We start from the raw sequence: 56,786 nt of genomic DNA, 5'->3' as shown, positions 1-56,786 counted from the left end.
GCACCGGCCTGGTCGAAGCAGAAGACGTACACCTGCACCTCGCTGCCGACCGCACTCCACGAGTAGACCTTGCAGCGGCGGGGACCGGCGTTCGGCTGCACGGCGGTGACCTGCACATTGCCGGCGAGTACTCCGGCAAGCCCGACCCCGGCCAGCCGGACCAGGTACTGCCCGACGCCCACCGGTCCGACCGTGTTCACCACGCCCGTGGAGTTGTACGACTGCACCACGACGCCGCTGCTCCACTGCACGTACGCGTGGGAGGTGCCGGCCGGCAGCACGCCCGAGCTGGTCGTCCAGAGCACGGTGAACGGGGTGTCCTCGCGGGTGCCGCCCGGCTTGTGGCACTGCACGTCGACGATCTCGTCGGCGCCGGACTGGAACCAGCGGACCACCTCACAGTAGTGACCGGTCCGGTTCACCGGGGTCACGTGTGGCACGCCTCGTGAGCTGGCCCCCACCTGCGGGAAACGAACCTGGAACCGGCCGGGTGCGAGCTTGATGCCGTCGGCCCAGGCGGCGGGGAACGCGGCCTTCCAACTGCCCCACTGCCGGCTGGTGTCCAGCACGGTCCAGACGGGCACGGTCGGGTCCTTGACGTACGCGAACCCCCAGCGGTCGGCGGTGGCCGCCGCGACCGGGGCCGGCGGCGCGAGTGCGCCGGCGGCCAGGACGGCTGCCAGCGCTGCGGTGACGAACGATCGAAGACGCATCTTTTCCTCCAGTGGACGGGAACGTCTCGGGGAGGAGTGTGCGCGTGGTCATGCGTCAGTCACAGTCAGCTACATCGGGTTCGGGTGTCGGCTGTCCGCTACTGTTCGCCTGCGCGACGACTCGGCGTGACATGCCCGTCAGCTCCATCCATACCTATATATCCATGACTGCTCATCACCCACACCACTGCCACCACGACCGCCGACCCGACGACGACGTGCCGTACGGCCAGGTCGATGTTCCCGCCGGCTTCGCTCGGCGGGCGCTGCTGGCCGGTGCCGGCGGGACGCTGATGCTCGCCGCGCTCCCGACCGCGGCCCGGGCAGCCCACACGACGCTCGCCGGCGCCCCGACCGCGGCGGTCGGCGCCGGTCGGACATCTCTGATCACCCAGGGCACCACACTGGTCCACACCGACATGCACAACCACACGGTGATGTCGGACGGTGACGGCAGCGCCGAGGCCGCGTTCGCCTCCATGCGCGAGGCCGGTCTGGACGTCGCCGCGCTGACCGACCACGCGACGCTCTTCGCCATCGACGGGGTCAGCTCGTCCGAGTGGCGGACCACCGGCGACCTGGCAAACGCCGCCAACGACCCGGGTCAGTTCACCGCCATTCGCGGCTTCGAGTGGTCGCATCCCCTGCAGGGGCACATCAACGTCTGGAACACCTCCGAGTTCGCCGACCTGTTGCGGGCCGGCAGCCCCGGCAGCCTCTACAACTGGCTCACCGGGCGCCCCGGGGGTCTGGCGAGCTTCAACCACCCCGGCCGCGAGGCGGGACGGTTCAACAACTTCTCCTTCAACGCCGCCGCGCGCGACCAGCTCGTCGGGTTGGAGATGTTCAACCGAACCGACGACTTCCTCTTCGAGGGCTGGTCGTCGGGCGTGACGTCACCGCTGGTGGCCTGCCTGAACGCCGGCTGGCGGCCCGCGCTGACCGGCGTCACCGACGAGCACGGCACCACCTGGGGCTTCCACGAGGGCAAGGGTCGCAGCGGCCTGTGGGTCGCCGAGAACACCCGCGCCGCGGTGTTCGAGGCCATGGCCGCCCGCCGATCCTTCGCCACCCGCGTGTCAGGGCTGCGGGTGGACGCCACGGCCAATGGCGTACGCATGGGTGGCGTGCTGAACGTGACCTCCGGCGACGTGCGGTTCCTGCTGGATCTGGACCGCGGCTCGGCCTGGGACGGCAAACCCCTGCGAATCCAGGTTCTCCGCCCCGGCACCTCGACGCCGACCGTGGTCGACGTCATCGACACCGTCAACGGTCAGGTCACCGCCTTCACCGTGCCGCTCGATGTCAACGACGGCGACTGGGTGGTTCTCCGGATCTCCGACCCGTCCCTGCCCAACGGCACTCCCGGCCCGGCCGGTCACCCGTGCAACGACTTCGCGGTGGCGTACACCAGCCCGTGGTGGCTACGCCCCTGACCACAGCGCCGCCGCGCCCGCGTCCGCGCTCCGCGCTCCGCCGCGCCCGCGTCCGCGCTCCGCGCTCCGCCGCGCCCGCGTCCGCGCTCCGCGCTCCGCCGCGCCCGCGCCCGCGCCCGCGCTCCGCCGCGCCCGCGCCCGCGCTCCGCCGCGCCCGCGCCCGCGCCCGCGCGCGCCCGCGCCCGCGCCGATCTTGCAGTTTCGGTCGTCGATAAGCCTGGAATGCCCTTTGCGTCGGGACAGTAAGTGCAAGATCGCGGGCCACCCCGCCGATCATGGAGTTGTGGTGCCTGATTTGGCGCTACTCATGGACTTTGTCCCCCACCACAACTCCATGATCGGCGGGGCGGGACAGGGCAGGGCGAGGGCGAGGGCAGGGCGGGGCGAGGGCGCGGCGCGGAGGGGCGGGGTCCGGCGGGCACCATGATCATCTTGAGGGTCTGTGGTGCGTGGCGGCGGTCGGCCGTGGACAACCTAACCTCCTAGGACGCTCTACGGGTTGTGGCTCGCACCCTTGCGTGACTCTCCGCAGATGGCCACTCACCTGCGGAGACGGTCGCGCCGGCCGGGCTTGGTCGGCTGAAAATTCACGCCGGAAGGCGGTAACCAAGTCGGCAGGCCACTGCGTCAGGTAGGTGACGGATCGCCGCTCAGGGCGGTCGGCTGGGGAGGGGTACGGGACATGGGCGACGTCCGTGGGCGTTTCAGGGACGATCTGGCCCGGTACCCGGCCCCGCCGTTGGGCGAGCTGGTCCAGCAGGCGGTGGTGCAGGGCCGCCGCCTGCGCCGCCGGCGCCGCCTGGCACAGGCCGCCGCCGGCGGATCGGCGTTGGCGATGCTGCTCGTGATCGGTCTGGCCGCCGGGCCGCTCGGCTTCGGTGCGGATGACACCGGCCAGTCCGGGGGTACGACGGTCGGTGCGCCGGGTGGGCCTGTCGCCCCCACACCAGCCCCGTCCGGGTCCCCACCCGGGTCCCCGGCTGACACCTCGGGCGGGCTGCTGGGTGGCGGCGCGAAGCAGGATGTGAATCCGCGTGGGTTGGTGTCGCCGACGCCCACGACCTCGGTGGTCGACACCGTGCGGATCGGTGCGGGTCCGGGTGGTGAACTGCGGACCACCACACCGCAGGGTGCTCTGGACCTGTTGACCCGCCTGCTACCCGGGGGAACGACGAGCGGCTATATGAGCCTGCGGAGCAGCGCGGCCAGGCCTGGCATGCCGTTCGTTCAGCTCAACCTGGACCGCGGCTACGGGCCGGGCATGCTGCGACTCGCCATTTACCGGGACGGCGTTGGCGGTGACCCGCCGCTGGGAACGGTGGAGCTGACCGAGATGCCCGACAACTGCGTACAGAACAAGGTGGTCACCGTGCACCACCGCGCTGGCCTCCGGATCGATCTGACGATCGCCACCTGTTTGTTCTGGGACGGCAAGGGGACGTCGCCGGCACCGTCCGTCCTTTCCGTGAAGGAGGCGACCGAGATCGCCGCCAACCCGAGCTGGGGGACGGAACTGCCGGCCGAGTTCGTCCTCAACGGTGCCAAGAGGTTCTCGACGCTGGCCCGGTCGAATGGCTGACGAAGACTTCGTGGAGTTCGCGCAGGCGGCCGCCGGCCGCCTGCGCGACGCCGCGTTCCTGATGTGCCGCGACTGGCACTTCGCCCAGGACCTCACCCAGACGACGCTGGCCAAGGTGTACGCCAACTGGAGGCGGGTCCGCCGGGCCGACGACCCCCACGCGTACGCCCGCAAGGTGCTGCTGCGCTGCATGATCGACCAGCAGCGGCGGCGCTCCAGCCGGGAGTTGGCGATGTCGGCGCCGCCGGACCGGGGCGAGGAACATCCGGTCGATTTGCGCATGACGTTGCTGGACGCGGTCGCCACCCTGCCGTTGCGGGACCGGGCGATCATCGTTCTGCGCTACTGGGACGACCTGAGCGTGGAGGCGACCGCCGAGGTCGTGGGCGTCTCCACGGCCGTCGTCAAGAGCCAGAGCATGCGCTCCCTCAACCGCCTGCGCGAGGTCCTCGGTGACACCCGCTCGGAGTTGTTCGCCGAGGAATGCCATTGACCGGCCATGTCTGCGGCCGTGGTGCGGCGGGCCCCGGTGGGGTCGGGTCGCCGACCGGCTACCGCCGCGCCCGTTCCGCGGCGGCGGCGATCGGTGCACCACCCGTCGTCGCCTGGATAGGGACCAGCGGTGGCGAGTATCTGAGCTGGGGGAGGGTCGTGGTGTCCGTGTCGGGCAGGAGGACGCGCCGTGGCGCGGTCGCTGTCGTGCCGGCGGTCCTGTCGGCGTTGGTGGTGCTGGCCGGGTGCCAGCGGTGGGAACCCGCAGTCGGGCCCGAGGAGCGGCACACCGCCACCGCGGATCAGGGCGATTCGAGCATGTTGCTTGGCGCGGACGAGTTGGGTTCGGACTGGCGCGAGGAGGCCCCGCGAACGGGTCTGCCGCCGTGGCCGTGGGAGCAGAGCGACTGCCCTACCTATCGAAGCAGCGACTACCCGGCCCAGTCGCACCGGCGCGGTGCGGTGCAGCGCTACTACCGACCCTCGGACAGCTCGGCGCGCGCCCACCACGTCGTCGAGACGTACGAGCCCGGGTGGGCGGAGCGGACCGTCGACGACGTCCGTCGGGTGTTGCTGAGGTGCGCGAGCTACCGGGTCCACGGGTCCCAGGTCTCGTTCGACGTCGTCGATCCACACTATGCGGGGGGAGTGGGCATGCTCGTTCGCGGACGCATCGAGCACGCTGACGTTCCGAGTACCGTCACGTACTTCGTGGTGCTGAGACGAGGCGAGACGGTCTCGACGCTCAGCCTGCCCGATCGGGTCGGCCGGGTCGCGGTGGACTCGGCCGCGGTGAAGGCGGTGGCTCGCCTTGGCTGAGTGGAAGGGTCGGCGGGTGTCGCGCCGCTGGGTCGTCTCCGCGGCCGCCATGTCACTTGCCGGCGTCGCGACTGCCGCCTTCGGTGCCACCCGCGGCCAGGACGGTGCCGGCGTCGGTGCGTCGCAGGGCCCTTCCCCGGCCAGTCCGATCCCCACCACGCCGGCCATCGACCGGATCGACCAGGCGAGAACGCGGATCGAGGCGTATGTGCGGCGGTACGACGGCCATCTGGCGGTTGCGGCACTGGACCGGCAGGGGTCGGCCGCGGTGACGGTCGGCGTCAGACGGTTCGAGACGGCGAGCATCGTCAAGGTCGACATTCTCGCGGCGCTCCTGTTGCGCCAGAGATCGCAGGGTAAGGCCCTGGGGTCGGGCACCCGGCGGTTGGCCGAGGACATGATCGTGTCCAGTGACAACGCTGCGGCGGTCGCCCTGTGGCAGAAGATCGGGGGCTCGAGTGGCCTCACCGCCGCGAACCGTGCTCTCGGTCTGCGGGAGACCAAACCCAACACGCACTGGGGACTCACCACGACCACGGCTGCCGACCAGCTTCGTCTGCTGACCGCGCTGACGTCGCCGACGGGACCGCTGACCCCGCAGGACCGTGAATTCGTCATGGATCTCATGAAGCAGGTGATCCCCGAGCAGCGATGGGGGATCACCGCGGCGCGGGAGGCCGGCAACCGTTCGGTCTACGTCAAGAACGGCTGGGACACCGTCGACGTCGACAACGGTCGCTGGCTGGTCAACAGCATCGGCCGGGTCGTCGAGGCCCGCCATGACTGGCTGATCGCGGTGCTCTCCGACCATCACGTGAGCCAGAAAGAGGGCGTCCGCGTCGTCGAGAAGGCCGCCACGTACGTGCTCAAGGAGCTGCGCGCCGCCACCGCGGGCGACGGAGTCTGATCTCCGATCTTGTACCCATCCTTCTGCGGGTCGGCGTCGAATGCCTGATGACAGCAGCAAACGAGTACAAGTATCCGAGGAGTTCGTATGAAACGGCGCCTGTTTGGCATGGTCGGCGTAATCGCTGTGCTGGCCCTGTCCGCGTGTGGCGGCACCGACAGCGAGGGCACCGCCAGCGGCGCGCCGAGCACGTCGGCCGGTACGCCGATGGCCTCGCCGTCGACGATGATGTCGGGTCAGTTCGGCTCCGGGTGCGCGGGGGTGCCGACCGATCCGTCCAACCCGGGCAGTTTCGAGGCGATGGCGAAGGTGCCGGTGGCCACCGCCGCGTCCGGTAACCCGCTGCTGTCGACGTTGGTGACGGCGGTCAAGAAGGCCAACCTGGTGGACTCGCTCAACGGCGCGCAGGGCGTGACGGTGTTCGCACCGACAAACGACGCCTTCGCCAAGATTCCGAAGGCCGACCTGGACAAGGTGCTGGCCGACGACGCCATGCTGAAGAAGATCCTGACTTACCACGTGGTACCGACCCAGCTGTCCCCGGACACCCTGACCGGCACCCACAAGACCCTGCAGGGCGACGACGTCACGGTGGCCGGCAGTGGCACGTCGTTCACCGTCAACGACACCTCGATGGTGGTCTGCGGGAACGTCTCGACTGCAAACGCCACCGTGTACATCGTTGACACCGTCCTGATGCCCAAGAGCTGACGGTGCCCACCATCATCGAGCCCCGGTCGGCGACCCGCCGGCCGGGGCCGCCCCGAGGCGTGACCGCCGCCCGCGGCCTCGTCGTTGGCGTGCTGACCGCCGGGGTTGCCCTCGGCGTGGCGCATCTCGTCGCGGCGTTTGTCGATCCGGCCACCGACCCGGTGCTGGCAGTCGGCAGCCTCGCAGTCGACCTGGCACCGCAACCGGTCAAGGCGTTCGCCATCCGCACCTTCGGCACCAACGACAAGCTGGCGCTTCTCGGCGGCGTCTACGCCCTGCTGGCCCTGGGCGCGGTTCTGCTCGGCGCGGCGGCGTTACGACGACGCCGCTACGGTCTGGCCGGTCTCGTCGCGTTCGCCGCCGTCGGTGCCGCCGCCGTCCTGTCCCGTCCGACGGCGACACCCGTGGACGTCCTGCCGGTGCTGTCGGGTGCCGGCATCGGGGCGGCCACGATGCTGGTGGTGGTGCGCGCGGCCCAGACGGTCCTGGTTCCGGACCGAGGCCGGCCCCGGCTGCTCAACCGCCGCCAGTTTCTGGTCACGGCGGCGGGGGCAGCGGTCACCGCAGGCGCTACGGCGGCCGTTGGTCAGACTGTCGGTCGCCGCAGCGCGGTGGGCACCCGGTCCCGCGCGAGCGTTCGCATACCACCGCCGGGACGACCCGCGCCGCCGCTACCCGGCGGCGTCTCCGCCGGCGTGGATGGGGTCTCGGCGTTCCTCACCCCCAACCGGGACTTCTACCGGGTCGACACCGCCCTCACCGTCCCGCAGGTCGACGTGCGGACCTGGCGGCTGACCCTGGATGGAGCGGTCGACAGGCCCCGTACCTGGACATTCGACGACCTCCTCGCCCGTGGTGTGGTCGAGCGCGACATCACCCTGAACTGCGTCTCCAACGAAGTCGGTGGTCCCTACATCGGCACCGCCCGCTGGACGGGAATCTTCCTGGCCCCGCTGCTACGCGAGGCGGGCATCCGCGCCGGGCAGAACCAGCTCGTGAGCCGTTCCGTGGAGGGCCTGACCATCGGCACCCCGCTGGAGGCGATCCTCGACGGCCGCGACGCGCTCCTGGCCGTGGCGATGAATGGCGAGCCCCTCCCCTTGGAGCACGGCTTCCCCGTGCGCATGCTCGTACCCGGCCTCTACGGCTACGTCGGCGCCTGCAAGTGGCTCACCTCCATGCGGGTGACCACCTTCGACGCGTTCGACCCCTACTGGGTGCAACGCGGCTGGGCCGTCGACGCTCCCGTGAAGACCGCATCCCGCATCGACACCCCGAAACCCTTCGCCCGACGGCGCGGTGGTCCCGTCATGATCGCCGGTGTCGCCTGGGCCCAACGTCGTGGGATCACCGCTGTCGAGGTGCGGATCGACGACGGGCCGTGGCGGCAGGCCCGTCTCGCCGACGGCCCGTCACCGGACCTGTGGCGGCAGTGGGTTTACCGCTGGGACGCCACACCCGGTAGCCACACCCTGCGCGTGCGCGCCACCGATGCCACCGGCGCCACCCAGACCGACGAACGGGCCGCGCCCTTCCCGGACGGCGCGACGGGCTGGCACAGCACCACCGTCACCATCACCTGACCTGGCGCGTCCAACGGGCCGGCCGTCCGGGCGGGATCTGCACCAATCCGCTGCACGAGGGGCGACGAATCCCTCACGACAGCACCTGAGCATCGACGCCGCACCCCGGCGGAGACGGAGATTTGTTGTGAGATTGTCCCGAGCCCTGCTTGCCGTGCCCGCAGCCGCGCTGGTCCTCGCGTTTCCGGGCGTCGCGCACGCTGACGAGAGCGTGCAGGTCCAGTTACAGGACCTTAACGAAACGGGTGCGACAGGTACCGCGACGTTGACCGCGACCAGCGGCGGCGACCTGAAGATCATGATCCGGTCCACGGGCATGACGCCGAACTCTCCGCACGCCCAGCACGTGCACGGTGCTGCCAACGGCATGGACTTCCACTGCCCGGACAAGTCCGCCGACACCAACGGTAACGGCTACGTCAGCACCGAAGAGGGCCTCAAGATGTACGGGGACATCTTCATCTCGTTGACCACCACCGGTGACACGACCAAGGCCAGCGGCCTGGCGGTGGACCGGATGCCGAAGGCCGACGCGGGGGGCAACCTCAACTACGAGCGCACGATCCCCGCAGCGGACCTGCCCAAGGGCACGATCGAGCACCTGAAGGATCTGCACCTCGTGCAGCACGGCATCGACGCCAACAAGAACGGCAAGTACGACATGGAAGCGCTCGGGGAGTCGACGTTCGCCAAGTCCGTCGGTGTCAATGGCATCCCCGCCGAGGCCACCGACCCCGCGACGTGCGGCATGGTCAGCGGCGCGGCCGCCGGCTCCGTACCCGCGGGAGGTGTCGCCACCGGCGACGGCAGCACGTCCGGCGGATCGCCGATGGGGATGTACGCCGTGGGTGGTCTCGCGCTGCTCGGCGCCGCCGGTGCGGTCGCCGTGCGCCGCCGGCTCGCCGGCGAGCGCTGACCCGGAGGCACCAGTGATGGACATCGGTGACGCACCAGTGCCGGCCAGTCGTCGCGGGGGGCGCCGCGCGCTCCTGGCGACGGCTGGCGTCCTCACCGTGACGGCGGCCCTGACGATCGGTGTCGCGATCGCACAGCAGGGCGGAAACCCACCCCGACCCGACACGTCCGCCGCGGCACCCGCCGCTGAGGTGTCACCTGCTCCGGCCACCAGGCCGGGCGAATTGACCTCGGGACCGCTGATGGCCGGCTCACCGCCGACGCGGGTGTCGATCCCGTCGCTGCGGGTCAGCGCCGCGATCGTCGCCCTCGGCCTGCAGGCGGATGGTGCGATGCAGGTTCCCGACAGCGCCACCGACGTGGGCTGGTTCACCAAGGCACCGACGCCCGGTGCCCTCGGCCCGGCCGTGCTGGCCGGGCACGTCAACTGGAAGGGTCGCCGCGGCACGTTCTTCGACCTGGGCAAGCTGCCGGTCGGCGCCGGGATCACCGTCGACCGTCGGGACGGCAGCACCGCGATGTTCACCGTCACCCGGGTGGAGCAGCACCCGAAGGACCGCTTCCCCACCGCCGAGGTGTATGGGGCGACCGATCACGCGGCACTACGCCTGATCACCTGCGGCGGCGAGTTCGACGACAGCACCCAGCACTACCGCGACAATGTGATCGTCTACGCGCGCCTCGCCCACACTCACCCCGCCTGAGTACGAGTGCGGCGGCACACCGGACAGTCACCAGCACAGGAGAGGACATGCCGAGAATGAGCGGTGACCCGGAGCAGGGGCGGCGATTGCGATCGGTGCCGCAGGACACCACGAGCCCTCCGAGCGTCGACGAGTTGCTGCTGCGGGTGGCGCGGGGCGACGAGGCGGCGTTCGCCACGCTGTACGACGCCATGGCGGGCAAGGTCCTGGGGCTGGCCCGGCGGGTCCTCCGCGATCCGGCGCAGGCAGAGGAGGTGACGCAGGAGGTGATGGTCGAGGTGTGGCGTACCGCCGGCCGCTTCGACTCCGGCAGAGGCTCCACGTCGGCGTTGATCCTCACCATGGCGCATCGTCGCGCGGTGGACCGGGTGCGCTCCGAACAGGCCCGCACCAACCGCACCCAGCAGGTCGCCGCGACCGAGACACACATCCCGTACGACGAGGTGGTCGAAGATGTCACCGCCCGGTTGGAGCGCGAACAGGTCCGGCGGTGCCTGGGCCGGTTGACACCGGTGCAGCGGGAGTCGGTGACCCTGGCCTACTACGGCGGTCACACCTACCGAGAGGTCGCCGAGAAGTTGCAGACACCCCTGCCGACGGTGAAGACACGGATGCGCGACGGACTGATCCGGATGCGCGACTGCCTGGGCATCGAGATGGAGGGACGGGCATGAGCGCCGATGTGCACACCCTCGCGGGCGCGTACGTCCTGGACGCGGTCGACGACGTCGAACGGGCTGCGTTCGAGCGGCACCTGGCCGAGTGCGAGCCGTGTCGGGTCGAGGTGGCCGAGCTGCGGGAGACCGTGGCGCGCCTCGCCGACGACACTGCGGTCGAGGCGACGCCGCCGGGGTTGCGGGAGCGGACCCTCGCCCAGGCGGCCCGGACTCCGCAACTGCGCGTCAGCGCCGCGGGTGCCAGCGGCAGACGGAACGCGGGCAGGTGGCGACAGCTCACCGTGGCCGCCGCCGCGGCCGTCCTCGTGGCCGCCGGCGCGAGCGCGGTCACCTGGACCGTCACCAACGATCGGATCAGCGACGAGCAGGCCAGCAGCGAGCAGGCCCGGCAGATCGCCGCCGTCCTGAACGCCCCGGACGCCCGGGTGTTCGAGCGGTCCCTGCAGCCCGCTGGTGCCGCCACCATCGTGGTCTCCCGCGACCGCGACCGTGGTGTGGTGCTGCTGCGCGACCTGCCCTCGCCCGGTGCCGGACGCATCTACGAGCTGTGGCTCATTCGTGCTGGTGACCCCCGCAAAGTGGGACAGGTCGCCGAGGGAGGCAGCGCCTCGACCGCGGTCATCGGCCCGGTCGGCGAGGCGGTCACGTTCGGGGTGTCCAACGAGCCCGTCGGCGGTTCCGCCGCCCCCACCCAAATCGTGGGAACGGTCGACCTGATCTGACGTGGGCCGGCCGCCGGCAGATCGGCGGCCGGCCCGGCCCTGTCCGCCACCCAAGTCCTGACTGCTGCTGTCACCCACCCATCCGGACGGTGGACCGCTCCGAATCCCGTACATGGATGACGAGCTGCTCGCCGGCCGGTACCGCCGGCTCCGGTTGATCGGGGAAACGGGGACCAGCGGGGGCGTCTGGTTGGCCCGCGACGAGGTGCTCGACCGGCACGTCGCGGTCAAACGGATCATCCTTCCCGGCTGGGTGAGCGACGCCGCACGGTCCCGGCTGCGGGAGAGGACACTCGGGGAGGTGCGCGGCCTGGCCGGTCTGGAGCATCCGAGTGTGGTCGGGATGTGGGACGTGCTGAGCACCGATGGTCACCTGTGGCTCGTCATGGAGCACGTACCGTCCCGCTCCCTGTCCGAGACGGTTGCCAGCGACGGTCCGCTGGCGCCGGCCGAGGTGGTGCGGGTCGGTCTGCACCTGATCGCCGCACTGAGTGCCGCCCACGCGAGGGGAGTGGTGCACCGGGAGGTCCGGCCGCAGAACGTGCTGCTCGCCGACGACGGCCGGGTCATGCTCGGCGGATTCGGTCTGTCGATCTTCGACACCGGGGATCCGGCGGCGGTGACGGCGGCGAGTCTGTCGACGGTCCAGTGGACAGCCAGTGGGACGAGACGGAGCCCTTCCAACGACTGGTCCTCGCAAGCATCCGCCTCGGCTGACGCGGCGGGGGAGGGTGCGGCCCGACACCCTCACCCGATGGTCACTGTCGCAGGAGCAGTGCGAGGTCGACGACCACATGGCCGCTGAACACACCGGTCGCCTGCGCCGCGCCGGTGAGGAGGTCGACCCGGTAGACCCGGGAGCCGGCGAGGCCGTTGAGTACGGCGTAGGCGTTGTTTGCCGAGGCACGGTCACCACTCAACGAGCTGTGGATGTCGAAACCTGCCTGGAGATTGGCGTTGACTCCCAGTGCCCCGGTGGCGGCGAGTTGCCCGGAGTTGGCGGGGGACTGGAGGACGACCTGGTCGAGGCTGGTGTCGATGTCGAACAGAGTGGTGGCGGTGGCGGGGTTCAGGTCGTTGTTGGTGTACGCCGCAGCGGTGACACCGACGGCGGCGGTGCTGGGCGGGTAGGTGAGGGGGCCGTCGACAAGGGTCGTGCCGCCGGGGTTGACGTTGTGGCGCAGGTTCTGGCCGGTGTCGCTGATGATCCGGAGTCGGTCGGCGGCGGGATTGAAATCGACGCCGAACGACGTTCCGTTGAGCGCGACGGTCAGTTGGCTGACCTTCGTGGCCGCCGCGGTGCGCGTGTTCAGCGTGTAGATGCCGCCGTTGTTGCCGACGCCGTAGAGGGTTCCGTCCTGGACGCGGAAGTCGATGCCGATGAGCACTTCGCTGCCAGGCAGGTCGACCAGGCCGATGGTGCAGGCCAGGGCCGGGCGGTTGGCGGCGAACTTGATCAGCCGCTGACCGTCGGTGAGACCGATGGCGACGAGTCCGTTGCGGCCTCCGGCGTTCAGCAGGTCCCACAGCAGCGTGCAGGTCCCACTGCCCAACGAGGACAGGCCGCGCGCTGGGATGCTCGCTGCTGTGCTGTGGATTGCTGGGGCGGCGGTCACTGGCGTCGCGGTGATCCCGATGCCGACGGCGACGATTGTGGCTGCTGCGAGCAGCCCTCGGCGAAGCGTGCGGTGCATGAGAGGCACTTCCTTGATCAGATGCACCGCCGGACTCCTCGGCGGATTCCGACGCCGTTGCCGGCGGGGGTGCAGGGATGAATTCCCTGCTCAGAGCCTATGTAGAGGTAATCCGCCGCAGCTGTCGGGAGTTGGCTCTTCCTTGAACTTTCGCACCTTCTGCACGATGTGGTCGATATGTGGCGGCAGGGCGGATGGGGAAGTACCGCAGCACCACTCCGGCCCAGGGCGGCAAGCCCTGGGCCGGAGTGGTGCTGCGGTGGTGTCTGTCGTGCCGATCAGGTGATGTTGACGTCGCTGCACCACATGTAGGTCTGGTCCAGGTGCGACGCCCTCCAGAGCACGAACAGGATGTGGTTCCCGCTACGCGACGGCAGCGAGACGTTGAACGAGATGTTCTGCGACGGCGCGTAGCGCCCGGTCGTCGTGACCAGGTCGAGGTTGCCCCAGCCGAGCTTCTGGGTGGCCGGGTTGAACCCCTGCTTGGTGACGTAGACCTGGAAGTAGTCAGCGCCGTGGCTGGCCTGGTCGTACAGCTGAACCGTGAGGTTGCGACTGATGGTGGTGGTCTTCCACGCTCCGGGCTGGTTCACGCTGTCGTTCCGGGTCAGCCCGTTGCTGCACAGCTGCCCGTCCGGGGTGCGAGCCTGGTACTGGCCAGCCAGGCCGTCGCGCAGCTGGCTCATCCAGTTCCACATCGTGTCGGGGTTGGCCTGGAACGCCCGGTAACACATCGGGTCCTGTTGCTGCATAGCCGGGTTCATGTGCTGGTTGCCCCAGGTCTTCCAGCACTGATAGGCGCGGGTCATCGGGTTGATGATGGTGCCGTGCGCCTGGGCTGCCCCGGCGAAGGGCAGCATGCCGGCCACGATGGCGAACAGCATGACGAGCGCCCGGAGGGACTGACGGACGGGTGACCGGGATCGTCCACCGGATTGATCGGGCTTGTGTGAACGCACTGTTCATCCTCCGCTCTTCGGTACTCGGGGGGTCGGAATGGGAACGCTCCCAAGCCCCACTGTTACATCTAGATGACTAAATATCAATGCTCATCTATCTTTGGTCGGATGTGGATCGAGCTGACCGGGAGTGTCCGGAGCCGCGGCATCGGCCCGGCCCCGACCGGTGCGGGGGCGGCCACGCCGCCGGCTGACCTCGGTTGTCAGAGGCCCGCGGCGGCGTCGTACCGGCGGCGCAGGTCGAGCATCTCCGACTCGGCGAGCGCCTCCTTGGACGCCAGATCCGCGTACTTTGGTGGGAACATCTGCCGTAGCCGGTCGATGAACATGACCTCGGCGGTCGCCTCGACCACCTGGATGCCCGGCGGGTTCGTGGAGATGTCCATGATCACCGGACCGGCCAGTTTGACCGCCACGTCCCAGGGGCGCTGCTTCTCGGCGATCCCGCAGAGGTGGAAGCCGTAGACCGACCGCACGTCGGCGAGCGAGGTGACCTCGGCCGGCTCGTAACCGTAGACCCGGACCCCGCAGATCACCGCCGGCTTCTCCTGGGCGGCTGCCTGTTGGACACCGTGCCCGGCGTGGTTGTGCTGCCCCGGGTCGGCCTTCTCGAGCGTGGTGCGCATCCGGGCCGTGATCTGCGTCTGCAGGTCCGCCTGCTCCGACTCCGGGTCGGCCCGGTTCAGCAGGACGAACGCGCCGGCCGACACCACCAGCAGGATCACGGCCACCCACACGAAGCGGTTTCCGTACCACCGTGCGGACTTCTCTCCAGACTCCATGGTTGCTTCTCACCTCGTTAGGCGGTTCTGCGGCGCTGGCAGACCGAATCGGACGACCTCGGTGGGTCAGACGTCGCGCGCGTGGGCCGTCGCAGACGCGTGCCCGGGTGTACCTACGGCGGGCGAGGGTGACTGCCCGGCACGATGCCCGTCGCCGTGGAGGTGGCCCGGCGATCCGGCAGGTGGCCGCCAAGGCGCCGCGCTGCCGGCGCTGTGATGCTCCCGTGCTGGCCGTTCTCAGCGCGGTTGCCCCCGCGCTGCGGCGATATGAGCCATTCCAACACGTCTGGGGCGGCTCTGGCAACATCGACGAGCATCAGCATCATTTCGGCCCGGTCACCCGGGTGGGCCTGACTAATGTCATGCGTGCCTGTGCGCCCCGCATCGCACGTGGTGACTAAGCGCACTGGAGCGCACCCCGTCCCGTCGATGAGACTCGATGCAACGCCGGAACATCAGCCGGCCGAGTTCGAGAGGCGGCGAGACGGTGGACGAACGGTACGACAGCTACTGCGCCGCGGACCGGCTGTTCTACGACTCGCTCGGCAGCGCCGTCGCGCAACCCGTCTTCCCGGCCGCCGACCGGCCGGTGCCGCCCGGTTGGCGTCGCGAGTCGCTCGACGACTGGCTGATCTACGCCCCCGACGGCGGCTCGCTGCCCCAGCAGGGCTGGAAGGTCCACGTCTCGGCGGGCCTGGCGAACGCCGAGCGGGTGCTGGACGCGGTCTGGAACTACTGCGTCCCCCGCGGACTGTCCTTCAAGTTCCTGCGCGGGCCTCGCACGCTGCTCCTGCGCAACTCCAAGTACGCCGCCAGGGCCGCCAGTGGCAAGTTCGTCACGGTCTACCCCCGCGACGACGCGGAGCTGGAGCTGACCTGCAAGGAACTCGACGAACTGCTCACCGGCGAGTCCGGGCCGTACATCCTCAGTGACCTGCGCTACGGCACCGGCCCGGTCTACGTGCGCTACGGCGGCTTCGCCGCCCGCTACTGCCACGCCGCCGACGGCCAGGTGGTTCCGGCGATCGAGGACGACTCCGGCGCGCTGGTGCCGGACCGCCGAGAGCCGGTCTTCCACGTGCCCGCCTGGGTCACCCTGCCGGACTTCCTCGGCCCCCACCTGGCCGCCCGCAACGACACCAGCACCAACGAGGTGCCGTACCGGATCGAGCGGGTGATCCACTTTTCGAACGGTGGTGGGCTGTACGTGGGCAGGGACCTGCGCACCGACACCGAGGTGGTGCTGAAGGAGGCCCGACCACACGCCGGCCTGGACGCCGACGGCACCGACGCCGTCGCCCGGCTGGCCCGCGAGGCGCAGGCCCTCCGGCAACTCGCCGACCTGCCACAGGTGCCACGGGTGCACGACGAGTTCGCCCTCGGCGAGCACCGCTTCCTGGCGCTCGAATTCATCGAGGGCCGACCGCTGAACAAGGTGCTCGTCGACAGGTACCCGCTCATCGACGCCGACGCGACCCACGACGACCGGGCGGCGTACGCCCGGTGGGCTCGGCAGACCTACGAGCAGGTCGAAGCCGTCGTGGCGGCGATCCACGAGCGCGGCCTGGTCTACGGGGACCTGCACCTGTTCAACATCATGATCCGACCGGACGACCGGGTCGCCCTGGTCGACTTCGAGGTGGCCGCCCCGATCGCCGGACACCGCCGACCCGGGCTGCGCAACCAGGGCTTCGCGGCACCGAGGGACCGCAGCGGGCCGGCGGTCGACAGGTACGCCCTGGCGTGCCTGCGATTGGCCCTGTTCCTGCCACTGACTCAGCTGGTCCGGCTCGCCCCGGCGAAGGTGGCGCACCTGGCCGACATCATCGTCGCGAACTTCCCGGTGCCGAGGTCCTTCCTCGCCCCGGCGGTCGAGGAGATCACCGGCGAGCCGTGGGCCACAGCGGACCGGGAAGAGGCTGACCCCGCACCGATCACACCAGCCCGGCTGGCGACGGCGATCCTGGCCAGTGCCACCGCCCAGCGCGACGACCGGCTCTTCCCCGGTGACATCGAGCAGTTCCGCAGCGGCGGCCTCAACCTCGCCCACGGGGCGGCCGGAGTGCTGTACGCGCTCGACAAGAGCGGCGCCGGGCGGTGGCCCGAGCACGAAGACTGGCTGGTACGGAGGGCGACCTCACCCCCGTCCGGGACCCGCTGCGGCTTCTACGACGGGCTGCACGGCGTCGCCTACGCGCTCGAGCACCTCGGCCGCCGGCAGGACGCGCTCGACGTCCTCGACATCTGCCTGCGCGAACCCCTGGACGGGCTCGACCACAGCCTGGCGAGCGGACTGTCCGGGATCGCGCTCAACCTGGCCGAGATGGCCGCGCGTACCGGAGAGGCGTCGGTGCACGACGCCGCCGAGCGGGCCGCTGAGCGGGTCATCGGGCAGCTCATCGACGACCCGGGTCCGGACGTCAGCGGCGGACGCCACCCGTACGCCGGGCTGCTGCGCGGCCGGACCGGACCGGCGCTGATGCTGGTGCGGCTCTACGAACTCGGTGGTGACGACGAGCTGCTGGGACACGCCGCCACCGCACTGCGTCAGGATCTGCGCCGATGCGTGCTGCGCCCGGACGGCGCGCTGGAGGTCAACGAGGGCTGGCGCACCATGCCCTACCTGGCGCACGGCAGCGTCGGAATCGGGTTGGTCCTGGACCAGTACCTACGGCACCGGGCCGACGACCAGTTCGCCGAGGCGAGTGCGGGAATCCGCCGTGCGGCACGGTCACCGTTCTACGCACAGTCCGGGCTCTTCGCCGGCCGAGCCGGCATCATCGCCTACCTCGCCGCCTCGACCGACGATGCCGACCGCCGCGAACTCCGCGCGCAACTGGATCGGCTGGCCTGGCACGCGCTGCCGTACGGGGACGGAACCGCGTTCCCCGGCGAGCAGTTGCTGCGGCTCTCCATGGATTTCGGCACCGGCACCGCCGGCGTGCTGTACGCGCTGGCCAGCGCGCAGCGCGGCGAGCCGCCGGTGCTGCCCTTCCTCGCGCCCCTGCCGGGCGCGACGAGACTCCCTCGCCACAGCGAGGGCGACCTGATCAGCGAACGGATGGAAGGGAGGTGAACGACATGGCACTTCTGGACCTCCAGGGCCTGGAGATGGCTCCGGCCGACCGCACCGGTGGCGGCAGCCGGGCGAGCCTGCTGCTCTGCGGCGACAGCTCGCTCTCCGTCACGACCTGCAACTGATCCACGCACACGTGGGGCCCTGGGTGGGTAGACGTACCCGCCCAGGGCGACCGCGTACCCACGGGAGGACAGATGCCGACGTTCGCCGCCGGGGACAGACTGCTCCGGCAGACGGTCCTGGCGGGCGGCGGCTGGACCGTGGGACTCGCGGCGGTCGCGCTGCTCGGCGTGGCCGCCGAACTGTCGCTGCCCGCGGTCCTCGGCCGCGCCGTCGACGCCGCCCTCGCCGGCGGCTCCCGGTGGTGGGCGGTGACCGCCTGCGGCCTGGTCGTCGTCCTCATCGGCGTCGACACCCTGACCGACCTGACCAGTGGGCTCGGTGCGGCGCGCGCCACCGCCGGGCTGCGCGAACGGCTGCTGCGTCACCTGTTCGCCATGGACGTCCGCGCCACCCGCCGGCACCCGGTGGGTGACCTCGTCGGCCGCCTGGTCGGCCAGGCCGCCGACGCGGGACAGGCCGGCAACGCCGTGGTCCTGGCCGCCGTGGCGGTGCTTCCCCCGCTCGGCAGTGTCGTCGCACTCGCCATCATCGAACCGATCCTCGGGGTCACCCTCCTCGCCGGCCTCGCCCTGCTCGCCGTCCTCATGCGGGTCTTCGTGGCCGACGCCTCGGCCGCGACCGCCGGGTACCAACGGGTGCTCGGCACCATCGCCGGCCGACTGCTGGAGTCACTTACCGGTGCCCGGACCATCGCCGCCGCCGGCACCGCCCGGCACGAGGAGGAGCGGGTGCTGGCGGCCCTGCCGGAACTCGACCGGCACGGCCGGCGCACCTGGCAACTGCTGGCGCGGGCGGGTGCGCGCACCTCGGCCGTGGCGCCGCTGCTGAACCTGAGCGTCATCGCGGTGGGCGGGTACGCCGTGACCACCGGCTGGCTCACCCCCGGCCAACTGCTCGCCGCGGTCCGGTACGCGGCCATCGGCGCCGGGCTCGGTGCGGTGCTCGCCACCCTGAACCACCTGGTCCGCAGCCGCGCGGGAGCACACCGGGTCGCCGAGCTGCTGACGCAGCCCACCACGCCGGCGGGCAGTCGGCCCCTTCCACCCGGCGGCGGCGCCCTGCGACTGCGCGGCGTTTGCGTGTACGCCGACGACGGCCGGCCCATCCTGGACGGCATCGACCTGGACGTGCCGGCCGGTGCCACCGTGGCCGTCGTCGGCGCGTCCGGTGCCGGCAAGTCGACCCTGGCAGCGGTGGTGGGACGGCTGCACGACCCCGACGGCGGTGAGGTGCGACTGGACGGCGTACCGCTGCGGGACCTCGACGGGGTGGCACTGCGCCGAGCCGTCGGGTACGCCTTCGACCGGCCGGTGCTGATCGGCGCGACAGTCCACGACGCGATCGGGTTGGCGCTGCCGGTCGACGTGGCGGTGCCGCCGGCCGATCGGAGCCCGGCCACGCCCGCGGTTCTCCGGGCGGCCCGGATGGCGGCGGTCGCCGACGTGGTCGACCGTCTGCCCGACGGCTACCGCACGCCGCTCGCGCACACACCGCTCTCCGGCGGCGAGACCCAACGCCTCGGCCTGGCGCGCGCGCTCGCCGCCGAGCGGTTGCTCATCCTGGACGACGCCACGTCCAGCCTCGACACCGCCACCGAACACCGGATCAGCGAGGCGGTGCTCGGGCGGGCCGGGGAGCGTACCCGCCTGGTGGTCACCCACCGGACCGCGGTGGCCGCGGCGGCCGACCTCGTCGCCTGGCTCGACGGCGGTCGGCTGCGCGGCCTGGCGACGCACCGACACCTCTGGGCGGACCCGGACTACCGGGCGGTCTTCCAGCCGGCCGGCGGTGGGTCGTGAGTCGTCCCGGCGTACGGCGGGTGACCTGGCAGGCGCTGCGGGCGCGTCGGCGGGAACTCGCCAGACTCGGCGGCTGGTCGCTCGTCGAATCGCTGCCCGCGCTGCTCGCCGGCTATCTGGTCGCCCGCGCCGTCGACGAGGGCTTCCTGGCCGGGCGGTTCCTCACCGGCCTGGCCTGGTTGGGGGCCCTCGCCGTGGCCGTGCTGGTGGGCGCGGTGGCCACCGGTCGGACGTACCGGAGTCTCGGCGCCGTGGTCGAGCCGTTCCGCGACGAGGTGGCCGCCCGGGTGGTCCGGGGTGCGCTGCGCGACGCCACCAGGGCGGGTGGGCGTGCGGACAGTGCCACCGTGACCCGGCTGACCCACCAGATGGAAATCGTCCGGGACACCTTCGCCGGACTGCTGATGGTGACCCGCGGTTTCCTCTTCGCCGCGGGCGCGGCCCTGCTCGGCCTACTCGCTCTGGCACCGGTGGTGGCGGTGCTCGCCGCCGCGCCGCTGATCGTCGGCGTGGCCGTGTTCCTCGCCGCGCTGCCGGCGATGGTCACGCACCAACGCGCATACGTCCGGGCCGGCGAGCAGCTCGGCCAGTCGTCGGCGGCCGCGCTTGCCGCGCACCGGGACGTGCTGGCCTGCGGCGCTCGGACACGCGTCACCGCCGACGTGGCGCGCTGGGTGTCGGCGCAGGCCGCCGCCGAACGCACGCTGGCCCGGATGGCGGCGATCCGCAGCCTCAGCCTCGGCATCGGCGGTTGGCTGCCACTGCTGGTGCTCCTGGTGGCCGCCCCGTGGCTGGTCGAGCGTGGACTCAGCGCGGGCGCGGTGCTTGGTGCGCTGATCTACGTCTCCACCGGGCTGCAACCCGCCCTGCACGCCCTGGTGCAGGGCATCGGCGGTGGCGGGCTCCGCTACGCGGTCACCCTCGAGAACATCCTGCGGACCTCCCCGGTCTCCGACGACAGGAACCCGTCGGCCCTCGCCACCCGGACACCCCGCCGACCGCCCGCCGGCCCCGTCGATCACGCGCCGGCGGTCGAGATTCGGGGACTGACCTTCGGCTACGGTCCCCGCGCCCGGCCCGTCCTACAGGACTTCTCGCTGACACTCGCCGACCGGGACCACCTCGCCGTGGTGGGCCCGAGCGGCGCGGGCAAGTCCACACTTGCCGCGCTGATGGCCGGTCTGGTGGTGCCGCAGGCAGGCACGGTCCGCCTGGCCGGCACGACGGTCACCGGGGTCGAGCCGGCGGCCCTGGCCCGGCTGCGAGTGCTGGTGCCCCAGGAGGCGTACGTCTTCACCGGCAGCCTCGCCGACAACCTGCGCTACCTCCGGCCGGACGCCGACGACCACACGCTCGAGGTTGCCCTCGACACGCTCGGCGCGCGTCCCCTGGCGACCCGCCTGGGCGGCCCCGGCGCACCTGTCGCGCCGGCCCTGCTCTCCGCCGGCGAACGGCAGCTCATCGCGGCGGTCCGCGCCTGGCTGGCACCCGCCCCACTGGTGGTCCTCGACGAGGCGACCTGCCACCTGGACCCGGCGCTGGAAGCGACGGTCGAGGCCGCCTTCGCCCGACGGCCCGGCAGCCTCGTGGTGATCGCACACCGGATCAGCTCCGCGCTGCGGGCCGGTCGGGTGCTGGTCCTCGACGGCGACGAGCCCCTGGTGGGGACGCACGAGCAGTTGGTGGCCCGCTCAGCCACCTACCGGGTGCTCGTGGGCTGCTGGGACGACCCGGTGGGGCCACCGCAGGCGACCTCGGCGCGGCTGGGCTGAACCCCGCGCGGCCGGCGTCACCGCCCCACGGCAGGGCCGGAAACCCGCGCCGTCGCGCGGAAGGTGCCGGTCAGATCCAGCCCGCCTCGCCTGCCATCCGCACGGCCTCCACCCGGGTACGCGCACCGACCTTACGGGCGATCCGACCGAGATGGTTACGGACGGTGCCACGGGTCAGCCCGAGCGACACCGCCACCTCGGCGACCGGCGCACCCTCCGCGGTCAGCCGCAGCACCTCGGTCTCGCGCTCGGTCAACGGGCCGTCCGAGCGCAACGCCGCGACGACGAGGTCCGCGTCGAGCACGGGCTCCCGGCGGGCGAGCCGGCGGATCCCGTCGACGACCCGCTGGGGGCCGGCGTCACTGCGCAGGATGCCGACGGCCCTGGTCGGGCAGAGGATGCCCCGCAGCCGGCGGGCCCGCTGCGGGTGCGCCAGCACCAGGACGGGGCACCGGCCGAGGCGGTCGGGATCGACTCCCTCGACGAAGTCGAGGTCGGCCACCATCACGTCGGGGCGTTGGGCGTGGACGGCCGCCGGGACCGCGTCGCCGCGATCGACCTCCGCCACGACACGGATGTCGTCCTCGGCGGCGAGGACGAACGACAGCGCGCCCAGCACCAGGGCACCGTCCAGGGCGAGCAGGGTACGGATCACGATGAACCTTCCCGCACTCCAATCGACATCACGCAACGTCAATAGTCAAACACGCATGCCGTGGGTCCGCACGGCGACGGAGCAGGTCCGGGCACCTCGACCGGACCCGCTCCGGACGTCAGAGCCAGCCGCTGTGCCGTGCCCGTGACACCGCCTCCAACCGGTTGCGTGCGCCGGTCTTCCGCAGGATCACCGACAGGTGGTTACGGACCGTCCCGTGTGCCAGGTAGAGGCGGGCGGCGATCTCCTTCAGGGGCAGACCCTCGGCTGCCAGCCGCAGCACGTCCATCTCCCGAGGTGTCAACGGCATCTCCGGCGGGCTCAACACGGCCACCGCCGCGGCGGGGTCGATCGCCCGTTCCCCGGCCGCGAGCGCGCGGATCGCCCGCACCAACTCGTCGATCGAGCCGTCCTTCCCGAGCAGGCCGCGCGCGCCGGCCGCCAACGCCGCCTCCACCAGAGCCGGACTCCAGCGGGGGCTCATCGCCAGCACGGCGGTGTGCGGCGCCTCGCCGTCGATCCGGGCAACCACCTCCACCGGGTCGGGCAGATCCGGTGTGAGCGCCAGCACCACCACCTGCGGTCGGCACCGCCGGACCACAGTCAACAACTCGCCGACACCTTCGACGTCGGCGACGACCTTGATGTCCTCCTCACTCGACAGCGCGGCGCAGAGCGCACCGCGGAGCAAACCCATGTCCTCGGCGACGACAACGTGGATCACCACGTCTTCTCCGATCTCAGGTACGCGTCACGACTGCCACCGATCCCGGAACGTCCACGGTTGGTCGGGGCGGTCGTGCGCTACAGACGGGTGGGCATCGGCCCGCCGCACCGTCACGGCGGACGGGTGCGGGCACTCATCGACCGACCGGCGGTGGGACGTGCCTCATGGCACCAGCCACCGGGGTCGCTCGACCCACCTCAGCCCGGGCGGGGGACCGGCGAGAAGGTTCGGCTCTCGACCGGAAGTGGCACGACGTGGCGGGGTCGGCCAGCATTCTCGCGCGTCTGCCGGTCGAGCGGCCGGGCCAGTCCCGGCGCGGGCGTCTTGCGGTTGTCGGCGCCGGCGGCGTCCTGGTCGGCCGGGGCGACGGGTCGGACCGGAAGCTCACCCGCCTCGGTGACCGACTCCCGGTGTGTGCGGTGCCCCGTCGGCACGGTGGGAGACGCGGGGTCGGCGACGGCCGTCGCGGGTGGCGCACTCGGGGCCGGCGCGGACGCGGCGGGTGTGGGCGCCAACGCCGGCACCGCCGGTGACGTCGGCACTGGCGCCGCACGGACCGGGCCGGTCACCGGCCCGGCGGCGACCGGCCCGAGCGCCGGGGGAACCCGCGGTGCGGGTGTCGCCGCCGGAACGACCGCCACGCCGAGGTCGGGTGGGAGAACGGCGTCGGCGACACCGAGGAGCGCCGTGACGACGGGCCTGATCGGCAGCGTGTTCACGAGGTCGACGACGTGCGGCAACGGGGCGGTGACCAGGGCGACCACCGGCGACTCGTCAAGCACATGCGCGGCGGGCAGGTCCGCGACGGCGGTTAGGTCCGGAGCGACGGGTAGGTCCGCGACGGCGGCAGCTGGCTGGCGCGGCCGATCAGCGGCCGGCCGAGACCTGTCGCCACGGTGGACTATGCGGTGAGCCGTGCGAGCCACCTCGGCCGGCCGGAGCTTTCCGCGCTCGGTCGCCGGAGGTGCGACGGTCGCGCCAGGTCGGGGCGGCGGCACCGACGCCGGGGGTGGAGCCGTCACCGGTCTGGGTTTCTTCGAGGGTGCCTGCTCGTGGGCGGCGGCGCCATCGGCGGCCCCGGTCAGCGGGGCGCGGAGCCGGTCATCGGTGCCTGCGGCTGGCTGGCGGCCAGGGCCGGGGCGCTGCGCGGCCGTGAGCCGTGCGACGGGCTCGACCAGAGCGTCGATCTGGGGATGAGACCCCGCACCGGACCAGTCGGGCGTGCCGCCGGCGGCGGCCGGACCCTGGAACAGGGCGGCCACGACGAAACCGGCCCCGACGGCGACCGCGACCAGCGCCACCCGCCGGGCGAGCTTGCGCAGCCGATCGGCCACGAGCGGCGTGGATCGGGTTGGCGTAGGCGTCGGCGCGGTTCCGATGACGGGACTCTGCACGCGGCACGATCCCTTCCCTCTGGATAGCTGACCCATAGTAGCGATGTGCTCACGTAATCGCATCCGTTGAGGTGTTCGCGCGTCAGGAACTGCGTCAGGCGTTCTGTTCGGAGGGTGCCCAGCTCGGGCCCGGCTGGCACCGTGACAACAATCTGACTTGTTGCTCAGGGCGGCATGCGCGTGGAGTTGCCGATAGTGTCACTCGCGGCACCGGCACGAACTCACGCTGTTACCGCAGCGATCGCCTTGGGGGGTTGATGGCGTCGAGTAGACGTTGGGCAGTCCTGATCGGAGTCGACCAGTGCGGCCGTGACGTTCAGCTGCCACCGCTTCGGTATGCGGAGAGCGATGCTGCCGCGCTCCGTGAGGTGTTGTTGGACCAGGACATCGGCACCTTCGATGACGGCGCGGTGCAGATGTTCGTCGGTCCCGACGCCACCTGGCGCGAGATCAAGCTGTTCCTGCGTGATCTGGCTCTGCGCTCCGCGCCATCGGATGTCCTGCTCGTGTACTTCGCCGGCCATACGCTGGTCCCACAGTGGAATGAACAGCTCGACGCCTACCTGGTCACGGCCGACCTTGATCCGGGGGCGCTCGCCGGCGAGCCCGACAACGGGTTGCGGATGTCCTTCCTCAAGCGGGACATCTTCGATGCGTTCAAGGGTGCCTCCTTCCTTGTGCTGGACTGCTGCCACGCAGGCGTGTACGCCGACGCCGACCGACGCAACGTCAAGGTTCTGCAGTCGTACGCGGAGACGGTGGACCGACCCCGGCACAACGCCCTGCTCGCCTGCCCGAGCGGATCGGTGACCCGGGAGAGCGCGGAGTACGGCCACGGAACACTGACGCACCATGTCTTGCGGGCATTGCGGGGCGGGGCAGGCGACGAAGCGGGACGGGTGTCGTTCGCTCAGATGGCGACGTTCGTCGCCGAGCAGGGTATGGACCCGCCGCCGGTGCACACGGCACACGTCTACGGCGCCACCACGGTGCTGACCCAACCGCCGATGTCCCGTCACGACCGGCAGGCGCTCAGCAGCCCGGCGAACCCGGGCATCTCGCGTCCCTGCCTCAATCCGCTCGAGGACCAGACGAGCTCCATCCGGCAGCTGCTGGATCGGATCTTCCGTGCGGACGTCCGTTCATCGCAGCAGTCTCAGCAGAGCGAACGCGACGGACGTGTCGAGCTCATCCGGCAGGCGCTCGACGCGGAATCAGCCGCGGTCGTCGAGTTCACGGGGAGCAGCTTCGGTGTGGTGAACCGAACGGCGCGATTCGACAAGGACAGCCTGTCACCAATGCTGGAGACCGCGGCCGTCGACAGGGTGAAGCATCCGAGGGCGACACCGGGCTTTGTCGTCTCGCACGGGGTCGGTCGCCGGATGCTCTGCGTGCCTCTCTCGTTCACGAACGACCGCACTCTCACCCTTGCCGTGGTCGACCCGGCTCTCGCCCAGCTGGACATGGGTGAACCGCTGGCCGTCATGCTCCGTGCGGTCTGGGAGTCCGATCCGGTGGCCGATCCGATGCAGTCGGAGATGAGCGTCCTGACCGCCCTGCGGACCTCGTTCGGCCGACTACCGCTCAAGCTGTACGACGATGCCTTCGGCCTCTACCAGCAGCTCGTCGGTTCGATGATCATGGTTTTTCAGCCGGTCGTCGAGCTGGACCAGCGCGCAACCGGTGTCAGCGTCCAGAGTTTCGAGGCCCTGGCCCGCCGCAACGACCGTGAGCTGCGCGCTCCCTGGTCTGCGCTTCGCATGGCGCACGACTGGGGCGACCGTTTCGTCGTCGAACGTGATGCGATCCTCGTCGCCAAGGCGATCCATTCCTACGCCGAGGCCGACGCCGCGTCAGGTTGGCAGGGAACCAAGCCGCTGTCGGTAAACGTCGCGGTCCGGTCACTGCTCAGCGACGCGTACCTCAACCAGGTGAGCAAGGCGCTCACCGAAGCGGGGTTGCATCCCCGGGCCCTGACACTGGAGATCTCCGAGCAGGATCCGATCACACCGGAGCCGGGTGAGCGATGGCCGCAGGAGCCCCTGGTCTACTTCCACAACCGGCTGACCACGCTAGCGCGAGAGCTTCGGATCAGCTTCGCGGTCGACGACTTCGGAGTTGGCTACGCGTCGCTGGCGCGGATGGCCGAGCTTCCGCTCACCCAGATCAAGGTCGACCGGGCGATCCTGCACCACCCCATGGCGCTGGAGGAGCTCGCGCTCGTGGCACGTGTCGCGCGCTATGCCAGCGACCAGGGGCAGACCGGGCAGCCAAGGACGGTCATCGTCGAGGGCTTCGACGACGACGCCCCGGTCAGTCTGTACGAGATCTTCCGATTGGGGATCCATCACGTGCAGGGCTACTTCAGTGGTGCCGTGGCCTCGACCACGCTGCGCGAGCTGGACCCGGCCGTGCAGGAACGGATCGCATCACTCGTGAGGGGGGAGACGTGACGAGCGTCAAGCTACTGCTGCCGGCGGAAATGATCGAGGAGATCGATCTGCCCTATGAGGGGGTCCGCGACAGCGGCGCGATCACCGTGGCGATCGAGGGGATCGCCGTGCTGGCGAATCTTGCGACCCTGGCCACGCTGCAGCCCCAGGCGGAGGCGTTGGTTGCCGCGATTCGTAACTGGCGCCTGCGCAACCATCAGAAGCCGGCGGTGTTGACGGTCGAGGGGGCGAACATCAGTCTGCGGATCGAGTTGCCGCCCAATATCAACCGAGCGACCCTGCTTCGGCAACTTGAACCACTGCTCGATGAGGAGAGCCGCTAGACGCGGCAGACTCCGAAACCCGGCCGTAAGTGCGGAGCCCTGACTGGCGAAATGCTGGTCAGGGCTCTGCGCATGACGCTGTTCTTCGCCCCGTCGCGGCACCTTGACGCGGTCTGACGGGTGGCGGCCAGAGATCCCGCGACGCCGGGTCATGGCATTCGGTAGCGAGAAACACGCCCAAGCCTCTATTGTGCTAGTCAACTAGTAGAACGGGGTGGTGAGGTGATCGAGTTTCACCTGGACACACGGTCCGGGATTGCGCCGTACATGCAGCTCATCCGACAGGTTCGGCACGCGCTCCGGCTCGGAGTCCTCAACGAGGGCGACAAGCTCCCCACCGTCAAGGAGGTGGTGGCGCGAGTCGCGATCAACCCGAACACGGTGTCCAAGGCATACCGCGAGCTGGAGTACGAGGGCCTGGTCACGGCCCGGCCGGGGCTCGGCACGTTCGTCACCCGCACCCTCGGCGCCGACTCGCTGAGCAAGCACGAGCCGCTGCGCCAGAGCCTGACGCGCTGGCTGGCCGAGGCCCGGGAGGCGGGCCTGGACGACGAGAGCATCGAGGCGCTCTTCCTCAGCAGCTTTCGGAGCTTCTCGGAGGCCCGAGGATGACTAGCGCCCTGGTGGCGGACGGCCTGACCAAGCGGTACGGGCGGCGCTCCGCGCTCAAGGACTGCACGCTGGACATTCCGGCCGGCCATGTCGTGGGCCTGGTCGGCCCGAACGGCGCCGGCAAGTCCACACTGCTGCAACTGGCCTGCGGGCTGCTCAACCCCACCGCGGGTCGGATCGAGGTGCTCGGCGCGCGGCCGGTCAGCGGCTCGCCGCGGGTCGGTTTCGTCGCGCAGGACACCCCGGTCTACGCCGGCCTGACCGTCGCGGACCACCTGCGGATGGGCGCGCACCTCAACCCGTCCTGGGATGGGGCGCTCGCCGAGCGGCGGATCGCCCAGGTCGGCCTGGACCCGGCCCAGAAGGCGGGCAAGCTCTCCGGCGGCCAGCGCGCCCAACTGGCTCTGACCGTCGCCGCGGCGAAGCGACCCAGCCTGCTGTTGCTCGACGAGCCGGTGGCGGCCCTCGACCCGCTCGCCCGGCGTACCTTCCTGCAGGGGCTGATGGAGTTGACCGCCGAGCAGGGCATGAGCATCGTGATGTCCTCGCACCTGGTCGCCGACCTGGAACGGGTCTGCGACCACCTGATCGTGCTGGTGGCCTCCCAGGTGCGTGTCTCCGGCGACGTGGACGACCTGCTCGCCACCCACCACCGCCTGGTCGGGCAGCGGCGCGACACCGCCGACCTGGGCTCCGGCCGGGCCGTTGTCGAACAGCGCCACACCGAGGTGCAGTCGACCCTGGTGGTGCGCAGCACCGCGCCGATCGTGGATCCGTTCTGGCAGGTCGACACGATGGACCTGGAGGACATCGTGCTGGCGTACCTGAGCGCGGCCGCCGACGTCGGGTCGGATCGGGTTCTGGAGGGACAGCGATGATCTGGATGACCTGGCGACAGTTCCGAACCCCGGCCCTGGCCACCGGCGCCGTGGTGCTGGTGCTCCTGGCCGGCCTCGCGCTGACCTGGGCGGAGGTGACGGAGTTGGCCACGCGGACCGGGTACACCGGCTGTCAGGGCGACGACTGCCGGGCCGCGGGCGAAGCGTTCCTCCGGGCGCTGCATCCGGAGTGGGCGAGTGAGCTGCACCTCGCCGCCATCGCGGCCCTGTACCTGCTGCCCGCGCTGCTGGGCATCTTCTGGGGCGCACCGTTGGTGGCCCGGGAGTTGGAGTCGGGCACGTACCGCATGGTCTTCAGCCAGTCCGTCAGCCGAAGCCGCTGGCTGCTGGTCAAGCTGGCGGTCGGCGGCGCCGCGGCGGCGCTCGGTGCCGGCCTGCTCAGCCTGGTGCTGACCGGGTGGGCTCAGCCGATCGACGGGGCCTCGGCGGACCGGATGGACCCGCTGGTGTTCGCCGCCCGGGGGATCGTTCCGGTCGGCTACGCCGTGCTGGCCTTCGTGGTGGGTGTCACCGCCGGGCTGCTGCTGCGGCGGACCCTCGCCGCGATGGCGGTGACCCTGCTGGTGATCGTCAGCCTGCAGATCGCCGCGCCGTTCGTGGTGCGGCCCTGGCTGGCTCAGCCGATCACCACGGTCAGCCCCCTGCGGGTGGACGGTGACTACGGGATCTCGATGAGCCCCGACGACGGCCGGATGACGTTGCACGTCGAGCCCGACCGCAGGGGTGACTGGATCCTGTCGAGCACCACGATCACCTCGACCGGAGCGGAGTTCAGCGGCCCGGCCGACACGACCCAGTGCGGGCCGAGGGCACCCCGCGACCGCGAGACGTGCCCGAGGTGGCTGGAGGGGCAGAACCTCAGCCTGAAGGTGAGCTACGTACCCGGCTCGACGTTCTGGCGCCTGCAGTGGCGGGAGTTCGGCGTGCTGATCGCGGTGACCGTCGCGCTGTCGGCGTTCTCCCTGTGGTGGGTCCGCCGTCGACTGGTCTGACTGTGAGGCTGGCCGGTGGGGGTAGGGCGCAGCGCCTTTCTCCCACCGGCCGCGTCGGTCGGCACCTGTCGACCCGCGACGACCAAGCGTGGGCCAGGGAAAAGTCAGAAGCTACTGACCAGCTTCACGAACGCCTCATCGACCTTGGCGGGATCGGTGGCGTCGAAGGCCTTGCCCGACGATGCCTTGGCGATCCGGTCCAGGGTGGCGAAGTCCGACTCCCGGTCGAAGGCGATGCAGAACACCTTCACCGGACGCTGTGGGTCCAGGGCGACCTCGGCGAGCAACCGGGCCAGGTCGTTGTCCCGGCTGTACTCGTTCTTGCCGTCGGTCAGCACCACGATCGCGTTGATCCGCTGCGGGTCGTACCTGTCGAGCAGTTCTTTGTGCGCGGCCCGGACCGTCGCGTAGAGCGCGGTGCTGCCGTCGACCTGCAAGCCGGCGATCTTGCTGTTGATCCGCTTCTGGTCGAACCCGCCGAGAGGGACGTCCTCCTGGTAAGGGCTCTTCGGTCGCTGCTCGGTCTCCGAGGAGAACGACCAGAGCCCCACCCGGTCTTCGGCGTTGAGCAGCGCGAGGCCCTTGCCCGCCGCCGCCGAGGCCACCTGGAAACGGGTACGGGTGCCGACCTTCGCCAGCATGGACCCAGAGGTGTCCAGGGCGATCAGGATGTTGGCCTTCTTGCGGAGCGTGCGCCAGCCGTCCAGCATCGCGCCGACCACCTCCGGGTCCGGCGGCTCGAAGTAGTTCAGCCCGCCGGAGGGCTCGGCGCCGACGCTGGCGAGCAACTCCGCCGAGGCCCGACGCTCATGGTCGCGGAAGCCCAGACGGGCGAAGCTCTCCTGCTGGTCACCCTCGGTCAGGAATCTCTGGAAGTCGGCTGCCGCCGCGCGCTGCCGTTCATCGGCGGAGGGCAGCACGACGAACGGATGGTCCAGGTTGAACGTGCCCTCCCTGGGGTGGACGGCGACAAGTGGGACGTTCGGCCGGCGGCCCCGCTCCTGCCCTTCCTGCCGAGGGCTCAGCGCGCCGGTGTTGTAGAGGTCCACCAGTTCCTCCTGCAGGACGATGGCACTCATGTCGTCCGTGCTGCCGGCCCCGCCGGTCAGGTCCGCCTCGGCGAGGCTGCGCAACAGGTCCACCGAATCGTCGCTGTAGTGCGAGACGTTGGCCTCGATCCGGCGGACGAACTGGGTGACCGCCGGGTCGTCCAGGTCGGACCGGGTCAGGTCACTGGCCCGTTGCACCGCGGCGTAGTAGGTGGCGATGGTCGCCGCCAGCCCGGAGGTGGACAGGTTCGGGTTGTCCTTGCCGAAGGTGAAGCGACCCCACTCCGGCTTGCCGAAGCCGGCCCACCCGTCCCGCCCGGAGAGGCCCAGGATCTCACCCCAGCCCAGCGAGCCGCGCTTGCGGATCAGTTCGGCCTTGGGCTGCGGCATCGCGATCACCAGTGGGCTGTTGGCGATCGACGGGTAACGGTCGGGAGTCTGCAGTTCCCGCCCGGCGGCCTCGTCGAGCAGCCGGAGCTGGCCGGTCCACAGGCTCGACGTCGGCAGCCAGACCTGTGGTTGCGGCAGGCCGGTGTGAGTCCAGCCGGTAGCCAGCGCCTCGGTCGCCTTGCCCGAGTTCAACGCGCTGACGTGCACCTGGGCGCAGCCACCACCCTCGATCGACCGATCGCTGCGGTTGTAGCGCTCGGCCAGGTCGACCAGGAGCGCCGCCTTCTCGGTGGAGGAGTTGACCTGGAGAGTGGTGGCACAGTCGGTGCGGGCACCCCCGTTGCCCGTTTCGCGCTGACGGACGAACACGAACGCCCCGGCGATGACCACCAGCCCGGCGGTGACGGCAGCGGTGTACGGCAACCACTGCCGCGTAGGCGTAGCGGTTGGGGCCATCGGGTCGTCCTCCTCGGCGGGCGGCTGGTGGCAGTCAACCTATCGACCCGGTGCCAGTCGGCGACCCCGACCCCGCCGTACCGATCACCCGTGGTCGGACCGTCCCCCTGTCGCCGTGGCGACCAGTAGCCGAACCAGGTAGACCACGACGAAGGCGACCACCCCGACCGCGACGGCCGGGCCGACCGCGCTCGACGCGATGTAACCGACGGCGGCGCCAACCGAACCGAGAAAGAGCGCGGTCGAGATGCCCCAGGCGTCGAGGGCTTCACCGCGCAGCCGCCGCCACGCGCCATCACCTCCCGCACCGACACCGTGCTCCTGCACCGGCAGGTGCGTCGGCTGAGTTCGCCGGGTCTGGTTCGGCACCGTCGGCCGGGCCGGCGTCTGCGGCTGCGTCGGGGCCGGCTGCGGTGCCGTCGGCGCGACCTGGGGCAGCGGCTGGTCCGGCGTCGGTGCGCCTGCGGTTTCGTTGCCGACCTCGAGCAGGCTCTCCCGACGTAGCGGCTCGGCGACCCTGCCGTCCTGTCGGAGCAGCCGCACCAGCACCCGCTCGGCAGCCGGTCGGTCAGCCGGATCCTTGGCCAGGCACTCCCGGATGAGTTCGTCCAGGACGGGAGGCAACGCCGGCAGGTCGGGCGGATCGTTCAGCACCCGGTGCATCACGGCGAAGAGTGAGTCATTGCCGAATGGCGGCCGACCACCGGCGGCGAAGGCGATCGTGGCCGCCCAGGCGAAGACGTCGCAGGGCGGGCCGATCGGGTCGTTGCGGAACCGCTCGGGCGCCATGTACGCGGTGGTCCCCATGACCCGGCTGGAGGCCGTTTCGGTGCCACCCAACGCGCGGGCGATGCCGAAGTCGATCACCCGAGGACCGTCCTCGCCCAGCACCACATTGTCCGGTTTCAGGTCGCAGTGCACCACCCCGGCGCTGTGGATCGCGGCGAGCGCCGTGACGGTGCCGACCGCGAGTCGGTGCAGCGCGTTACCGGTCACCGGGCCGCGCTCGCGCACGTGCCGGTGCAGGGTCAGGCCCTCGATGAACTCACTGACCACGTAGGGCCGCTCGCCGTCCACCTCGGCGAAGAGCACCTGCGCGGTGCAGAACGGCGCGACTCGGCGGGCGGCGGCGATCTCCTTGACGAACTGCGACCGTGCCCGTGGATCACTGAGGTCGACGTTGACCATTTTGACCGCGACCCGGTCACCGGCGTCGTCCTCGCCGAGGTAGACGACCCCCTGCCCACCCGCGCCCAGCCGCCCGACCAGCCGATAAGGGCCGGCGGTGACGGGATCGTGCGTCCACAGTTTCGCCAACCCTGGCACCGGCGGGCCGGCCAGCTCTGACATTCCGACTCCATCAGCGTCGTGCCCGGCCATCGGCGGCGCAGGACACGGCCATCGTGCCATGTCCGCCGCCGGTGACCGAGGACGCTCGACCTCGGGACGCCGGTCTCGGTGATCGGGTTGTCCGGGTGGCGGGTCTTCAGTTTGATGATCCATTATGGAATCAGCCCGGTGTACCGTCGCCACATGACGGTGCTGCAGGACTTTGTCGCCGCTCTCTCCAGCGGCCGGATCCAGGTTGTCGACCTCACCGCTCCGCTCTCGGACCAGACCCCGATCCTGGGTCTGCCCGAGCAGTTCGGCCAGACCTGGCCGTTCCGGCTCAGCGAGATCAGCCGGTACGACGACCGTGGTCCGGCCTGGTACTGGAACAACTTCTCCACCGGCGAGCACACCGGCACCCACTTCGACGCCCCGGTGCACTGGGTCAGCGGACAACAGGGCGCCGACGTCTCGCAGGTCCCGGTGCACCGGTTGATCGCCCCGGCGGTGGTGATCGACCACGCCGCCGACGCCGCCGACGACCCTGACTTCCTGCTTGAGGTCGAACACGTCAGGGCGTGGGAGGCGGACCACGGCGCCCTGCCCGCCGGTGGCTGGCTGCTGTACCGCACCGGCTGGGACGCGTACGGCGACGACCCGCAGCGGTACGCCAACTCCGGACGCACCCCCGGCATCTCCGTCGAGTGCGCCCGCTGGCTGGCCGAGGAGTCGCCGATCCAGGGCGTCGGGGTGGAGACCGTGGGGACCGACGCGGGTGCCGCGCACTCGTTCGACCCGCCGTTCCCGTGCCACTCGTTCCTGCTCGGCCAGGACAGGTACGGTCTGACCCAGCTCCGTAACCTGGCGCAGTTGCCGGCGACCGGCGCGGTGGTGATCGCCGGACCGCTGCCGATCGTCTCCGGCTCCGGCAGCCCCTGCCGGGTGCTCGCGCTCGTCGAACGGTAGGTCCGGTAACCGATGCGGGTAGCCGAGGTGGTCGGGCGAGTTCTGCACGCACACGGCGCGCGGCACGTCTTCGGGGTGGTCGGCAGCGGTAACTTCCACGTCACCAACGCGCTTGTCGCGGCCGGCGCCCGGTTCGTGGCGGCGGCCCACGAGGGCGGTGCGGCGAGCATGGCCGACGGGTACGCCCGCACCTCCGGGGAGGTGGGCCTACTCTCGGTGCACCAGGGCCCGGGCGTCACCAACGCGCTGACCGGCCTGACCGAAGCCGCGAAGAGTCGTACCCCGATGGTGGTCCTGGCTCCGGAGGCGACCGCGCCCCGGTCCAACTTCCTCATCGACCTGCCGGGGCTCGCCGCCGCGGTCGGGGCCGACTTCCATCGGGTACGCGCGACACACGCCGCGCAGGACACCGGCGCGGCGTACCGGGCCGCCGCCCGGGGCGCGACGGTGGTGCTGGGCCTCCCGTTGGAGGTGCAGCTCACGGAGACCGAACCCTGGTCCGGCCCGGTCCCCACGGTCGCGCCGACCCCGGCCACCGCCCCGCAGGTCGAGCCGCTGCTGGCCGCGCTCCGGGCCGCCCGTCGACCGGTCTTCATCGCCGGTCGGGGCGCCCGAACGGCAGGCGAACCGCTGACCCGGCTCGCCGACGCGTGCGGTGCGCTGCTCGCGGTCTCGGCCGCCGCGAAGGGTCTGTTCGCCCGGGTCCCGTGGAACCTCGACGTGGCCGGTGGCTTCGCCACCCCACTCGCCGCCGAGCTGATCGGCACGGCTGACCTGGTCGTCGCGTGGGGCAGCACGCTGAACATGTGGACCACCCGGCACGGCGAACTGATCCCGCCCACGGCCGTCGTCGTCCAGGTGGACCACGACCCGGCCGCGTTCGGGGGTCGCCGAGGCGGTGCTCGCCCGGCTGGGCGGCGACGTCACGGGGGCCGTGCCCGCCGGCGGCTGGCGTACGCCGGAGCTGGCGCAGCGGATCCGCGACCACGGCCGGTGGCGGACCGTCCCGTACCGGGACGAGAGTGACGCGACCACGCTCGACCCGCGGACGCTCTCGGCGGCCCTGGACGACCTGCTGCCGCCCGAGCGGACGGTGGTGGTCGACTCGGGCAACTTCATGGGCTATCCGTCGATGTGGCTCGACGTGCCGGACGTGACCGGATTCTGTTTCACCCAGGCGTTCCAGTCGGTCGGGCTCGGCCTGGCCAGCGCCCTCGGCGCGGCGGTCGCCCGACCGGACCGGCTCACCGTCGCCGCGGTCGGCGACGGTGGCTTCGTCATGTCCGCAACCGAACTGGTCACCGCCGTCCGGCTGGCGCTGCCCCTGCTCGTGGTGGTCTACGACGACGCGGCGTACGGCGCGGAGGTGCACCACTTCGGCCCGGACGGGCACCCGTTGGAGACGGTCACCTTCCCCGAGACCGACCTGGCCGCGGTCGCCAGTGGTTACGGCTGCGACGGGTTGACCGCCCGGACCACCGACGACCTCGAACCGGTACGCCACTGGCTCGCTGGTCCCCGTACCCGACCGCTGGTGATCGACGCCAAGGTCAGCTCCGCACGGGGGTCGTGGTGGTTGGAGGAGGCGTTCCGCGGTCACTGAGCCGCCGATCGGACAGCCACCGTTTGCTGGAGGAGTCGGCACGCCCGCCCACGAACACGTCACGCACCCCACGCACAGGTCACGTATTCCACGCACAGGTTGCGCGGATCTTGCGGCTGTGGAGAGCGTCCCCGCCGGCAAGATCGCGCAATTTCCTGGTTGTAGTGGTGTCGGTGCGTCGATGAGGCCACTACATCCTGGTTCGAGCACGATCTTGGCGGCTGGCGGTGTCCAGACCCTCGCGTGGTTGGGCGGTCGGGGGTGTTGGTCCGTCAAGATCCGCGCAGGATCGGGGATGTTGCTGTCTCGTGCGTGTCGGAGGCAGCAACATCGGGGAAGTTGCTCGGATCGTGGCGCCCGGGCCCGTCGCACAGCTCTGCGGGCCGGGTGGTGAGCCCGGAAGGCGAGGCCGGGAATCGACCCGGGATGGTGGAACTCGGGGGTGGCTGCGGACAGGTAGAGGTGTGACAGCTCAGATGCGGGTCCGGATCCGGGCCGGAGACACCGATGCGTTCGGTGAGCTCTTCGATGAGCATGCCGACGCGGTTCATCGGCATGCGGTGTGGAGTGGGGGCGATCCGGTTCAGGCCGAGGATGTGGTGTCGCTGACCTTCCTCGAGGCGTGGCGGATCCGCGAGTCCCTACACCCTGATGGAGACAGCCTGCGGCCGTGGCTGCTCGGCATCGCCACCAATGTGCTGCGCAATCGCAGGCGGGCGGCGTACCGGCACCGGGAGGCGCTGCGGCGGCTGCCCGTCCGCGACACCGTCCCGGACTTCGCCGACGAGGTGGTCGCCCGCATCCACGATGCCGACCAGGTGGCCGCGGTCATGGCGGGACTGCGGGCGCTGCGCCGGCCGGACCGGGAGGTGTTCCTGCTCTGCGTGTGGTCGCAACTGGACTACGCGGCGGCGGCCGAGGCCCTGGGCGTACCCGTCGGGACCGTGCGTTCGCGGCTGTCGCGGGCCCGGACCCGGCTGCGGGCGCTGGCACAGGAGGAGATGGCGCGTACCCGAATGATCCCCGTCGAGCAGGGAGAGTACCGATGAGCGAGCCCACCGCCCCCCGGGTGCCGGCCCTGCCGGCGCTGCGCCGGCAGGCGCTGCGGCACCACCTGATGAACGAGATCGGCCGGCCGGCCCGGCGGCCACGGCGGGTGCTGGTGCTCGCGCCTGCGGCCGGCGTGCTGGCGGTCGCGGTTTCGGCCGGGGCGATCGCCCAGCCCTGGGCGTCGGACAGCGCGCCGCTGGTCGTGGCGGTCGAGCAGGGGGAAGGCGGTGGCGCGACGGTGCTGCTCAACCGGATGGCCGCAGCGGCCGCCGGTACGCCGGACCCGTCGTCCGGGAAGGGCGAGTACGTCTACATCAGGAGTCGGGGTGCGTTCGCCGAGCTGGGTGACGGTCCGGCGCGGCTGCGGCCGGTGCACGAACGGGAGGTCTGGATCCCGCGCAACGAGCGCGGGGACGGGCTGCTCCGCCAGCCGTTCTTCGACGTGCCGTTCATCGGTGTGGTTCCGGAACGGGAGACGCTCACGGACGTGACGCCGAACGCCGCGCTCGTCGATCTGCCCCGCAATCCGGACGCCCTGTTGGAGAAGCTCTACCGGGAGCGCGACGAGCGTGGCAGAGGCGACAGCCGCGACGGCGCGGCGTTCACCGCGATCGGTGACATCCTGCGCGAGTCGCTGGCACCGCCACCGACGACTGCCGCGCTCTATCAGGCCGCGGCGAGGATTCCGGGCGTCGAGATGGTCCGCGGGGTCACCGACGCCGCCGGCCGGCGAGGGGTAGCCGTGGCGTACACCGAGCGGAGTCGACGCAAAGAGTGGATCTTCGATGAGCGGACGTACGAATACCTCGGTGAGCGCAGTTATCTCGTGGCGGACACCGCCGACGGACCGGCTGGGACGGTGCTGGGCACGACCGCGGTGCTGGAGCGAGCTGTGGTGTCGAGCCTCGGGCAGCGCCCAGGGCGGTAGCGGCCGCGCGGCGAAGAGGTAGGGCGGCACCGGTGCGGCTTCCCGATCTCGGTCCTGCGGCCACGCGCCGCCCGGGCGGAACCCGAGCGGCGCGTGGCCGACCTGGCGTGGTGCTAGTTGCGCCTGCTCCACTGCTGGTTGGCGCCGCCGTGGCAGGCCCAGAGGTGAAGCTGCGTCCCATTGGCGGTGCCGGAGCTGACCGCATCGAGGCACAGCCCCGACTGGACTCCGGTGATGGTGCCGTTGGAGTTCAGGTTCCACTGCTGGTTGGCCTGCCCGTTGCAGTCCCAGATGATGACCGCGGTGCCGTTGCTGCTGCCCGCTCCGCTGGCGTCCAGGCACTTGTTGCCGTACACGGTCAGGGTGCGGTTGGTGGTGTAGGTCCACCGCTGGTTGGTGCCACCGTGACAGTCCCACAGTTGCGGACGAGCACCGTTGGTCGTGCTCGAGTTGGGAACGTCGATGCACCTGTTGGCCGGGCTGCTTGCGATCAGCACGTTCTGCTGGCCGGCCGGCGGGGTCGACGGCGGGGGAGTGGTGGGTGGCACGGTGGACCCGAACTGGGCGAAGAAGTTCCACACCTCCTGCTTGACCCAGCTCCGCGCGCCGCTCTCACAGCCGGCGCACCCGTCCACCGGGCCCTGCTGGTGCCCGCCGTCGAACGCGGCCCAGAGCACCGGGTATCCGGGCTGGCAGCCCGAGTACGCGGTGGTGATGTGGGTGCGGCTGCCCGACGCCGGTTCGGGCGGGTTCTGCGCGGCGCACCCGTTGTTGCGCACGAACCTGTCGCGCAGCGACCGTCCGCTCGGGATGTTGTCGTTGATGCCGTGAATCCCCAGGTACGCCACCGGCTGGGTGCCGCCGCTGCATCCGCTGATCGCCCCCGGGGCGGCGATTGCCGCGACCGCGCGGAACACCGTCGGCCGGGAACACGCCAACGAGTAGCTCATCGCGCCGCCGTAGCTGAACCCGACCGAGAAGCGTTGGGTGGTGTCGACGCAGAGTGCGTTGTCGATCGTACGGATCATGTCGTCGGTGAAGGTCACGTCCTCACCGTTGGAGTTGCCCCAGCCGTTGTTGAGGCCCTGCGGGGCGACGAAGATCGTGGTGTTGTTCGCCTGCGAGAGCATGCCGTAGTAGGCCCACGCCGCCCCGTCGGTTCCGCCCGACGCGACCTGGGTGGCGGTGCCACCCAACCAGTGGAACCCGAAGGCCAGTCGGTGGGCGTAGGTGTTGTTGTAGTTGTCGGGCAGCCGAAGGATGAAGCTGCGGCTCTTTCCGCCGCTCTGGATGGTGTGGGTGCCGCTGGTCAGCCCGGGCGCCTTGCCGCAGCCGGCGGTGGTGGCCGCTGCCGCCGGCGCGACGGTCGTGAGGACGTACGTTCCGACGGCGATCAGAACCATGACCGCCATGGCTGCCGCCACCCAGGGGGTGGACAGTTTACGAAGTGGCACAGTTGCGCCTCCTTGTGTGTGGACGAGTATCAGTCGGGTCGGTCCGGCCGGTGGGAATGTCCCTCGGTTCAGCTCCGGCTCCAACGTTGGTTTGCCGCACCGGTGCAGTCCGAGATCTGGACGCGCGTGCCGTTCGCCGTGCCGTTGCCGACCAGGCTCAGGCAGCGGCCCGAGCCCACTCCGGTGATCGAGCCGTCGGAGTTGAGCCGCCACTTCTGGTTGGACTGACCGTTGCAGTCCCAGATGATCACCGAGCTGCCGTTGGCGGTGCTGGCGCCGTTGACGTCGAGGCACTTGCCACCGAAGACCCGCAGCTCCTGGGCGGAGGTCGAGGTCCAGCTCTGGTTGCTCTGGCCGTGGCAGTCCCAGATGATCGCCGCCGCGCCGTTGGTCTGCGAAGCGCCGTTGACGTCGAGGCAGCGTCCGGCGGACGTGCTGCGCAGGGCCGACGTGCCGCTCGGCGGCGGGGTCGTCGTCGGCGGCGGGGTGGTCGGGTCGGTCGGGTCGGTGCCGCCGAACTGGGTGAAGAACCGCCACACCTCGCCCTTGGTCCAGGTCCGTGCTCCGCTGTCCCCGCCGCCGTCCACCGGGCCGGGGGTGTGCCCACCGTCGAAGGCGGCCCAGACCACCGGGTAGCCGGACCGGCAGCCGGAGTAGGTGGTGGTGATGTGGGTCAGGCTGCCCGCCCTCGGCTCCGGCGGGCTCTGTGCGGTGCACCCGTTGTTGCGGACGAACGTGTCCCGCAGGGACCGTCCGGCGGAGATGTTGAGCACGGAGTCCCCGATGCCGTGGATTCCCATGTACGCGACCGGCTGGGTGCCGCCGCCGCATCCGCTGAGCTGCCCACCGGAGTAGACCGCGACGGCGCGGAAGACACCCGGTCGGGAGCAGGCGAGCGAGTAGCTCATGCCTCCGCCGTAGCTGAAGCCGAGTGCGAAGCGCTGGGTGGTCTCGACGCACAGATCGGCCTCGATCAGGCTGATCATGTTGTCGACGAAGGTGACGTCCTGGCCGCCGGGGTTGGCCCAGCCGTTCCCGTTGCCCTGGGGAGCGACGAAGATCGTGCTGTTGTTCGCCTGTTGCCGCAGCCCGTAGTAGGACCAGGCGGCACCGTCGGCCCCGCCGCCGTCGACGTCGTTCGCGGTGCCGCCGTTCCAGTGGAATCCGAAGATCAACCGGTAGGGGTGGTTCCTGTCGTAGTTGTCGGGGATCCGCAGGATGAAGCTGCGGTTCTGGCCGTTGCTCTGAATGGTCCGCTGGCCACTGGTCAAGGTGGGTGCCTTGCCGCATCCGGCGGTCGCCGCGGCCGCCCCGACGTCCGCGGCCGACGCGGTGGTGCTCAAGCCACCTGCCAGTGCCGCCGCGCTCACGGTCACGACGACGGCCGCCGCCGTCGCCAGAAGACCAAGGATGGGTCTACGTCCTGTCATGAAGGGGCTCCCGCCACTCGGCACGATCTGATTGAAGGGGGGTCCATCGCGACCGACGCACCGCCGTGCCACCGCGGGTCATCCCCGCCGATCACGTTCGCGACGGGGAAACCCGGAGGACACGATGGGCGCACGGTGCCCGGCCAGTTCGTCGACACAGGTCCCGGCGCTGGTCTCGCCGCCCGCGCAGGACCAGTCGTTCGTCGAACCGATGGTGGCCACACCGTGTGCCCGAACACTGTGCGACCGTTCGACCGACGGTGCCGAAACACCCGGCTCTGCGTCGAATCGATTCGCCCCGACGCTAGATCGCACAGTGAAATATGTCAATGCCGTGTCCGGCGGGTTGCGCCCCGGGTGACCCGGTCAGGTGACGGTGAGATCGGCCGCGCCGAAGGAGACCGCGAATCGCTTGCACCAGATGGAGACGCTCCGGAAGTCGCGTGGATCGACCGAAGCCGGCAACTCGTACACCTGACTGCCCTTGTTGCCCTTGAGTTTTGCCAGCTCGACCCATTCGCCGTCGTCGAACACACGCCAGCCGGCCGTGCCCCGGATGACCGGTTGGTCGGTCAGCCACACCCGCAGGTCCGGACCGTTCGACGTGTCCAGGTCTCTGATGACGAGTTGGTGGCGTCCGTTCGCGAGCCGATGGATCTCGGCACGGCCGGTCGTCCGGTGCTCATGGGTGACGAACTCGCCGGCGGTCAGGATCTCGTTCGCCGCCGGGGTCGCTGCCGGGGCCGCGGGGGCCGGGCTCGCGGCCGTCGGGGTCGCGGTCGGGGTGGCCGAGTTCGCCGCCACCTGGGGAACCGCTTCGTCCACGTACGTATCGGTGAACAGCTTCCACGGCTGGAACCAGTACAGGGCCAGCATCGACACCACGACGGCGCAGGCGAGGCCGACTCGCGCCACCGGCGACCGGAAGATCGGTTTTCCCATCACCGCAGCGTACGGCTGCGCTCGCCACCGAACTGTTCGCGAATCCTTTCGGAACCCTTACGACGGCGTACCCGCGAGGGACTGCGCGCACGGACAACCCCCCTGCTCCGCCGGCAACGTCCGCACCGCGTCGCCGAGCAGGAGCCGCAGGCGATCGATGTTCCTGGCGAAGACCGCGAACACCTCCTGCTGGGTCACGCCGGCACCGACCTCGACACCCGAGTCGAGGTCGGTCACCAGGGACAACGCGCTGTAACACAGCGCCAGTTCGCGGGCCAGCACCGCTTCCGGGTGGCCGGTCATGCCGACGACCGACCAGCCCTGCCGGCCGTACCACTGTGATTCGGCGCGGGTGGAGAACCGGGGCCCTTCGACGACGACCATGGTGCCGCCGTCGACGGGCTGCCAGCCCGCTTCGCAGGCGGCGGCCAGGACGGTGGCCCGTCCGACGGGACAGTAGGGGTCGGCGAAGGGCGCGTGGACGACCGGGGGGAGCTGCCCGTCGGCGCGGGGCCGCCCGTCGTAGTAGGTCTGTTCCCGGCCGCTGGTCCGGTCGACGAGCTGATCCGGCACGACGAGGGTCCCCGGGCCCAGATCCGGCCGCAGACCGCCCACGGCACCCGGTGCGAGTATCTGGCGCACGCCCAGCTCCCGCAGCGCCCACAGGTTGGCCCGGTAGTTGATCCGGTGCGGGGGGAGGGCGTGCCGACGCCCGTGGCGCGGCAGGAACACCACCGGCCGCCCGGCGACACTCCCGACCGACAGCGCGTCACTCGGCGGCCCGTACGGCGTGTCGACGGTGACCTCGTCGACGTCGTCGAGGAACGTGTAGAAACCGGAACCGCCGAGCACACCGATCGGCGCGCGACCCGGTGGGCTGACCTCTCCTGCTGACATGGGCACCTTCCCTGGGTGACGAACGGCGGATGCGTGGAGTGCGTTCAGGACCTGTCGGTGCGGCGCTGGACGGTGGTGGCGACGACGAGCACGACTGCGATCGCGGCCCAGACGACCGCCAGCGCGACAGCGAGCCCCAGCGGGTAGTCCCGGTCCGGCAGGCCCGGGTTCGGAGGCGCCGAGGGCGGTCGCCACAGCAGCGGCACCGCGATCAGCAGCAACGTCACGCTCGCCGCCATGCCCGCGGCGATCCAGGCCCGGCGTAGCCGGTCGGTCACCAGCCGGCCCAGCACCAGCCCGACCAGTCCGACAATCGGCGCCACCAGGACGTCGTGCAGCAGCGGGCCGCCGACCAGCCACGGCAGGGCGGTGCCGAGCTGGGGGAGGAGCAGCCAGCCGCCGTACGCCGTGGCCGCGGCACCGAGCACGAGCAGGAGCAGCCGGACGGCTCTCACCGCAGTACCTCCAGCCGGGCCACCCACTTGGTCTGCAGGACACCCGGGCGGCTCGGCGCGATGAGCCGGCAGGGGTAGCCGTGGTCGGGGGACAGCCGCTCGCCGTTGATGCCCAGCGCGAGCAGGGTCAGCGGGTCGCCGGCGTGGGCGGCGGGCAGTGTGCTCGCCGCGTACAGACCGTCGGTCTCCAGTGACGTGACCCGAACCGGCCGGCCGGTCGGTGCGCCGGCCCGGCGGAGCAGGTGGACGACGGGCACACCGGTCCAGTGGGCCGAGGCGCTCCAGCCCTCGACGCAGGCGATCGGCAACTCCGCCGTGTGCTGGGGCAGGGCCGCCAGTTGGGCGAGGGACAGCGTGTCCCGCCCGCCCGGCCAGACGATCTCCAGTCGCCAGTCGGGTGGGACGACGATGCGCGCGGCAGCCGCCGTACGGTTGACCGGTACGCCCTGCGGTCCGGACGCGGACCGCCACGCCAGCGGCGACACGTGACGGAGCCAGGGCACGGTGACCCCGGCGGTGGCCAGCACAGCGGTGCCGGCGACGCCCGCCGACGTGCGCAGGAACGCCCGCCGCTCGGCCGAGTCCCGATCGACGCGCTCCGGTGCCGTGGCCCGCACCGCCCCGCCCCGCCGCAGTGGGGTGCCCAGCGCCGTACGCGCGACCGGGAGCTTCACCGCGACGTGCAGCAGCAGCGCGCCCGCCACCAGCCAGGCGACCGCGTAGTGCGCCGTCGGGAAGAAGAACCCCCACGGGTACGACTGGGCGACGTTGAACAGTCCCGTGACCAGTTCGAAGAACGCGGCGCAGACCAGCACCAGGACGGAGATCCGTTCGAGGGTGTGGGCGGACAACCGGAGCGGCTGGCGCAGCGGTGGACGGACGAACAGCCGGGGGTAGACGCTCCACAGCTTGGCCAGGAGCAACGGGATCGCCGCGACACCGGAGAGCACGTGGACGCCCTGGGTGAACCGGTAGAGGTCGACCGGCCGGGTCGGCCACCCGAACCAGCCGGGCGGGTGCTGGATGTAGTGGCTGAGCAGTCCGGTGCCGAAACACAGCCCGAACGCCACAGCGAGCCAGAGGCCGAGCCGGGCGGCGACAAGTGGTGAGTGCGAGGGCGCGGTGAAATCCTCGGGGGCGGGAACGCGTGGCCGGCGGATCATGAGCGCACCAGCTCGGCGAACCAGCGTGGACCGAACCGGAAGCGGTCGGTGACCCGCAGACCGGCTGCGGCGGCGGTACGGGCCACCGCCTCCGCCCCAACCCGCGCCCATCGAAAGGCCGGCCCTCGCATTTCCCGATCACCCGACGGTTCGGACAGGACGTACGCCAGTCCCTGCCACAGCCCGACTCCCGGTGGATCCACCTCGACCACGAGCGTTCCGTCGGCCGCGATCAGGGCGCCACACCGGCGCAGCAGTCGGACCGGGTCACCACCGATGCCGATGTTGCCGTCGATGAGCAGGGCGTGTGCCCACCGTCCCTCGCCGGGAAGCGGCTCGAATACGTCGCGTCGTACGGCGACCACACCCCGGCCCTGGGTCAGCCGTACCGCCTCGGCGGAGATGTCCACCCCCAGGGCGACCAGGCCCCGCTGGGCGAGTGCGCTGGTCAGCCGGCCGGGGCCGCAACCGAGATCGATCGTGGGCCCGATGCAGCGGGCGGCGACAGACTCGACCGCCGGTTCGGGCGGGCCGTGCCAGCGCCGTACCGGCAACAGGTCACGCCGTCCGTCGGTGTGCACCAGCCAGTGGTCAGGGTGGGCCGCGGGCGTCGGGTCGGCAGGCTCGACGGACCACCCGCCGAGCCTGCCCAGCACCGCGTCGAAGCCGTCGAGGCTGATCGCGGACGTCACCGGAGGCGTCCGTTCGCCAACTGGCCGCCCACCGACGCGACCGCCTGCGCGAATCGGGTGCCGGGCAGGTCGGCCGCGACCGCGAGCGCCGCCGACCAGTCGTCGACGTCCCGCCGCACGGGCAGGACCGCCGGGCGTATGCCGCGCCCCCGCAGAGCGGCGAGGGTACGGCGACCGGTGTCGCCGGTCGACATGGGCACCTCCCGCAACACGCTCGCGGACGCCGGATCCCGCAACCCGAGCGCCCACCAGCCGCCGTCGAGCGCCGGCCCGAACACCGCCTCGTGTTCGGCGCACAACCCCAGCGCGGTGGTGAGCAGGGCCGGCCGGATCTGCGGGGTGTCCATGCCGATCTGCAGCACCGGCCGGCCGGGAAAGGCCGCAGCGGTGTCGGCGTGGGCGTTCGCGAGGCGGTCGGCGAACGTGTCGCCGCGCTGCGGAAGCAGGTGCCAGCCCGCCATCGCGGTGGTCAGCTCCGCGCCGTACTCGGCGTCGGCGAACCGGCCGGTGTACGCCAGCACGGCGATTGTCGACGCGGTGGCGCGTACCGCCGCGAGGGTGTCCAGCAGCGACGCCGCCGCGATCCGGGCCGCCTGCGTGGGGTCTGCCGGCGGGCAGAGACGTGTCTTGGCCAGCCCGGCGACCGGGGCCTTCGCGACCACGAGCAGGACGCTCACCGGCCACCACCGGCGCCGGCGCGCAGCACTCCGGCGAAGTCCCGGGTCGCCCGCAACGTGCCCCGGACCGACCCGGAGACCTTCGACCTGGTGCCGGCGGCCCGCGGGGCGTACGCGACATCCAGCTCCAGAATCCGCCAGCCCGCCGCGCCCGCCCGGAGCAGCAACTCCAGGGGGTAGCCGAACGCGCGGTCGGTGACCCCGAGTCCCCGCAGCGCGGTGGCGCGGGCCACCCGGATCGGGCTGATGTCGAACACCGGCACCCCACGACGCCGGAGCAGCGCGGCGACGAGCGCGTTCCCGGTGCGGGCATGCCACGGCCAGGCATCCGCCGAGACCGGCCGGCGTCGCCCGACGGCGAGATCCGCCCGCCCGTCGAGCACCGCCGCGACGAGCCGGGGCAGCTCGGTGGGATCGAACGAGCCGTCCGCGTCGAGCACGCACACCACATCCGCGTCCGACGCCAGCAGGCCGGCGTGCACGGCCGCGCCGTACCCGCGTCGCGGCTCGTGGACGACCCGGGCCCCGTGCTCGGCCGCGACGACAGCGGACCCGTCGGTGGAGCCGTTGTCGACCACGATGGCGCGGTAACCGGACGGCAGCCCGGTCAGTACGGCAGGCAGTGCGGCCGCCTCGTCCAGACATGGCAGCACCACGTCGATCGTTGTGTGCATACCGGCGACGCTAGGCCCGCGATCGGCCGCCAGGACCGCCGTTCGTCCTTACGAATCGCTTACGCGACAACGGATCTTACGACTGCATGACGTTCCGTCGTTCGGCTGCCGGATGCCTGGTGGGGGGTCGTATCGTCGGCCGTCACCATGACCATGATGACCCGGCCGGGACGACCCCGGTCCGCCGACCTGATCGTCCTCGGTGCCGAGGTGGTGCTGCTCGTCGTCGCCGTCGCCGTCGGCGCGCTGCTCAACCACCGGGGTGTCCAACTGCACGCGGACGCCGCGCCGCTCTACGCCTCCTGGCAGCCCCACCTGGGGCCCGGCACCCCCGCCGCACTTCTCGTCGCGGGGCTGTTCGTCTGGCGGGGCACCCGCTGGGGAACCGACACTCCCTGGCCGCGGCTGCTGGCGGTCGGCTACCTCGCCTCGGTGCTCTGGACGTTGTCGCTGGCCCTGGTGGACGGCTGGTCCGCCGGGCTGACCGAGCGGCTCACCGTGCAGGCCGAGTACCTGCACGAGGTGCCCGGGGTGACGGACGTCGGCACCATGCTGTCCGGCTTCACCGACCGGATCCTCGACTTCCAACCCGATTCGTGGTCCACCCACACGTCCGCCCACCCACCGGGAGCGTTGCTGCTCTTCGTCTGGTTGGAACGGATCGGCCTGGGTGGCGGGACCGCCGCCGGGCTCGCCTGCGTGCTGCTCGGAGCCACCGTCTCGGTGTCGATCCCGGCGGCACTGCGTGCGCTCGGTGCCGAGGACGCCGCCCGGGCGCTGTGGCCGTTCCTGGTGCTCTTCCCTGGGGCGGTCTGGGTGGGCGCGTCCGCGGACGGGATCTTCGCCGCGGTGGTCGCGGCCGGGCTGGCACTGCTGGCGCTGGGCGGCCGACCCGGGGCCGCGCTCGGTGGCCTGCTCCTCGGCTTCGCGCTCTACCTGTCGTACGGGTTCGTCCTGGTCGGACTGCTCGCGCTGGTCGTGGTGCTGGTGCGGGTGCGGGACCGACTCGGCGTGCTCCTGGTCGCGGCGACGGCGGTCGCGGCCGTCGTCGCCGCGTACACCCTCGCCGGCTTCTGGTGGCTGGACGGCTACCACCTGGTTTCGCGTCGCTACTACCAGGGCTGGGCTGCGGACCGCCCGTACGCCTACTGGGTCTGGGCGAACCTCGCCGCTCTGCTGCTCTCGGCCGGCCCGGTGGTCGGACCGGCGCTGCGGCGGGCGGTGGGTGCCCTGACGGTCCGACCACCGCACCCGCCGTTCGCGACGGCCCTCCGGGCTCGGATCACCAGCGCGGGACCCACCGTGTGGGTGCCCGTCGCGGCGGCGGCGGCCGTGCTCGCGGCCGACCTGTCCGGGCTCAGCAAGGCCGAGGTCGAGCGGATCTGGCTACCGTTCGCCGGCTGGCTGCTCGTCGCCACCGCGCACCTGCCCACCGGTCACCGTCGGTGGTGGTTGGCCGCCCAGGCGGCCACCGCCCTCGCCGTCAACCACCTACTGTGGACGGTTTCGTGACCGCCGCCGGATTCCGCATCACGGCGGTGGTGAAGTCGGCGATGCCGGCGGCGAAGCCGACCCGGGCGGTGAAACCCAGCAGCCGGGCGGCGCGGGCCGGATCGGCCACGACATGCCGTACGTCCGCCACCCGCCCGCCTCCGACCACGACCGGCGCCGGCCCGCCCATCGCCGACGCCAGCTCGTGGGCCATCTCGCCGACGGTGTGCGGCTCACCCGAACAGACGTTGACCGGGGTCAGCGGCTCCGGGGCCGGTGTCGTCAGGGCCAGCAGGTTGGCCGTCGCCACGTCGGTCACGTGCACGAAGTCGCGTCGTTGCCGGCCGTCCTCGAGCACCTGGGGAGGTCGGCCGGCGGCCAGGGCGGACCGGAAAATCGACGCCACCCCCGAGTACGGGGTGTCGCGGGGCATGCGCGGACCGTAGACGTTGTGGTACCGCAGGGCCCAGACCGAACCGCCGGTCTGCCGCGCCCACGCGCCGGCGAGGTGTTCCTGGGCCAGCTTGGTGGCGGCGTACGTGCTGCGCGGCTCCAGCGCCGCGTCCTCCGGCACGAGACCGGGGGAGAGCGCCTGGCCACAGCGGGGGCAGGTCGGCTCGTACCGGCCCTGTGCGAGGTCGGCGACCCGACGGCCGACGGGCCGGACGATCCCGTGGGCCGAGCAGTGGTAGCGGCCCTCGCCGTAGACCACCATCGAACTGGCCAACACCAGGCGGCGTACGCCGGTGGCGTGCATCGCCGCGAGGAGGGTGGCCGTGCCGAGGTCGTTGTGTGCGGCGTACCGGGGGGCGTCGGCCGGGTCGAGGCCGTGGCCGACCATGGCTGCCTGGTGGCAGACCGCGTCGACCCCGGCCAGTAGGCGGGTCAGCAACTCCTCGTCGCGGACGTCGCCGACCACGAGGCTGTGCCGCTCGGCCCAGGGCGGTGCCGTCGCGCCGTGCGCCTCGGGCAGCAGCGCGTCCACGGCCACCACCTCGTGCCCGTCTTCGGTCAGCAGGTCGGCGACGTGGGAGCCGATGAACCCGGCCGCACCGGTGACAAGTATCCGCATTCCGGTCACCGTAGGACCTCGCGTACGCCCGCGCGGGTTCCCGCACCCAGCCGTAAGAACCTCGCAAGGTTTGCCGGTGCGGGCTGACCCCGCCGCGTGGCTACGCTGGGCCGATGGACATCTGGGGGAGACGGTGACGGCCCGGAACGCGGCCCGCCGGTGACACAGCGTGTGCTGGTGGTCGACGACGACCAGACCGTGAGCGACGTCATCCGTCGTTACCTCGAGAACGACGGCTTCCAGGTGACCCTGGCGGCGGACGGCGCGGCGGCACTGGCGGCGGTGGAGCGGCAGGTGCCACACCTGGTCGTTCTCGACCTGATGCTGCCCCGGATCAACGGTCTGGAGGTGTGCCGGGCGCTGCGGGTACGACCCGACGGCGTACCGATCGTCATGCTGACCGCGCGCGGTGACGAGTCTGACCGGATCCTCGGGCTGCAACTCGGCGCGGACGACTACCTGACCAAGCCCTTCTCGCCCCGGGAGCTGGTGCTGCGGGTCCGTTCGGTGCTCCGTCGCGCCGGCGGTGCAACGCCACCGGAGCGGCCGGAGACGCTCACCGACGGCGACCTGGTGGTGCACGTGGCCTCCCGGACCGCCCGCCTCGCCGGTGCGGATCTGGCGCTGACGCTGCGCGAGTTCGACCTGCTCGTCCACCTCATGCGGCATCCGTCCCGGGTGTTCGGCCGGGCCGAACTGCTCGAACAGGTCTGGGGCTGGAACTTCGGAGACCACTCGACCGTCACCGTGCACGTGCGCCGGCTGCGGGAGAAGATCGAGGCCAACCCGGCCGATCCGCAGCGGATCGTGACCGTCTGGGGCGTCGGCTACCGCTACGGGTCAGCCAGTGCGTGACGTACTCCTGATCTTCGCGATCGCCCTCGGCGCGGCCCTCGGCATCGGGCTCGCCGGCGCGGTGCTGCTCCGCGCCCTTCGGCGCAGCTCGATCACCGTGCACCTCAACGTGCTGCTCACCACCACCGTGGTCGCCGTCGCTGTCGGGGTGATGGCGGTCGCGGAAGCGATGTTCCTCTCCGCGCACGACCTCGAGGTGGTCCTGATCACCGTCGCCGCGGCGGCGGTGGTAAGCCTCGCCGTCGGCGGGCACGTCGGCCGGCGGCTGGCCCGCGCCGCGGTCTGGCGCGACCAGGCCCGGGAGCGGGAACGGCAACTGGAGAAGGGCCGGCGCGATCTGGTCGCCTGGGTCTCCCACGACCTGCGGACCCCGCTCGCCGGGCTGCGGGCCATGGCGGAGGCGCTCGAGGACCGGGTGGTGCGTGACCCGGACACCGTCGACGAGTACCACCGACGCATCCGGCTGGAGACCGACCGGATGACCCGACTCGTCGACGACCTGTTCGAGCTGTCCCGGATCAACGCGGGAGCGCTGCGGTTGTCGTTGACGGCGGTGCCGCTCGGCGAGGTGGTCTCGGACGCCCTGGCCAGCACCACCCCACTTGCCGCCGCACGCCGGATCAGGCTGATCGCCAGCGAGTCGGGGTGGCCGACGGTCGCCGCGAGCGAACCTGAACTGGCTCGGGTCGTGGCCAACCTGCTGCTCAACGCGGTCCGCTACACCCCGGAGGACGGCACCGTACGCATCGAGGCCGGCCGGGAGGAGGACCACGCGTGGCTGTCGGTCGCCGACACGTGTGGCGGCATCCCCCCGGCCGACCTGCCCCGCCTGTTCGACATCGCGTTCCGAGGTGAACCGGCCCGTACGCCCGGCCCCGGCGACGGTGGGGCGTCCGGTGGGCTCGGCCTGGCCATCGTGCACGGCCTGGTGGAGGCACACGGCGGTCGGGTCGAGGTGCGCAACACCCCCGACGGCTGCCAGTTCATGGTGCGGCTGGCCACCGCCTGAGGTGGACCGCTCCTAGCGACCTGGCCGACTGCGCTCGGCGAGGTCCTTCAGGTTGAGCAGCTGTCGCCGAGCCATGACCAGGTCGCCGATGGAGAGCGCGGGCGCGGCCCACCGGGTCGTCCGCATGGCGACCTTGAGCAGCAGGCGCGTCGCGTCGTGCTCCTGGGGCACGAGGACGTAGGACATGAAGGCGCCCATGATGGTGCTCGTCAGGTGTCTGCCGGGGTCGACCGAGACGATCCGGCCCAGTTTTCGGCCGCCAGCGGTGGTGAATGCCTCCCCGACCTGGGGCTCGGGTAGGCCCGCAAGCCGTCGAGGTGAGCGGCGGCCGAGGTTGTCGATCCAGTCGTACGAGTACGGGCCGAGCCGCACCTGGGCCACCCACGGCCACACCACTGCGGCGGGCGCGTCGATCCGCACTCCGCGCCATGCCTGCACGGTGGGTGCGGTGACGAAGTCGTCGCACGGGTACGCCCGCAACGTCTCGCTGGTGGTCACACCCCACCGATCACCGATCACGCATCTACCGTCCACTGTGCGTGCGGCTCAGTCGACCCGCTGGGCCAGCACCTGCCCCGGCCAGGATCCCGCGAGGAAGGTCTCGGTAGGGGTGAACCCGTGGCGCTCGTAGTACGCCACCAACTCGCCACCGCCGCCCGCCCAGCAGTCGACCCGGAGCAACCGCACGCCGGCCCGCCGGGTTTCCTCCACGGCGTGCGCCAACAGCGCCGAGCCGAGTTTCTGGCCGGCGAACCGTCGGTCGGAGACCAGGAGGCGGACGAACCGCTCGGGTTCTTCGGCGGGCGCGATCGGTGCCCGCGGGTCGGGCCCGGAATCCAACACCAGGGCCGCGGCCGGCGTCCCGTCCACTTCCGCGATGTACGGAAGGTTCTCGGTCAGGTAACGGTCGACCTGTTCGACCCTCTCGGGCTTCTCCGAGAACGACCTCGTGCCCCACTGCTCGGTGTTGCCGCGGTCGTTCATCCAGACCACCGCGGAGTCGAGCATGTCCAGGACTGCGGGCGCGTCAGCCGGGCCACCCGGTCGGATTCGTACGCCGGCGGTGGTGTCGTCCATGGCGTAAGGGTAGTCCGAGGGTGGGGAGGAGACCGTCCGGGACCGGTTGCCCCCGACTCAGGCCAGTCGATAGTTGGTTACCGCTTGTTCCGTATCGCGTCGATTCGCATCGATAGTGTGCGACAACCGCCACCGACGGCGGTTCGTGCGGAGGGAAGACGATGCGTAGGACAACGAACTGGTCGGCCCGCGCGCTTGGCGCACTCGCGAGCGTGCTCGCGCTCGGGGCGGCCCTGCTGCCGGCAGCCCCGGCGACCGCCGCGAGCGTGACCTTCAGGGCGGCGACGCTGAACATCTACTACGGGTTGAGCCAGGCCGACTTCGCACACGATCTGAACCTGATCGCGTCCAAGGCCGACCTCGTCGGTCTCAACGAGGTCGGCAACCGCAAGGCGTTCCTGGAGACCTGGGCCGCTGACAACGGCTGGTGGTTGTACGCGCCGGGCGGCACCAACCAGGCCGGCGAGGCACTGATCGCCAAGAAGAGCATGTTCGACGTACTCGACAGGGGTTCGATCTTCGTCTGTGACACCAACGGTCCCGGCGAGGTGCCGCCCGCGCGCTACAACAACTGGGTCAAGTACCGGCACAAGGCCAGTGGCCGCAACGTCACCCACATCAACGCCCACGCGGTGGCCAGCATCGAGACCGCCGGCCAGCCGCAGGACCTGCCGCGCACCAGGTGCGCCGAGGCGCAGTTCCAGGGTCTCAAGGACCTGGCGGTCGACAAGCAGGCCGAGGGTCAGGTCATCGTGAGCGGTGACCTCAACGTCGACTTCAGCGCGGACCGGAGCTACGGGTACGCGAAGTTCCCGTGGCAGGTCTTCGAAGCCAACGAACTGCCGAACCTGCGCTCCAACTACAACCTCTACGGCGAGAAGGGCACCGGAACGCACGGCAACCGGCACATCGACTACGTCTACTTCTGGAAGCGGCTGCCCGAGTACCAGGTGATGTGGATGACCGGGTACGACGTCGTCGGCGGCACCAGTTCCGACCACAACGGAGTCGTCGCGACGTTCTCCGTCCAGAGCTGACGACGTTAGCCCTCGCCGGCTACGAGTGGCGGCGCTCCGGATACCCCCGGTGCGCCGCCCACTCGGGCGCGAGGATCGACATCACCGTGGCGTCGACCCAGTCGTCACCGTCGCGCAGGACCTGCCGCAGCACACCTTCGACGACGAAGCCGACCTTCTCGTACACCCGCCGGGCCCGGGGGTTGAAGGCGAACACCTCAAGCGAGATGCGGTGCAGGTCGAGGCTGTCGAAGCCGTAGCCGACGACCAGGCGTACCGCCTCGGTGCCCAGGCCACGGTCGCGGCCGGCCGCGGTCAGCAGGGTCCGGAAGTTGCAGCTCCGGTTGTCGGGATCCCAGTCGTTCAGGACCACCTCGCCGACACAGGCGCCGGTGGCGCGGTCCACGACCGCCAGGTCGAGTCGGTCGGTCTGCGCGTTGCGGCTGCCGTACCAGGACCGCATCCGCTCCTCGTCGGGAGCATCGTCGACCGGGCTGCCGGTCAGCCGGGCCACCTCCGGGTCGGCCACCGCCGCCCGGAAGGTGTCCAGGTCGCCGTCGACGAAGGGGCGCAGGATCACCCGCTCGCCGGTGAGGGTGGGCTTGATGGAGAAGTCGGGGGTGGCCTGTTCGCTGGGCATCGACTGATCCTCGACGTGGCACCCGGCAGCGGCAACAGGTTTCCGCGTGACGGAAGCGCGAGGGAGTGGCAAGCGTCGATCTCTTGACATGTGTCGATGTGATCGCTAACACTTGTCCGCAACGCGAACGTAACGAACTGAACACATCGCACCTGTAACAGCATGCGGCCACGCAGGCAGGCCACGCGGGCACGTCACCGATAGTCAGTCGCCACGGTCGGAGCCCGGATCCCGCGCACCTCTGTTAACGCTCATACGCATGATCCTCGTGAAGGGGGCTGGGCCTGTGATGCCACGGCGCAGCAGGGCGGCATCGCCGTCGGGAGCATCAACCAGGCGTCTACGGTCTCTCCTGGTGCTCTCGGCCGTTACCGCCGCGGCCGTCGTGGTGGTGGCCGACGGGCCGGCGCAGGCCGCCACGCTGCCGACCGGCGCCGTCTCGCTGGAGGCGGTCAACCAGGCCGGACGGTACGTACGCCACATCGACTACCTCGGTCAGCTCGACCCGGTGACCTCCGGCAGCGCCAACCAGACCAAGCTCGATGCCACCTTCACCGTGGTCAACGGCCTGGCGTCGCCGGCCTGCTACTCCTTCCAGACGAAGGCCGGCCTGTTCCTGCGGCACCGCGACTACCGGCTGAGAGTCGACCCGAACACCGGCGACGCGTCGTTCCGGGCCGACGCCACCTTCTGCGCGGTGGACGGCTCGGTCAGCGGTTCGGTGTCGCTCGCCGCGTACAACTACCCGACCCGGCGGATCCGGCACCGTGACTTCGCCCTCTGGCTCGACGCGTACCAGGACACGGCCGGGTTCCGGGCGGACAGCTCCTTCCGCCTCGTCGCACCGTGGGCGCCCAGGACCACCAGGGGGCCGGTGATCCCCGGCCTCTTCGCCGACCCGCACATCGCGGTGTTCAACGGCCGCTACTACCTGTACCCGACCACCGACGGCTACGCGAGCTGGGCCGGCACCTACTACAAGGCGTTCTCCTCCACCGACCTGGTCACCTGGGTCGACCACGGCGTGATCCTCGACCACGGACCGGACGTTTCCTGGGCGGACAACTCGGCCTGGGCGCCGGCGGTGGCCAGCGCCAACGGCCGCTACTACCTGTACTTCAGCGGCGGCGCGGCAAGCGGAAACACGGCCAAGCAACTCGGCGTGGCGGTGGCCGACAACCCCACCGGGCCGTTCCGGGACGCGCTGGGCCGACCACTCGTCCGCAGCGACCAGTTCTCCGGCGGGCAGACGATCGACCCGATGGTGTTCACCGACGACGACGGGCAGTCCTACCTCTACTGGGGGCAGGGCGTCGCGCGCGCCGTGCGGCTGAACGCCGACATGGTCTCCTTCGACGCGGCGCAGACGCGGGTCGTCACCCCGTCCGGCTACAACGAGGCGCCCTTCGTGTTCAAGCGCAACGGTCTGTACTACTTCATGTGGTCGGAGAACGACACGCGCAGCGAGGACTACCGGGTCGCCTACGCCACCGGATCCTCACCTCTCGGGCCCTGGACCAGACGCGGTGTGGTGCTGCAGAAGCGCCTCGACGTGGGCATCAAGGGCACCGGCCACCACTCCGTGGTCCGGGCGCCCGGCAGCGACACCTGGCACATCGCCTACCACCGGTTCGCCGTGCCCGCCGGCAACGGCACCAACCGTGAGACCGCCATCGACCGGATGGAGTTCAACACCGACGGCACCATCCGTCCCGTCGTACCGGCCCTGTAGCTGACTGCTAAGCCCCTGCGCTAAGGAGAGAGACACATGTCGAGAGTCCTCGCCCGGCTCTGCGCGGTCATGGTCGCCGCCTGTCTGCTGTTCACCACCTGGTCGGCGGCGACACCGAAGGAGGCGGCCGCGCTGGACCCGACCGTCGGCTACCTGATGGCGCACTTCACCGGCGAGTCGTCGACGAACCAGCAGATCTACCTGGCCCACAGCACCGACGGCCTGCGCTGGACGGACCTCAACAACGGCGGGCTCGTCCTGCGGTCCACGATCGGCACCCGCGGCGTGCGCGACCCCGCCCTCGTCCGCTCGCCGAACGGCGACAGGTACTGGATCATCGCCACCGACCTGTGCATCGGCTGCGGCCAGGACTGGTCGGCCGCGATCAACAACGGCAGCCGCAACCTCGTCGTGTGGGAGTCGACCGATCTGGTCAACTGGTCGGCGCCCTGGCTGCTGAACGTCGCCGGCGCGATCCCGGACGGCCGCAACGCCTGGGCGCCGGAGGCGATCTGGAACCCCGCCACCAACGACTACGTCCTCTACTGGGCGACGAACGTCCCGCTCAACGGGGCGACCAAGCACCGCATCTTCTCCGCGCGGACGACGAACTTCCGCAGCGTCACCACGCCACAGGTCTACATCGACAGGCCGGGAAACCAGGAGATCATCGACACCCAGATCGTCGAGGTGCCGAGCGGCGTCGGCGCCTACCGGTACGTCCGGGCCTCCCGGGACGGCCAGATCGCCCTCGAAGGCAGCAACTCCATCCTCGGCACCTGGACCAGCCTCGGTAACCTCTCCGGCATCGGGCTGACCGGCGCACAGGTCGAAGGCCCGATGTGGATGAAGATGAACACCCGCAACGAGTGGGTCCTCTACCTCGACCAGTACTCCAGCGGGCGCGGCTACCTGCCGGTGCTGACCGCCGACCCGTCGAGCCCGGGTAGCTACCGACTGCCGGCGTCCGGCTCGTACGCGATGGGTGGCACCAAGAAGCGGCACGGGACGATCCTCAACCTGACCGCCGCCGAACAGAGCCGGGTGCTCGCCCGTTGGCCCGCCACCGCGGTCAACCGGATCCAGTCGTACAACTTCCAGGACCGGTACGTGCGGCACTACGACTACGACGTCCGCATCGACCCGAACGTCAGCCCGGCCCAGGACGGCCAGTGGCGGCTGGTGCCCGGCCTCGTCGGCTCCGGCACGGTCTCCATCCAGTCGGTCAACTACCCGGGCTACTACCTGCGCCACTACGGGTACGACTTCCGACTGGAGGCCAGCGACGGCACCTCCACCTTCGCCGCGGACGCCACGTTCCGGCAGGTCGCCGGTCTGGCCAACTCCTCGTGGACGTCGTTCCAGTCGTACAGCCACCCGGACCGCTACCTCCGGCACTACGCCTACCTGCTGCGGCTCGACCCGGTGCCCGACGCGCAGAGCCGGGCCGACGCCACCTTCCGCGTGACCAGCTGACACTGGCCCTTGATCAAGGAGTCTCGACTGTGGCACTACATCGACGGGTGCTCGCCGCCCTGGTGGCTGCGCTGACGGCCATGGTGGGGGTGGTCGTCGTCGCGTCGTCGCCGGCGACTGCCGCGACCAATCAGTTCCGGGGTATGAACTGGGCGGTGTTGGGTGACAACTTCAAGACCGGTCCGCTTGTGGTGCAGGGTCTGAGTTCGTCGGACAGCAACGCGACGGTGCGGGCGAAGGCGAACGCCTTGTACGACGACATGGCGTCCACGATGGGTGTCAACACGGTCCGGTTGCCCATCAACACGCACACGGTGGGGACGGCCTGGTGGGAGGCGTACCGGGGTGCCATCGACGCGGCCACCGGCCGTGGTTTCAAGGTGATTCTGGCGTACTGGGAGGACGGTGCCGCTTCCGGTGGCCGGATCACGAACCTCGCCGCGTGGAACGCGATGTGGTCCACGGTGACCAACACCTACGGTGCGAACACCAACGTGTACTTCGAGCCGATGAACGAGCCGCATGGTTACAGCTCGACCGAGTGGCGCACGGTGGCGGCGAACTGGCTCAGTTACCACAGCTCGGCGGTGCCGGGTCGGGTGCTGATCGGCGGTACCGGCTTCAGTCAGGACCTGCGGGACATCTGCAACGACAGCCGTTTCACCGCGACGTTGCTGTCGTTTCACTACTACGCGTTCTTCTACGGTGCGATGACCTACGACGCGTTCCGTGCTCACATTCA

The 56,786-nt window shown here is 71.0% G+C and carries 55 protein-coding genes (1 of these 55 running past the window's edge); 33 read left to right on the top strand and 22 right to left on the bottom strand.

Going from position 1 to position 56,786, the window contains the following annotated elements; genetic code table 11:
• Positions 1-713 carry the 5' portion of a hypothetical protein gene (locus AB0C15_RS25930; protein WP_357356077.1) on the bottom strand. Its footprint begins 373 nt before the window's first position, so the window shows 713 of its 1,086 coding nt (coding positions 1-713); the start codon lies at positions 711-713; the stop codon falls past the left edge of the window.
• Positions 714-877: 164 nt separating this feature from the next.
• On the opposite strand from AB0C15_RS25930, the gene AB0C15_RS25925 reads away from it, so the two are divergent.
• The 12 genes from AB0C15_RS25925 (at position 878) to AB0C15_RS25870 (ending at position 12,063) form a co-directional block, all read left to right on the top strand.
• Positions 878-2,149, top strand: a complete 1,272-nt coding sequence (locus AB0C15_RS25925) for a CehA/McbA family metallohydrolase (RefSeq protein WP_357356075.1) — start codon at positions 878-880, stop codon at positions 2,147-2,149.
• Between the two features lie 682 nt (positions 2,150-2,831).
• A complete protein-coding gene (locus AB0C15_RS25920; protein WP_357356073.1) occupies positions 2,832-3,728 on the top strand; it encodes a hypothetical protein in 897 nt (298 codons plus the stop codon).
• On the top strand, positions 3,721-4,221 hold the full coding sequence (locus AB0C15_RS25915; RefSeq protein WP_357356071.1) for a SigE family RNA polymerase sigma factor: 501 nt from the start codon (positions 3,721-3,723) through the stop codon (positions 4,219-4,221). Before AB0C15_RS25920 ends, AB0C15_RS25915 begins: the two co-directional genes overlap by 8 nt.
• A 206-nt stretch (positions 4,222-4,427) precedes the next feature.
• A complete protein-coding gene (locus AB0C15_RS25910; RefSeq protein ID WP_357356069.1) occupies positions 4,428-5,039 on the top strand; it encodes a hypothetical protein in 612 nt (203 codons plus the stop codon).
• A gap of 16 nt (positions 5,040-5,055) precedes the next feature.
• Positions 5,056-5,946: a serine hydrolase gene (locus AB0C15_RS25905; RefSeq protein ID WP_357356067.1), complete on the top strand. Its 891-nt coding sequence runs from the start codon at positions 5,056-5,058 to the stop codon at positions 5,944-5,946.
• A gap of 87 nt (positions 5,947-6,033) precedes the next feature.
• A complete protein-coding gene (locus AB0C15_RS25900) occupies positions 6,034-6,657 on the top strand; it encodes a fasciclin domain-containing protein (protein ID WP_357356065.1) in 624 nt (207 codons plus the stop codon).
• Between the two features lie 59 nt (positions 6,658-6,716).
• Positions 6,717-8,240, top strand: a complete 1,524-nt coding sequence (locus tag AB0C15_RS25895) for a molybdopterin-dependent oxidoreductase (protein WP_357356138.1) — start codon at positions 6,717-6,719, stop codon at positions 8,238-8,240.
• A 127-nt stretch (positions 8,241-8,367) separates the two neighbouring features.
• Positions 8,368-9,156 carry a hypothetical protein gene (locus AB0C15_RS25890; protein ID WP_357356063.1) on the top strand — a complete coding sequence of 263 codons (789 nt, stop codon included), beginning with the start codon at positions 8,368-8,370 and terminating at the stop codon, positions 9,154-9,156.
• Positions 9,157-9,253: 97 nt separating this feature from the next.
• Positions 9,254-9,859 carry a class F sortase gene (locus AB0C15_RS25885; RefSeq protein WP_357356061.1) on the top strand — a complete coding sequence of 202 codons (606 nt, stop codon included), beginning with the start codon at positions 9,254-9,256 and terminating at the stop codon, positions 9,857-9,859.
• Positions 9,860-9,906: 47 nt separating this feature from the next.
• A complete protein-coding gene (gene sigK / locus AB0C15_RS25880; protein WP_357356059.1) occupies positions 9,907-10,533 on the top strand; it encodes an ECF RNA polymerase sigma factor SigK in 627 nt (208 codons plus the stop codon).
• Positions 10,530-11,258 (top strand): anti-sigma factor, encoded by a 729-nt coding sequence (locus tag AB0C15_RS25875; protein ID WP_357356057.1) that lies wholly within the window; start codon positions 10,530-10,532, stop codon positions 11,256-11,258. The genes sigK and AB0C15_RS25875 overlap by 4 nt, the downstream gene beginning before the upstream one ends.
• A 112-nt stretch (positions 11,259-11,370) precedes the next feature.
• Complete coding sequence (locus AB0C15_RS25870; protein WP_357356055.1) at positions 11,371-12,063, top strand: serine/threonine-protein kinase; 693 nt, start codon at positions 11,371-11,373, stop codon at positions 12,061-12,063.
• Here AB0C15_RS25870 and AB0C15_RS25865 read toward each other — a convergent pair.
• The 3 genes from AB0C15_RS25865 to AB0C15_RS25855 all read right to left on the bottom strand — a co-directional run bounded on the left by AB0C15_RS25865 (position 12,017) and on the right by AB0C15_RS25855 (position 14,693).
• Positions 12,017-12,952 (bottom strand): DUF4394 domain-containing protein, encoded by a 936-nt coding sequence (locus AB0C15_RS25865; RefSeq protein ID WP_357356053.1) that lies wholly within the window; start codon positions 12,950-12,952, stop codon positions 12,017-12,019. The genes AB0C15_RS25870 and AB0C15_RS25865 overlap by 47 nt on opposite strands.
• Positions 12,953-13,230: 278 nt before the next feature.
• Entirely contained in the window at positions 13,231-13,836 is a 606-nt protein-coding gene (locus tag AB0C15_RS25860) for a lytic polysaccharide monooxygenase (RefSeq protein ID WP_357356051.1), read from the bottom strand.
• Positions 13,837-14,114: 278 nt separating this feature from the next.
• Positions 14,115-14,693, bottom strand: a complete 579-nt coding sequence (locus AB0C15_RS25855; protein WP_357356049.1) for a hypothetical protein — start codon at positions 14,691-14,693, stop codon at positions 14,115-14,117.
• A gap of 487 nt (positions 14,694-15,180) precedes the next feature.
• Between AB0C15_RS25855 and lanKC the strand changes: the two genes are divergently transcribed.
• The 4 genes from lanKC (at position 15,181) to AB0C15_RS25835 (ending at position 21,466) form a co-directional block, all read left to right on the top strand.
• Entirely contained in the window at positions 15,181-17,769 is a 2,589-nt protein-coding gene (lanKC, locus tag AB0C15_RS25850) for a class III lanthionine synthetase LanKC (RefSeq protein ID WP_357356047.1), read from the top strand.
• 5 nt (positions 17,770-17,774) lie between these two features.
• Entirely contained in the window at positions 17,775-17,894 is a 120-nt protein-coding gene (locus AB0C15_RS25845; RefSeq protein ID WP_013734295.1) for a SapB/AmfS family lanthipeptide, read from the top strand.
• Positions 17,895-17,966: 72 nt separating this feature from the next.
• Positions 17,967-19,694 (top strand): ABC transporter ATP-binding protein, encoded by a 1,728-nt coding sequence (locus tag AB0C15_RS25840; RefSeq protein ID WP_357356045.1) that lies wholly within the window; start codon positions 17,967-17,969, stop codon positions 19,692-19,694.
• Positions 19,691-21,466, top strand: coding sequence for an ATP-binding cassette domain-containing protein (locus AB0C15_RS25835; RefSeq protein WP_357356043.1), 1,776 nt, complete (start codon positions 19,691-19,693; stop codon positions 21,464-21,466). The genes AB0C15_RS25840 and AB0C15_RS25835 overlap by 4 nt, the downstream gene beginning before the upstream one ends.
• Positions 21,467-21,536: 70 nt before the next feature.
• Here AB0C15_RS25835 and AB0C15_RS25830 read toward each other — a convergent pair whose 3' ends face one another.
• The 3 genes from AB0C15_RS25830 to AB0C15_RS25820 form a co-directional block, all read right to left on the bottom strand.
• Positions 21,537-22,121, bottom strand: coding sequence for a response regulator transcription factor (locus AB0C15_RS25830; RefSeq protein WP_357356041.1), 585 nt, complete (start codon positions 22,119-22,121; stop codon positions 21,537-21,539).
• Between the two features lie 118 nt (positions 22,122-22,239).
• Entirely contained in the window at positions 22,240-22,848 is a 609-nt protein-coding gene (locus tag AB0C15_RS25825) for a response regulator transcription factor (RefSeq protein ID WP_357356039.1), read from the bottom strand.
• A 197-nt stretch (positions 22,849-23,045) separates the two neighbouring features.
• Positions 23,046-24,242 (bottom strand): hypothetical protein, encoded by a 1,197-nt coding sequence (locus AB0C15_RS25820; protein WP_357356037.1) that lies wholly within the window; start codon positions 24,240-24,242, stop codon positions 23,046-23,048.
• Between the two features lie 368 nt (positions 24,243-24,610).
• On the opposite strand from AB0C15_RS25820, the gene AB0C15_RS25815 reads away from it, so the two are divergent.
• The 5 genes from AB0C15_RS25815 to AB0C15_RS25795 all read left to right on the top strand — a co-directional run bounded on the left by AB0C15_RS25815 (position 24,611) and on the right by AB0C15_RS25795 (position 29,521).
• The gene (locus tag AB0C15_RS25815; RefSeq protein ID WP_357356136.1) at positions 24,611-26,695 is read left to right on the top strand and encodes an EAL domain-containing protein; all 2,085 of its coding nucleotides are present in this window, start codon (positions 24,611-24,613) and stop codon (positions 26,693-26,695) included.
• Entirely contained in the window at positions 26,692-27,018 is a 327-nt protein-coding gene (locus AB0C15_RS25810) for a hypothetical protein (protein WP_357356035.1), read from the top strand. Before AB0C15_RS25815 ends, AB0C15_RS25810 begins: the two co-directional genes overlap by 4 nt.
• A 222-nt stretch (positions 27,019-27,240) precedes the next feature.
• Positions 27,241-27,630: a GntR family transcriptional regulator gene (locus tag AB0C15_RS25805; RefSeq protein WP_357356033.1), complete on the top strand. Its 390-nt coding sequence runs from the start codon at positions 27,241-27,243 to the stop codon at positions 27,628-27,630.
• Positions 27,627-28,508 (top strand): ABC transporter ATP-binding protein, encoded by an 882-nt coding sequence (locus AB0C15_RS25800; RefSeq protein ID WP_357356030.1) that lies wholly within the window; start codon positions 27,627-27,629, stop codon positions 28,506-28,508. The genes AB0C15_RS25805 and AB0C15_RS25800 overlap by 4 nt, the downstream gene beginning before the upstream one ends.
• Positions 28,505-29,521: an ABC transporter permease subunit gene (locus AB0C15_RS25795; protein WP_357356028.1), complete on the top strand. Its 1,017-nt coding sequence runs from the start codon at positions 28,505-28,507 to the stop codon at positions 29,519-29,521. Before AB0C15_RS25800 ends, AB0C15_RS25795 begins: the two co-directional genes overlap by 4 nt.
• A 104-nt stretch (positions 29,522-29,625) precedes the next feature.
• Here the strand turns inward: AB0C15_RS25795 and AB0C15_RS25790 are convergent, their stop codons facing one another.
• Entirely contained in the window at positions 29,626-31,416 is a 1,791-nt protein-coding gene (locus tag AB0C15_RS25790; RefSeq protein ID WP_357356026.1) for an extracellular solute-binding protein, read from the bottom strand.
• A gap of 84 nt (positions 31,417-31,500) precedes the next feature.
• Positions 31,501-32,766: a serine/threonine-protein kinase gene (locus AB0C15_RS25785; RefSeq protein ID WP_357356023.1), complete on the bottom strand. Its 1,266-nt coding sequence runs from the start codon at positions 32,764-32,766 to the stop codon at positions 31,501-31,503.
• Positions 32,767-32,949: 183 nt separating this feature from the next.
• Between AB0C15_RS25785 and AB0C15_RS25780 the strand changes: the two genes are divergently transcribed.
• The 5 genes from AB0C15_RS25780 to AB0C15_RS25760 all read left to right on the top strand — a co-directional run bounded on the left by AB0C15_RS25780 (position 32,950) and on the right by AB0C15_RS25760 (position 37,292).
• Positions 32,950-33,711, top strand: coding sequence for a cyclase family protein (locus AB0C15_RS25780; protein ID WP_357356021.1), 762 nt, complete (start codon positions 32,950-32,952; stop codon positions 33,709-33,711).
• A 12-nt stretch (positions 33,712-33,723) separates the two neighbouring features.
• Positions 33,724-34,737, top strand: a complete 1,014-nt coding sequence (locus AB0C15_RS25775; RefSeq protein ID WP_357356019.1) for a thiamine pyrophosphate-binding protein — start codon at positions 33,724-33,726, stop codon at positions 34,735-34,737.
• Positions 34,646-35,314, top strand: coding sequence for a thiamine pyrophosphate-dependent enzyme (locus tag AB0C15_RS25770; RefSeq protein WP_357356017.1), 669 nt, complete (start codon positions 34,646-34,648; stop codon positions 35,312-35,314). Before AB0C15_RS25775 ends, AB0C15_RS25770 begins: the two co-directional genes overlap by 92 nt.
• Positions 35,315-35,778: 464 nt before the next feature.
• Positions 35,779-36,363, top strand: coding sequence for an RNA polymerase sigma factor (locus AB0C15_RS25765; RefSeq protein ID WP_357356015.1), 585 nt, complete (start codon positions 35,779-35,781; stop codon positions 36,361-36,363).
• A complete protein-coding gene (locus tag AB0C15_RS25760) occupies positions 36,360-37,292 on the top strand; it encodes a CU044_5270 family protein (protein WP_357356013.1) in 933 nt (310 codons plus the stop codon). Before AB0C15_RS25765 ends, AB0C15_RS25760 begins: the two co-directional genes overlap by 4 nt.
• 113 nt (positions 37,293-37,405) lie before the next feature.
• Here the strand turns inward: AB0C15_RS25760 and AB0C15_RS25755 are convergent, their stop codons facing one another.
• The 9 genes from AB0C15_RS25755 to AB0C15_RS25715 form a co-directional block, all read right to left on the bottom strand.
• Entirely contained in the window at positions 37,406-38,746 is a 1,341-nt protein-coding gene (locus AB0C15_RS25755; protein ID WP_357356011.1) for a ricin-type beta-trefoil lectin domain protein, read from the bottom strand.
• 68 nt (positions 38,747-38,814) lie between these two features.
• On the bottom strand, positions 38,815-40,176 hold the full coding sequence (locus tag AB0C15_RS25750) for a ricin-type beta-trefoil lectin domain protein (RefSeq protein ID WP_357356009.1): 1,362 nt from the start codon (positions 40,174-40,176) through the stop codon (positions 38,815-38,817).
• Between the two features lie 366 nt (positions 40,177-40,542).
• A complete protein-coding gene (locus AB0C15_RS25745; RefSeq protein WP_357356134.1) occupies positions 40,543-41,052 on the bottom strand; it encodes a DM13 domain-containing protein in 510 nt (169 codons plus the stop codon).
• 123 nt (positions 41,053-41,175) lie between these two features.
• The gene (locus AB0C15_RS25740) at positions 41,176-42,015 is read right to left on the bottom strand and encodes an S-methyl-5'-thioadenosine phosphorylase (protein WP_357356007.1); all 840 of its coding nucleotides are present in this window, start codon (positions 42,013-42,015) and stop codon (positions 41,176-41,178) included.
• 44 nt (positions 42,016-42,059) lie between these two features.
• Positions 42,060-42,470: a hypothetical protein gene (locus tag AB0C15_RS25735; protein WP_357356006.1), complete on the bottom strand. Its 411-nt coding sequence runs from the start codon at positions 42,468-42,470 to the stop codon at positions 42,060-42,062.
• Positions 42,467-43,633, bottom strand: coding sequence for a molybdopterin-dependent oxidoreductase (locus AB0C15_RS25730; protein ID WP_357356004.1), 1,167 nt, complete (start codon positions 43,631-43,633; stop codon positions 42,467-42,469). Before AB0C15_RS25730 ends, AB0C15_RS25735 begins: the two co-directional genes overlap by 4 nt.
• A complete protein-coding gene (locus tag AB0C15_RS25725) occupies positions 43,630-44,217 on the bottom strand; it encodes a class I SAM-dependent methyltransferase (protein WP_357356132.1) in 588 nt (195 codons plus the stop codon). Before AB0C15_RS25725 ends, AB0C15_RS25730 begins: the two co-directional genes overlap by 4 nt.
• A gap of 104 nt (positions 44,218-44,321) precedes the next feature.
• Positions 44,322-45,002 (bottom strand): DUF2064 domain-containing protein, encoded by a 681-nt coding sequence (locus AB0C15_RS25720; RefSeq protein WP_357356002.1) that lies wholly within the window; start codon positions 45,000-45,002, stop codon positions 44,322-44,324.
• On the bottom strand, positions 44,999-45,676 hold the full coding sequence (locus AB0C15_RS25715; protein ID WP_357355999.1) for a glycosyltransferase family 2 protein: 678 nt from the start codon (positions 45,674-45,676) through the stop codon (positions 44,999-45,001). The genes AB0C15_RS25720 and AB0C15_RS25715 overlap by 4 nt, the downstream gene beginning before the upstream one ends.
• A 156-nt stretch (positions 45,677-45,832) precedes the next feature.
• On the opposite strand from AB0C15_RS25715, the gene AB0C15_RS25710 reads away from it, so the two are divergent.
• Entirely contained in the window at positions 45,833-47,188 is a 1,356-nt protein-coding gene (locus AB0C15_RS25710; protein WP_357355997.1) for a hypothetical protein, read from the top strand.
• On the opposite strand, the gene AB0C15_RS25705 is transcribed toward AB0C15_RS25710, so the two are convergent.
• Entirely contained in the window at positions 47,160-48,239 is a 1,080-nt protein-coding gene (locus AB0C15_RS25705) for an NAD-dependent epimerase/dehydratase family protein (RefSeq protein ID WP_357355995.1), read from the bottom strand. The two genes, AB0C15_RS25710 and AB0C15_RS25705, sit on opposite strands and share 29 nt — an antisense overlap.
• A 159-nt stretch (positions 48,240-48,398) precedes the next feature.
• On the opposite strand from AB0C15_RS25705, the gene AB0C15_RS25700 reads away from it, so the two are divergent.
• Together AB0C15_RS25700 and AB0C15_RS25695 are read left to right on the top strand one after the other, a co-directional pair.
• Entirely contained in the window at positions 48,399-49,094 is a 696-nt protein-coding gene (locus tag AB0C15_RS25700) for a response regulator transcription factor (protein WP_357355993.1), read from the top strand.
• Positions 49,087-50,103: an ATP-binding protein gene (locus tag AB0C15_RS25695; protein WP_357355991.1), complete on the top strand. Its 1,017-nt coding sequence runs from the start codon at positions 49,087-49,089 to the stop codon at positions 50,101-50,103. Before AB0C15_RS25700 ends, AB0C15_RS25695 begins: the two co-directional genes overlap by 8 nt.
• Positions 50,104-50,115: 12 nt before the next feature.
• Here the strand turns inward: AB0C15_RS25695 and AB0C15_RS25690 are convergent, their stop codons facing one another.
• A complete protein-coding gene (locus AB0C15_RS25690; RefSeq protein WP_357355989.1) occupies positions 50,116-50,622 on the bottom strand; it encodes a polyketide cyclase in 507 nt (168 codons plus the stop codon).
• Positions 50,623-50,649: 27 nt separating this feature from the next.
• Complete coding sequence (locus AB0C15_RS25685; RefSeq protein WP_357355988.1) at positions 50,650-51,180, bottom strand: GNAT family N-acetyltransferase; 531 nt, start codon at positions 51,178-51,180, stop codon at positions 50,650-50,652.
• Between the two features lie 161 nt (positions 51,181-51,341).
• Here AB0C15_RS25685 and AB0C15_RS25680 point away from each other — a divergent pair, with 161 nt between their 5' ends.
• The gene (locus tag AB0C15_RS25680) at positions 51,342-52,217 is read left to right on the top strand and encodes an endonuclease/exonuclease/phosphatase family protein (protein ID WP_357355986.1); all 876 of its coding nucleotides are present in this window, start codon (positions 51,342-51,344) and stop codon (positions 52,215-52,217) included.
• A 19-nt stretch (positions 52,218-52,236) separates the two neighbouring features.
• Here the strand turns inward: AB0C15_RS25680 and AB0C15_RS25675 are convergent, their stop codons facing one another.
• Positions 52,237-52,836, bottom strand: a complete 600-nt coding sequence (locus AB0C15_RS25675; protein WP_357355985.1) for a GNAT family protein — start codon at positions 52,834-52,836, stop codon at positions 52,237-52,239.
• A 355-nt stretch (positions 52,837-53,191) separates the two neighbouring features.
• Here AB0C15_RS25675 and AB0C15_RS25670 point away from each other — a divergent pair, with 355 nt between their 5' ends.
• The 3 genes from AB0C15_RS25670 to AB0C15_RS25660 all read left to right on the top strand — a co-directional run.
• Positions 53,192-54,568, top strand: coding sequence for a family 43 glycosylhydrolase (locus AB0C15_RS25670; RefSeq protein ID WP_357355983.1), 1,377 nt, complete (start codon positions 53,192-53,194; stop codon positions 54,566-54,568).
• 36 nt (positions 54,569-54,604) lie between these two features.
• The gene (locus AB0C15_RS25665) at positions 54,605-56,044 is read left to right on the top strand and encodes a glycoside hydrolase family 43 protein (RefSeq protein WP_357355981.1); all 1,440 of its coding nucleotides are present in this window, start codon (positions 54,605-54,607) and stop codon (positions 56,042-56,044) included.
• Positions 56,045-56,073: 29 nt separating this feature from the next.
• A partial coding sequence (locus AB0C15_RS25660; protein ID WP_357355979.1) for a cellulase family glycosylhydrolase occupies positions 56,074-56,786 on the top strand: 713 nt, incomplete at its 3' end.

It is taken from the genome of Micromonospora sp. NPDC048835 (genome assembly GCF_040649995.1).
GTDB lineage: Bacteria > Actinomycetota > Actinomycetes > Mycobacteriales > Micromonosporaceae > Micromonospora.
Note: the sequence above shows the minus strand (reverse complement) of the source record. Positions and strands in the feature narration are given on the sequence as shown.

Bases quoted from the DNA above. Each gene is read 5' to 3' on its own strand.
- AB0C15_RS25925 (WP_357356075.1), top strand. From the start codon at position 878: ATGACTGCTCATCACCCACACCACTGCCACCACGACCGCCGACCCGAC.
- AB0C15_RS25920 (WP_357356073.1), top strand. From the start codon at position 2,832: ATGGGCGACGTCCGTGGGCGTTTCAGGGACGATCTGGCCCGGTACCCG.
- AB0C15_RS25915 (WP_357356071.1), top strand. From the start codon at position 3,721: ATGGCTGACGAAGACTTCGTGGAGTTCGCGCAGGCGGCCGCCGGCCGC.
- AB0C15_RS25900 (WP_357356065.1), top strand. From the start codon at position 6,034: ATGAAACGGCGCCTGTTTGGCATGGTCGGCGTAATCGCTGTGCTGGCC.
- sigK (WP_357356059.1), top strand. From the start codon at position 9,907: ATGCCGAGAATGAGCGGTGACCCGGAGCAGGGGCGGCGATTGCGATCG.
- AB0C15_RS25875 (WP_357356057.1), top strand. From the start codon at position 10,530: ATGAGCGCCGATGTGCACACCCTCGCGGGCGCGTACGTCCTGGACGCG.
- AB0C15_RS25870 (WP_357356055.1), top strand. From the start codon at position 11,371: ATGGATGACGAGCTGCTCGCCGGCCGGTACCGCCGGCTCCGGTTGATC.
- AB0C15_RS25865 (WP_357356053.1), bottom strand. From the start codon at position 12,952: ATGCACCGCACGCTTCGCCGAGGGCTGCTCGCAGCAGCCACAATCGTC.
- AB0C15_RS25860 (WP_357356051.1), bottom strand. From the start codon at position 13,836: ATGCTGTTCGCCATCGTGGCCGGCATGCTGCCCTTCGCCGGGGCAGCC.
- AB0C15_RS25855 (WP_357356049.1), bottom strand. From the start codon at position 14,693: ATGGAGTCTGGAGAGAAGTCCGCACGGTGGTACGGAAACCGCTTCGTG.
- AB0C15_RS25845 (WP_013734295.1), top strand. From the start codon at position 17,775: ATGGCACTTCTGGACCTCCAGGGCCTGGAGATGGCTCCGGCCGACCGC.
- AB0C15_RS25840 (WP_357356045.1), top strand. From the start codon at position 17,967: ATGCCGACGTTCGCCGCCGGGGACAGACTGCTCCGGCAGACGGTCCTG.
- AB0C15_RS25800 (WP_357356030.1), top strand. From the start codon at position 27,627: ATGACTAGCGCCCTGGTGGCGGACGGCCTGACCAAGCGGTACGGGCGG.
- AB0C15_RS25795 (WP_357356028.1), top strand. From the start codon at position 28,505: ATGATCTGGATGACCTGGCGACAGTTCCGAACCCCGGCCCTGGCCACC.
- AB0C15_RS25790 (WP_357356026.1), bottom strand. From the start codon at position 31,416: ATGGCCCCAACCGCTACGCCTACGCGGCAGTGGTTGCCGTACACCGCT.
- AB0C15_RS25785 (WP_357356023.1), bottom strand. From the start codon at position 32,766: ATGTCAGAGCTGGCCGGCCCGCCGGTGCCAGGGTTGGCGAAACTGTGG.
- AB0C15_RS25780 (WP_357356021.1), top strand. From the start codon at position 32,950: ATGACGGTGCTGCAGGACTTTGTCGCCGCTCTCTCCAGCGGCCGGATC.
- AB0C15_RS25775 (WP_357356019.1), top strand. From the start codon at position 33,724: ATGCGGGTAGCCGAGGTGGTCGGGCGAGTTCTGCACGCACACGGCGCG.
- AB0C15_RS25760 (WP_357356013.1), top strand. From the start codon at position 36,360: ATGAGCGAGCCCACCGCCCCCCGGGTGCCGGCCCTGCCGGCGCTGCGC.
- AB0C15_RS25750 (WP_357356009.1), bottom strand. From the start codon at position 40,176: ATGACAGGACGTAGACCCATCCTTGGTCTTCTGGCGACGGCGGCGGCC.
- AB0C15_RS25745 (WP_357356134.1), bottom strand. From the start codon at position 41,052: ATGCTGGCCCTGTACTGGTTCCAGCCGTGGAAGCTGTTCACCGATACG.
- AB0C15_RS25740 (WP_357356007.1), bottom strand. From the start codon at position 42,015: ATGTCAGCAGGAGAGGTCAGCCCACCGGGTCGCGCGCCGATCGGTGTG.
- AB0C15_RS25730 (WP_357356004.1), bottom strand. From the start codon at position 43,633: ATGATCCGCCGGCCACGCGTTCCCGCCCCCGAGGATTTCACCGCGCCC.
- AB0C15_RS25715 (WP_357355999.1), bottom strand. From the start codon at position 45,676: ATGCACACAACGATCGACGTGGTGCTGCCATGTCTGGACGAGGCGGCC.
- AB0C15_RS25710 (WP_357355997.1), top strand. From the start codon at position 45,833: ATGACCCGGCCGGGACGACCCCGGTCCGCCGACCTGATCGTCCTCGGT.
- AB0C15_RS25705 (WP_357355995.1), bottom strand. From the start codon at position 48,239: ATGCGGATACTTGTCACCGGTGCGGCCGGGTTCATCGGCTCCCACGTC.
- AB0C15_RS25685 (WP_357355988.1), bottom strand. From the start codon at position 51,180: ATGGACGACACCACCGCCGGCGTACGAATCCGACCGGGTGGCCCGGCT.
- AB0C15_RS25680 (WP_357355986.1), top strand. From the start codon at position 51,342: ATGCGTAGGACAACGAACTGGTCGGCCCGCGCGCTTGGCGCACTCGCG.
- AB0C15_RS25675 (WP_357355985.1), bottom strand. From the start codon at position 52,836: ATGCCCAGCGAACAGGCCACCCCCGACTTCTCCATCAAGCCCACCCTC.
- AB0C15_RS25665 (WP_357355981.1), top strand. From the start codon at position 54,605: ATGTCGAGAGTCCTCGCCCGGCTCTGCGCGGTCATGGTCGCCGCCTGT.